Raw genomic sequence first — 55,620 nt, 5'->3', positions numbered from 1 at the left:
TGTCGGCGGGGGTGGATACTGCCACTGTTAGGAAGTTAGCACCTTCTAGGTAGGAGGAGGCTAATCCGTGGGTATACCAAGAGGTGACGAAGGTGGTGCCGGTCAGCCAACCGCCTAGTGCTAGGAAGGCGCAGGGGAACAACAGTATCCCTGACCAACCTACGAATACGAAGCGATCGCGCTTGAGCCAGTCGTCTAGAACGTCAAACCACCCTCTACTGGGCGCACGTCCAACTGCGATGGTCATCGGACTAAAATCCTCTTTTTTTACTAAAATTGCAACGTTTCTAAGGCAATACGGAGAGCCAATGTAACCGGCTGCCGTGAGGAATTAACGTTTTTTTTGACAATCTCAATAGCTTAAAAGCGACTGAGATTCTGAGAATTTGCTGACCTGTGGAATCAGCATTTCTCTTTCTTTATGCCATTACACGTACCATCGGCTAGTAATCTAGCTTGTGGTAACTTAATGATTCTTAACTTATCACACTACTCAGGGTTTTTGCCTGACACACAGAAGCAAATCAGGCATGAAACACGAACCTTATAAATAATATGAATATCAGAAATTTTACAATTTGACACAACTTTTCTCAGAAATGTAAGAAAATTTAGTCTAGATGGACGTAGGTAGGTAACTCATTCCCAAGAGGTCAAAAAGAGGTAGGGGGAAGGGAAGAAAGAATTTTTATCCGCCAGTGAGTAAAGAAATCATATAATGTCCCCCTCACAAATAAATTATATGGGTGGCAGGAGGCAGGAGCGCAGCTGAGTTTTTGTCAACAATGTTTGGTAAAATAATCAAGCAGCAGACCCTCTAAAGTGTTCTTTAGTTGAATGACTAGCCTTCAATTTAGTCAAGTTCTGTGTAGTAGCATTCAGTGTGCGAGTATTTCACAGCGAGTATCTCACAGGCAATTGTAGTTCAATGACGACATCAACAACGATTAACAAAGGCGATCGCCTCCTGCATCAAAATGTTCTCGGTTCTCGTCGGTTCAGTAACTACTGGTGGGCAACTATTGTTACCTTGGGAGCAAGCGGCTTTTTACTGGCTGGGATATCCAGCTACTTAAAAGTTAATTTACTCATAGTTTCCGATCCAACTCAACTAGTATTTGTCCCCCAAGGATTGGTGATGGGGTTATATGGTGCTGCTGGCTTGCTATTAGCCACATACCTATGGCTAGTGATTTTATTGGATGTGGGTGGCGGCTACAACGAATTTAATCAGGAAACTGGCACAATCAAAATCTTCCGTTGGGGTTTTCCTGGCAAAAACCGCCGAATTGAGATTGATAGCCGCATAGAAGATGTGCAATCTGTGCGAATAGCTGTCAAAGAAGGTCTTAATCCCCTTCGCGCCCTTTATCTACGCATTAAGGGGCGGCGAGATATTCCCTTAACACGGGTTGGACAACCCTTATCTTTAACAGAGTTAGAAACAGAAGGTGCGAAGTTAGCCCGCTTTTTGGGAGTATCGTTAGAAGGGCTTTAAGTCGATTGGGCATAGGGCATAGAGCATGGGCACAGGAGGCAGAGGTGCAGAGGGGAAAGACTTACTGTAACTTTTCCCCATTCCCCATTCCCCATTCCCCATTCCCCATTCCCCATTCCCCATTCCCTCTTGAAACGATAAGATACTCTGGTTAAATCAGTAACTGGCAATGCGGTTAAAAATTTCACAATTTTTGCTTTCTTTTGTGCTTATCAGTGCTGTGATGCTTGGAGGATGTTCAACACAGCAGGTAGCTTCTAATACCTCTTCTCCAACCTCGACAGCTACCTCGACTACCCAGACGACTACTGAAGCAACATCTGTATCTCAAACTAGTAGTGAGAATATTCCTGGAACCACTGGTTTACCACGTCTTGAAGGCAAGGCTACTGTGGTAATAACGGTTAAAGGTTCGCCCATTACTATCGAAGTAGACGGCACTGATGCCCCCATTACAGCTGGTAACTTCGTAGATTTAGTTCAAAAGGGTGTTTACGATGGTTTAGCTTTCCATCGAGTTGTACGCGAACCCCAACCGTTTGTAGTTCAAGGGGGCGATCCCCAAAGCAAAGACCCGAAAGTTCCAGCAGATCAGCTGGGAACCGGTAGCTATATTGACCCAAAAACGGGAAATGCTCGCTATATACCTTTAGAAGTTAAACCGAAAGGTTCGGATACTCCGCTTTACAACAAACCATTTGATGCTACTGCTCAACCCGTCGTATTGCCCCATAAACAGGGTGCAGTAGCAATGGCGCGATCGCAAGCACCAGATTCGGCTTCTGCTCAGTTTTACTTTGCTTTGGCGGATCTAGCTTTTTTAGATGGTAACTACGCCGTGTTTGGCAATGTCACTCAAGGCTTGGATGTAGTGAACAAAATTCAGCAAGGCGATCGCATTGACTCTGCTAAAGTCACTCAAGGGGCTGAAAATCTGAAAACAGCAGGGCAGTAGGAAGAGAGCAGGGGGAGCAGGGGAGGCAGAGGAAGCAGGGGGAGAATAACTCCTAACTTTTAACTCCTAACTCCTAAATTTAGTGAAAGTTCTTGTCACTGGTATTGGCCTAGTTTCCGCCTTGGGTGGAAGTTTAGACGATAGTTGGAAAAATCTGATAGCAGGTAAATCTGGAATTAGCTTACATCAGCCATTTTCAGAAATAAAACCACTTCCTCTAGGTTTGATTGCTCAACAACCATCTGAGTTGGCAATGTTAACTCAAATGGTTGTTACTTCTGCTTTGCGAGATGCTGGCTTAGTTCTACCTTTAACTGATTGTGCTGTCGTCATTGGATCGAGTCGCTCTTATCAAGCATCTTGGGAGATGTTGGCGCGGCAAATGTATAAAGATGCGGAAAATTTGCCCGTTTCTGATTTTGGAAATTGGTTAGAGATATTACCTCATATCAATGCGATCGCAGCTGCAAGACAAATCGGTGCAACAGGTATGGTTTTGGCACCGATGGCAGCTTGTGCAACTGGAATTTGGTCTATCGCCCAAGCAGCCTTACTTATACAAACTGGGCAATGCCAACAGGCGATCGCAGGCGCAGTGGAAGCACCAATTACACCCCTAACTTTAGCTGGGTTTCAGCAGATGGGTGCTTTGGCGAAAACTGGGGCTTATCCCTTTGATTTGCAGCGAGAAGGGTTAGTTTTGGGCGAAGGCGCAGCTGTGTTTGTTTTAGAATCCGCAGAGTTGGCAAAACAGCGACAAGCAAAAGTGTATGGTGAAATTCTCGGTTTCGGCTTAACTAACGACGCATATCATAGTAATTCACCGGAACCTGAAGGGAAAAGTGCGATCGCAGCTATCAAACAATGTCTAGAACGCAGTTGTCTATCACCAAGCGATATTGATTACATTCACGCTCATGGTACAGCAACCCAGCTAAATGACCAGATGGAGAGTATGGTAATCCAGCGTTTGTTTCCCCAAGGCGTGGCAGTTAGTTCGACCAAAGGAAGCACAGGTCATACATTAGGAGCATCAGGAGCATTAGGCGTAGCTTTTTCTCTCATGGCATTAAAGCATCAAATATTACCGCCTTGTGTAGGCTTGCAGCAGCCAGAGTTTGATTTAGAAATCGTTACAGCAGCACGTCTAAGTAGAATTAGGCAGGTTTTATGTTTGAGTTTTGGCTTTGGTGGACAGAATGTCGCGATCGCGTTAGCTAAGTCCCCATAGTACTTTGTACCTACAGCACAATATAAAATATAAAACTGTAACAAAAACTACAAAATTCCTATTTTTCTCAAAAAAAGGATAAGCTAGTTACAGAATGATATCCGGTTCGTAAAGATACCGTGATTAGGAGAAAATTTTATGATTTCAAAATCACTACTACCGCTAGAACCTGCTTCTCCAGCGCATATATGCCCATTTGACCAAGCCTGTAGCTACTTAGAAGCGGCAGCTAAAGAACTAAATTTAAATCAGGGTTTGCTGGAAATCCTCAGCCATCCGCGTAAGGTTGTCACAGTTTCCATTCCCGTGAAACTAGATGACGGGGAAATACAGGTTCTTGCTGGACACCGGGTACAGCACTGCGATGTCTTAGGTCCCTACAAGGGCGGAATTCGTTATCATCCGGCAGTGACATTGCGCGAAGTATCGGCTTTGGCAATGCTGATGACCTGGAAATGTGCATTGTTAGGTATTCCTTATGGTGGTGGTAAGGGTGGCATTGCCATAGATCCAAAACGTTACAGTGTTGGCGAATTAGAGCGAATTAGCCGCCGTTATATCAGTGAGTTAATTAAAGATATTGGGCCTTCCGTAGATATTCCTGCGCCAGACATGGGCACTTCTGCTCGTGAAATGGCTTGGATGATGGATACTTACTCTGTGAATGTCGGTAATGCTGTACCAGGCGTTGTGACTGGTAAACCGCTTTCCATTGGTGGTTCTCTAGGGCGAGAAATGGCAACTGGACGTGGCACAATGATTATTGTGCGTGAGGCGCTAGCAGATCAAGGTAAATCCTTAGTAGGAGTGCGAGTAGCTATTCAAGGTTTTGGTAATGTCGGTGGTGCCGCAGCTGAATTACTCCATCAAGCAGGCGCGAAAATTATCGCTGTTTCAACAGGTGCTGGAGGAATATTTTCCGAAGCTGGTCTTGATATTCCCGCGTTGAAAATCTACGCTGCTGAAAATCGCAAGAGTATTGTAGGTTTCCCCCAATCTGTACCAATTAGCAATGCAGATTTATTGACTTTACCCTGCGATGTCTTAATACCAGCAGCTTTAGAAAACCAGATCACTGAAGAAAATGTGAATCAGGTGCAAGCGCAAATTGTCGCAGAAGCAGCTAACGGGCCGGTTACTCTTGAGGCTAACTTGGCCTTAGAAGCGCGGGGTGTAACAGTACTACCAGATATATTGGCGAATGCTGGTGGTGTGGTAGTCAGTTATTTGGAATGGGTGCAGGGTCTTTCTTACGTATTTTGGGATGAGGAGCGAGTTAACCGCGAAATGGAGCATTTGATGGTGCAAGCCTATCGCAAGGTGATTCAGCAATCTAATAAGCGGCAAATTTCTTTAAGATTAGCAGCTTACACTTTAGGGGTGGGTAGAGTTGCCCAGGCGCTGACTGATAGAGGTCTTTATCCTTAACATTTAGGAAGATACAAAGTTTTAAATTGAATAGACCAGATGTGTAGGGGTGCAAGATTATATTGTGCCCCTACAATTACATGGCGATCGCTGCAATATAACTTTAATTCAAGATATATTGTTAGGAGCGTACAGCTAGCTTTACGCTCCTAACAATATATCTGTTATTATTTACGACTCACCAGAAGGGGAAGCAGCGTGAATTAAATCTGGCTTCTTCTCAGCAGGAGGAAGTTCAATAGCTTGAGTCGATGTGGGACGTTGATGGCGATGGCTAGTTTGTATCTGCACAGGTTTACCCATCTCAATTGACTGATAAAGTGCTTGAATGATCGAAACATCAATCAGCCCTTCCGTCCCAGATGGTTCCGGGTCTTTATCTTGCAGAATACAATCAGAGAAGTAGGTAAATTCAGCTGCTAGTTGGTCATGATCCTCAAAGGTACGCTCTTGAGTTTCACCATTAATTGTCAAATAATGCTTGATTTCCCCCTGCCAAGGATAGGCAGGTTCTACTCGTAAATCTCCTTTAGTACCTACAACCTGATAGGTTGAAACATTTGCCCCTCCAAAACTACAGGTAAATGTTGCCAATCGCTCGTTAGGAAAACGCAAAGTGACACTAGTCATTTCTTCCACTTCGCTGAAACGTTGTTCTCCCTTATTGGCAGCTACAGCAAATACTTCAATTGGTTCATCTTGAAATAGATAACGTACAGCATTAATGCAGTAAATGCCTATATCATAAAGCGTGCCACCACCAGTTACATCTCGTAAACGAATATTGCCTTCTTCTACTTGTTGACTAAAAACCGAGTTGAAAATACGTGGTTCACCAATTTGCTTCGAGCGGATAATTTCGACTGCTTGTAAATTGGCTTCTTCTAAATGTAAGCGATAGGCAATCATCAGCTTGACATTATTATCATTGGCAGCTTTAATCATTGCCTCACACTCTTCTTCTGTCACTGCCATTGGCTTTTCACACAACACATGAATTGCCTGATTAGCAGCCCGCACAGTGTAGTCACAATGCAAGTGATTGGGCAACGCAATATAAACTGCATCAATCTCGCCGCTTGCCAAACAGTCCTCATACTCCTCATAGGAGTAAGTATGCTCTATTCCATACTTTTTGCTCAGTTCTTCGCTTTTAATGGGGTCATCTGAAACCAGTGCCACTAATTCTGATTTTTTGGCGTGGACAAAGGAAGGTAAGGCGGCTTCTTGAGCAAACCAACCTAAACCAACAACCGCGTAACGAATTTTGCGCTTACTATTTGTAGCAGTCATTTTTCTCCTATCTGAATAAAGGAATATTTTGTTTAATGCACCAATTACCTTTGAATTAGGGCTAATTGTTTATACAAAGACTGAGAAAAAAATACGTTCCTACATTGCTAATGCAGCTTCTACATTTGACACCAACTTATCTTTAGTTTCCTGAAACTCTTGACCCAATTCAGTTAACTCCTTATCACTCATACATTCGCGCACAGCATTAAAAATTTCGCTTTCTTCTTCTTCTACATGATGCTCAAATGTCTCCTTCAATTCGAGCATTTTTTCTTTAAACTCAGGATCGCTAGGTTTAAGTGCCTTAATCTCTTCTAAAATCACTGAAACTTCTTCGTGTTCTTCTTCAGCTTCTTCAACATATTGTTCAGTTTCTTCGTATTCTCGCAAAGCTGGGTAGAAAACTAATTCTTCAGTTCTTGCATGTAAGATGACCGCTACATAGATTTGATTGAATTGCTCAACTAATTTTGCACCCTTAGATTTCTCTGCTTCTGCAAAAAGCTTCTCCACTTGACGATGCTCTGCTTCAATTAATGCCAAAATGTCTGTTGCTTTATCTTTATTAGCTTTAGTTCTAGCCATTTTATTTCTCCTTGTTAATTAGAGATTTATAGGGCTGAAAATTTGGAGGTTAATGAATGAGAACTCGTATATTCTCAATGAATTGCTAAATTAAAACCTCATTCTTTCAGTAAGCTTTAGTTTAGACTTAAGGAATATTTCCGCTATTGCAACCTAACTGAAATTCATAACCTCAGCATGATGGATACTGAGTATGTAGCGTTAGCAGCCCAAGAATACGGCTCAATCATCAACCATACGACCTGTGAACGCCCAAAGAGTGGCTATGGCAGTAAGATGGACTGCGGTGGGCTATGCCTACGCCTCTGAAATTCCATCAGATGGTGCATGGGAAATGTCAGCTTTGCCTGATGGACAAGTACAAGTCATACTGAGTTGGCGTTTACCCTCAGTCGATCTGGCTAAATTAAAAAAATAGTAGGAGTTGGGCTAGTCTATGGTAAAACCAATAATCCAATCAGCAACTCAAACCTTATACGACGAAGATTATTACCTCTGGCTGAGGACAACTATAAACCAACTTCGCGCTGGACAGTTTTCTGCTGTTGATTTAGATAATTTGTTAGAAGAATTAGAAACTATGAGTAGAAGGGAGAAGCGAGCAATTGAAAGTTTATTAATTAAGCTTCTTCAACATCTACTAAAACTCAAGTGTTGGAATGAAGAGCGAGAACGTAATCTAGGAAATTGGAAAGGGGAAATCAGGACTTTTCGTAGAGACATTAAAAAAGCTCTAAAAGATAGTCCTAGCTTAAAACCTTACATCTTAGAAATATTTGATGAATGTTATCAAGACGCAAGAACAGAAGCAAGCGATCGCTCTCAACTCCCACTTGACATATTCTCCTCTATGCCCATTGGCTCTTTAGAACAAATCTTAGATGAAAACTGGTTTCCCGAATATAACCACAATCATCACGGTAAACCCGATTAAAATGAATACGCAACTTGGGTTTCCATAGGAGTATGCAGCCGTGCAGCCGGACTTAATAGGCTTGGAAATTAGTAAGGGGGAACTAAGACGTTTGACTGGATTCGATCCAGAAGACGTTTTTAGACCTTCTGTTCTGCGAGATGGCAAAAAGCGATTAGGGTTTTTTATCAATGAAATGCTGGTGACGCTGGCGCTAACGCCCATAATTGTGGGCTTTGTTTATGCGTTTATTATTCTGCCAACTATTGGTTCTTCTATTCGACTAGGAATTCTTTTACTAATTTTAGTGCCAATGCCGATATTAGTGGGGCGATGGCTATGGCGACAATTAACCTGTCCTGAAGGACTGACAATACTTTTAGACGAAGTTGATAAATATCATGACCTGGTTGCTGCCATCGATATTAATGACCAATTGGCAGCATCAGGAAACGTAGAAAGCAGTATCCATGACCGAGATAAAGTCACCGCCGCCCTGCAACTAATTAGAGAAGATTTAGTTCGCGCTCTGAAAACGGAACGAATTTTGCGAGATAATAAAAAATTGCTTGCTAATAACCAAGAGTTATTTGTGAATAATTTAGCCAGTCTGCAAGCTTTACAAGTTAGTAGTCAAGCAGGCGAATATGCTCAACTACTCAATCAATCATTGCAAATTGCGATCGATGTGCAAGCAGAAATCAGAAAATTGCACAAAGGCTAAGTGGATGTTTGTCAACCTTGGGCGACTAAAAGTCGCGGCTACACAGACAAAACCTGCCTCCGCAGGTTATAAAACCATTGATTTTGCATTAGTCCACGGAGGTGGACTTTGCTTGTGTAGTAGCGACTTCTAGTCGCCCAATACTTTCCCACAAAACAATCGCCCCGTTGACCTAAATGAGCAACAAACCAAAAATAATTGTCCTGGATGATGACCCTACAGGTTCTCAAACAGTCCACAGCTGCTTGCTGCTAATGCACTGGGATGTGGACACTTTACGCAGTGGGTTACAGGACGCTTCGCCGATTTTTTTTGTCCTGACTAACACTAGATCGCTAACGCCAGAGTCAGCTACATCTGTCACTAAAGAAGTTTGCCAAAATCTGAAAATCGCTTTGAATGCTGAAGGAATTGACGATTTTTTGATTGTCAGCCGTTCTGATTCTACTTTGCGGGGGCATTATCCCATCGAAACTGATGCGATCGCACAAGAACTCGGCCCTTTTGATGCTCATTTTCTTGTCCCAGCATTTTTTGAGGGTGGACGCATCACCCGCGACAGCGTGCATTACTTGATGATTGCTGGTGTCCCCACCCCAGTCCATGAAACCGAATTTGCCCGTGATTCAGTCTTCAGCTACCATCACAGTTACCTGCCCAAGTATGTTGAAGAAAAGACTCAAGGACGAATTAGTGCTGAAGCTGTAGAAAGGTTTCTCTTAGCTGATATTCGCGCTGGTAGTTTAGAACGCTTGTTACAACTGAGTGGTAATCAGTGCGCTGTTGTCGATGGTGAAACTCAAGATGATCTCAACCGCTTTGCAGTAGATATATTAGCAGCAGCAAGTCAAGGGAAACGTTTTCTGTTTCGTAGTGGCGCAAGTATTTTAACGGCTTTAGCCGCTTTACCACCCCAACCCATTGCTGCCGAAAACATGGCGCAATACGTGCGCCAAGGCAAACCAGGTGCGGTAATTGTTGGTTCCCATGTGAAAAAGACTACCCAGCAGTTAGAGGCGCTATTGCAAGTAGAAGGAACCGTGGGAATTGAAGTAAATGTCGCACGATTACTTGATGATACAAATCAATCTGCGGTTCTGCTAACTGAAATCAAAGAAAGTACACAGGCGGCACATGAAGCAGGTAAAACACCAGTAGTTTATACTAGCCGTCAGGAACTGAGTTTTAAAGATGTCAACACCCGATTGGAGTTTGGGGCAAAAGTTTCAAGTTTATTGATGGATATTGTGCGGGGTTTACCATCCGATATAGGATTCTTAATCAGCAAGGGTGGCATTACCTCAAACGATGTCTTGAGTACTGGGCTAACCTTAACTTCAGCCCGCTTGCTCGGTCAAATTTTAGCTGGTTGTTCAATGGTGTTAACCCCATCCGATCATCCCCAGTTTCCTGATTTGCCTGTGGTGCTGTTTCCAGGTAACGTTGGTGATGCTGATGCCTTGGGGACAATTTATCAGAGGTTGACTAAACAATCTTGAGTGTTGAGTGAAGATGATGATAATTCCGAACTACTCCCTTTCTGCTAGAAGATAATTTTTTACGTAGATGCGGCTAAGGAAGTACCCACAGGGTATGGCAATGAACGCAAAGTGAAGATACAAGTAATCTTATGGCGGAAAGGGAGTAATCTATGCTCCGCACTTTCTGGTCTGATCATGTTGTTAGATTTTCCAACTGATCTAATATTGGTAATGATTCGGAGTGTCCCTTGTCTTTTGGCTAGTACTGCATGACTTCTGATTCTGCAATTCCCAATCTCAAGTCAAATTCTGCACTTCCTAATGCAGAATCAAACTCTATCCTTTCGGAGGTAGAGGTAAATCCTACTATTTCTGATGTAGAGTCAGATCCTATCCCCCCTGATGCGGAGTTAAGATCCGTCCTCCTTTATTTAAAATCAAATACTGTCGTTGGGGATGTAGAGTCTAATCCTGCTAACCCAGACTTAGAGTCTAATCCTGCTAACTCAGATTTAGAGCCAAATCCTGCTAACTCAGATGTAGAGTCTAAGACTGATGTCGCATCAGATTTTATCTTGACTGATTCAAATCCCAATGAGTCAGCAATATCTGGGTATCGCGTAAATGATAATACTCAAGTCCAGTTAAGAAGTAAGGAGGGACGACTGTTATTAATTTTGCCCCCAGAATCTCAAGTATCTGCCTCAGAACTCAGTTGGTCTGATATTTGGCAACAAATCAGGCAACGTTTGAATGCAGGCGATCGCTTCCGGATAGCTAATACACCTGTACATCTCATGGCACAAGACCGCTTAGTAGATGCCAGGCAACTTCAAGAACTCGCCGAGGCTTTAAGTGAAGTCCAACTGCGGCTAATATCTGTCTCAACGAGTCGCCGACAAACTGCGATCGCAGCCGTAACATCTGGGTATTCTGTAGAACAATTGCAGCCTGTAACTTCCCTGAATACAGGGTCAGAAGCTACAGCTACACCCCAGGCAGATGCCCTTTATTTAGAAACAACAGTCCGCTCTGGAGTAGAAATTCGTCATCCTGGTACAGTAATTATCTTGGGAGATGTAAACCCAGGTGGTATTGTAATTGCAGATGGAGATATTATCATCTGGGGTCGTCTACGTGGAATTGCTCATGCTGGGGCCGGAGGCAATCGTGAGTGTCTGATAATGGCTTTGCAAATGGAACCTACCCAATTGCGGATCGCAGATGCTGTCGCTAGGGCACCAGAAAAATTACCGACGCAATTTTCTCCAGAAGTGGCACATATTATGCCCCAAGGGATTCGCATCGCTAGGGCTAGTGATTTTTCTAGAAACCAATTTACTAAAAGCAATCAGTAGCCCTGAATATTTACTTAAAAGATGAAGAATATGAAGGATGAAATATAGCGGTTTTCATGTAGATGGAATACACTACTCTAATGCCTTTCCCCTAGCAAAGTGTATTTAACACGACTGAGCAAAGACGCGGAGTGGCTTGTCATAAGACATCGCAATAAAAAAATATTCATCCTCGCCCTAATCAGGGAGACCAGATATTTCTTCATACTTGATACGATACTTCATACTTTATACTGCAATTTACGGTTTTATATTTCCTGAACCCTCATTGACCGCATTTCTATCATGACTCGCATTATAGTGATTACCTCCGGTAAAGGAGGAGTGGGTAAAACCACAGTTTCAGCAAATCTGGGCATGGCTTTAGCCAAAATGGGTCGTCAAGTTGCCTTGGTTGATGCGGATTTTGGTCTGAGAAATTTGGATTTGCTGCTAGGGCTGGAGAACCGCATCGTCTATACTGCGGTGGAAGTCTTGGCCAGAGAGTGTCGCTTAGAACAAGCCTTGGTGAAAGATAAACGCCAACCCAATCTTGTACTCCTACCGGCAGCCCAAAATCGCTCCAAAGATGCAGTCACACCGGAACAGATGAAGTTACTGGTCAATGCCCTAGCGCAAAAATATCAGTACGTGATCATTGATAGCCCCGCCGGTATTGAAAATGGGTTTAAAAATGCGATCGGCCCGGCCAAAGAAGCGCTAGTTGTCAGCACGCCAGAAATTTCCTCAGTTCGTGATGCCGACCGGGTAGTGGGGTTACTTGAAGCACAAGGTATCAAGCGTGTTCATTTAATAATTAACCGCATCAGACCCGCAATGGTGCAGGCAAATGATATGATGTCAGTGCAAGATGTTCAGGAACTTCTCGCCATTCCCCTGATCGGGGTAATCCCTGACGACGAGCGTGTTATTGTATCTACCAATCGCGGCGAACCCTTAGTGTTAGCGGAAAATCCCTCTTTAGCCGCCACAGCCTTTGAGAACATTGCTCGTAGATTAGAAGGAGAAAGTGTCGAATTTCTGGAGATCGACTCATCCCAAGACAGCATCTTCGCCCGTCTACGAAGGTTGTTGTGGACAAAGATTGTTTAACTTACTTTTCTAGTCTCCGCGCCAGACCTATTCGTAATGATTGAACTTCTAGAAAAACTTTTTTCTCGCGGCCCTGATAGCAGTCGAACTCAAGTTAAACGTCGCCTGCAATTGGTGATTGCTCACGATCGCGCTGATTTAGATCCTCAAACGTTGGAAAAAATGCGGAAAGAAATCCTAGATGTAGTCTGTCGCTATGTCGAAATTGAGACAGAGGGCTTGGAGTTCTCCTTAGAAAGCAACCAACGAACAACAGCTTTAATTGCTAATTTGCCCATCCGCCGGGTAAAAGGGGCCATACCTGAATGGGAAAGGGGTGATAAATAAGTTTTAATAGTTTTAGTCTTAAATATTTTTATTGCAATAGTAATGAGTTGTCCCAAGTTTTAGATTAAATAAACTTCTATATTGACATATTTGGGTGGGTGTCAATATAGGAGTTCAATACTTCTCGCTTTGTGCATTTTTAATTCGGAATCGGATTTTGGGTAAAGGTTTTTTCTTTCCCCTTCCCTTTTCCTCTTAACCGAGAAGTATTGTATTAGGAGTTTTGAGTATAGAAAGTACCCAATAAAAATCTCCCGTTGTCCATCGGTGACGATAACGGGAGTAGATAAATTATTCTATAAACTATCGGTAAGCCACTTGTGGCCCTGCCCAAATCTCTGTAACCTTTTTACCAAAAGTAATCGGCTGATCTTCATCTGTTGTGGGTACAGTCTTGCCATCATTAGCAACTTGCATTAGTGGCCAGTTTTCATCACCCAATTCACCTGCACGGAATAGTACATGATCCGGTTGCTTTTTACTCCAACCTAACAAGACAGCAATTTTCTCATGCTCATCTTGCTCATTAGCAGGAGCAACTATATTAGCGTGATTTTTTTGCCGATCCCAAATCACTGCACTATCAGTAGAATCGCCTGTGTTAAATATCCCTTCAAATTTGCGTGCTAAAAAGCGATCGCCTTTTTCCGACCAGCTAACCGGAACTAATACCCCAATTTGACCGTTCGGATTAGCCTCTTCTGACGAAGAACCCTTTAGAGCTTTTACTTTTAATAAAGGATCGCTAACTGGAGTAGTTGAAGCCATTACCCACAATTTCTTCGTGTGCATATCTTGGACAAACAGAACGCTAGTAACACGGCTGTTGTACATTTCGGGTTTTACTTCTAGTTGCACACGGCTATAAACAGCATATTTACCATCTGGAGAAACCACGGGTACGCTACGGTAGTGACGAACTCCAGAACCACCGTTGGAACCAATTGCTTCTTGAGTCGCCGTAATCCATTTCCAAGGAATAGGATGAGGACTACCTATGGGATCTATTTGTTCAGCTTGGGACTCATCACGTGGTTCAGAAACGGGTATTTCTGTTGTTGTGGTTGGTTGTGACTCTCTAAGAATTGGTGCTATTTGAGTTGCTGTCAATGATTTAGTAAAAGACTTTTCTCTAGAGAGAGATTTTTCTTGTCCTTTCAAAGACTTGATATTAGCAGCTTTGAGTTTTTGTACTAGATTAAGCTGACTAACAGGAACATCTGTTAATGGTGCAAGTTCAACTGCTGCCAAAGTATCAGGAACAGTTAAATCGTTGTTTAACCCATAACTATCTGCTTGAGCAAAAGACTCAATTTTATCTGATGGTAATACTTGCGGTTCCTGGACAGCAGGACTTTGTGTGGGTACAGAGTCAAATTTTTCTGTTAAAGAATCGATTTGATCTGTTTTCGATATTTCAGCTATCTCAGGTTCCCCAACTACAGCTATTTCCTTTGATACAGAGTCAGAATCTCCAGTCTTCGAAGTTAGTTTAGCTACTTCGGATTTTACAGGGAACGAGTGAGCCGATGCCCCTAGCAAGGGTGCGATCAGTATCACAACGACAACGTAATTGAGAAATGGTTGCGCGCGGAACCATCCTGACAGCAAAAGGGGTTTAAGCATTTGTAGACTCTCTAGAGGGGCGGTTGCTATGTGAGAAGCAATACCTATGCAGCAATGGGGCAGGCAGTAATTATATGTATAACAAGAAACTAAAAACTTTGACGAGATATTTCCTTCAAAGTTGGCTGAGTTTTACAAAAATTAAGTATCATTGTCTACACCTTTTCTTACTAAGGTACTGAATGTTTTTTTGCAAAAGTATGCGAGTATAGTAAATACGCTGAGAACTCAGTAATTACTACACGATATATAATTCTGCTGTTGATCTACCCGACAATACCAAAAACAGATATTAGTCAAGGGGTATTGAAGTTATAGTTGAGGCGATAACGCTGACAACAAAAAATGAGATAACTTAAGCTATTGGGTATCGTACTAGTTGTAACTAGTACACAATCAACAATTCAGGTTACACACTAAATATAACAGCGCAAACCCTCATAATGGTAAACGTGAGGTGTTACGTGAAAAGCTGGGAAAGCAGACGCATAATAAATCATACTCAGAAAATACTGCTGTCAGCAACCCAAATTTATAAATTGCAATCTCAACTACAAAATAGCTAGAAGACACAATAGTTTTTTTACAAACCCAACTGTATTTAATGCAAATTTGGGGTAAACGTCCGGGAACACAACAAAACTAACTTGGTAGATGCTCTAGCGGCTCGTGACGAGACACCACTAAACGATGAGGGTTTCCTAAAGGCAATGCAGCTTATACTAGCTGTTACACTTGTCAAGTTAACTATGTAAGTTAATAAAACAGCCTTTTGGTTTCACTCGATACGAAAATATTGTACCACCAAACAGCCGATATTATTTACCATTAACTAATGACTTACGATTAACAAATAATTATTAATGAAAATTGTATTTTTTGGTACACCACAGTTTGCTGTACCCACGTTGGAAAAGTTATTGAATCATTCAAAATTTGATGTGTTGGCAGTTGTCACTCAACCAGATAAACGCCGTGAACGGGGAAATAAACTTACTCCTTCACCTGTAAAGGCGATCGCCACTGCCCACAACTTACCAGTATGGCAACCAGAAAAAGTAAAAAAAGATACTAATTCTTTGACCAAGCTCAAAGAATTAGACGCAGATGTGTTTGTTGTTGTCGCTTATGGACAGATTTTATCGTCAAAAATCTTAAAAATGCCAAAGTTAGGCTGTATTAATGTGCATGGCTCGATTTTACCTAAATATCGGGGTGCAGCGCCGATTCAGTGGTGTTTGTATAATGGTGAGAAGGAAACGGGGATCACAACCATGTTAATGGATGTGGGGATGGATACCGGGCCAATGCTAGAAATAGCCACTACACCCATTGGATTACTGGATAATACTCAAGATTTAGCCGAAAGACTAGCTGCGATCGGTGGGGATTTGTTAGTGGAAACTCTGTTGAAGTTGGAACGCCAGGAAATTCAACCAATACCCCAAGATAATTTGTCAGCTACTTATGCACCTCTGATTCAAAAAGAAGATTATGGTTTGGATTGGTCAAAAAGCGCGATCCAATTACACAATCAAATTAGAGGCTTTTATCCCAACTGCACGGCTACTTTTCGTAACAACTTGTTGAAAATCACCGCTTCGGCTCCCCTTGGTTCTGTAGGCTATCGCATCCCACCAGAATTACAAGAATTAATTCATAAATTGCCTGATTTGTCAAATGTATCAGACAAACCGGGAGCTGTGGTGAACATTACCAAAGGCATTGGAGCGATCGTCCAAACTGGGGAAGGTTTATTGCTGTTGCGAGAGGTTCAGCTAGCTGGGAAACGTCCCCAGTCGGGATGGGATTTTGTTAATGGTACCCGCTTAACTGTGGGAGAAGTTTTTGGTGCGGGTCGTTGAGGGACAATAACTTTTAACTCCTGTACAGACGCGATTAATCGTGTCTCTCTAGCTCTTAACTTCTAACTTTTCATAAAAGCGGCAAGATTCGCAAGGGCCATCTGGGTTGACTGCACAGCGAATTAGTTCTGAATGAGCATTGTAGGAGCAGGTGGCATCGCCAACTACCCAACGTCCACCTACCAAACTTTTTTCAGATGGTCGTTTAGCCGACTGCACGTAAATAGCAATATTATGTAAACGGTAGCGCCCAGCTTTGAGTTGGTATTTATGGCGGCGTTCTAAAACCGCATAAGTTTTACCTTCAAAATCGAGATAATTTCCGGGTTGGGGTGTCCAATCAAGTTGCACTTTACCGAGTGACTCACGCGGATGCGTCAGAATCACCTCGGTTTGTAAAGAGTCTGGCTCCATAAGCTTATGTGATTTGATTTACATTAGAAGAATGGTATAGCATAGCTTTCTTTAGCTTACCGAATTTACGATTACAATTAATGATTACCTTTTCGTGCCCCTACGGATTAAGGCAACCAAAAGTCAGGTAGGATAGATTTGCCCAAGTCACGTAGAGTTTGGTTGAGCGATCGCGCCACTTGGATATGCGCTTCATCCTCTTCTACAGCTAAAATCTCGGCTGGCTGACCTTCTCCTAAATAAGACACGACCAAATTCGCCGCCTCCAAACCAGTAACATAAGCCTTTTCTTGTGACCAGGAACCATGACGGTTCACAATCCAATCCCCACTCATAAACACATTCTCAAAACTTGTCTTCGCGGGCAACATATAACGATAGCTACCAGGTGCAAAGTGAGTCACCGCCTGAGATAGCCGAATTACACTACTATCAACGATCTTTGCTTCCCGAAAGGCAGGTACACAAGTTGCTAAATAACCCTGAACTATTGCTAAAATCTCCTCATCACTCAAACTGAGGAACTGATTCGCATGATAAAAATCAGCTTCAATCACCGTTCCTGGCTCATCTCGATATTCATCATGTAAGGCATTCAAATCAAAAAACGTCCAACCTGTACTTGCGTCGAATCCGAAACAAGCATTAGAAGGACGGGGAATATCAATTTTGCGGTCAAACCATAGCCGCGTTGCTAAAACATCAATCCCTCCTAAATTGCTCAAATTACGGAATTCTTCATGACTTTGTAAACTAGGGCTAGTTGAGACAATTTTCTTCATTCCCGTAATCCCAACTGCAAAAATTACGGCATCTGCTTCAATTACTTCATCACCGCAAACCACACCTTTCGCCCGATGATTACTATCAACAATTAAGTCTGTAACTCGGCGCTTGGGTAGCACTCGCGCACCAGCTTTTTCAATCTGTTCTACCCAAGGACGAAATATCTTTTCTCCAACAGTTCCCCGACACCAAACTACATCAAAATCGGGTTGATGAGCCAGAATAAAAAAGTAAAGCATTCCTAAAGTTGCTGCGGCCGAACATTGTTCACCAGGGGCAAACAAGCCGACTAATAACATTGGTTCAAAAGCCTCGCGGTAAAGTCGTGCAGAAACATTAAAGTTTTTGAACAATTCCCTAGCAGTTACAAAGTCATAGCGCCGCCACGCATCATCAGAATTGTCAAAATCAACAACAGCATACAGTAAAGGCAGGGCGCTCAGACGGTCAATTAGTGGCAATCGTTTAAACTGAGTATATAGAAAAGTTCCTAGTGGGGATGGGAGTCGCGGTAAGTCCTGAAAAATCGGTGATTCAACTTCCAAGCCTGCTGGTGAATATTGCGAAGAACGAGTCCAAGTAGTAAAAGGATTAATTTCTAATTGGTTAATTAAGGAAAAAATATTTTTGTAAGGATACCAAAAACCATGAATGCCAGCTTCAACAGATTTTCCGGTGGCTGTTTGCCAACCTGCCACCAATCCACCTGGATAGGGGCCTGCTTCTAGAAGGGTCACATCATAGCCCTGTTTTGCCAAATGGTAGGTTGCTCCTAAACCAGCCCAACCACCACCTACAACTACCACCCGTTTTTTTTGTGATCCTTCTACCATCCCAGCCTCCGATTGTTGCTGTCCATCAACTAATGTATACGAACTTGTGTTCTGATCGGATGACAGGTTGTTACTATAGGGGTTTTCTTTGGGATGCCGTTCAGTAAAAATGCCTTGCGGTTAATGCTGAGTTAAGAGTATAACAGAAAACAGACTTGACTATTCATGAGGAATAATCCTAATGACTCAATTAGCAAATACAAAATTCAGTTTAAATGACTTTGAATTACGAGATGGTATTTATTTTCCTAGTGACTATGAACAATTGAATAATACTCAACATAAAAAAACATGGGACGCAATTGGTAAAACATATTATGGTTCCCAAAAAATTGAAAAACTTGCAGATACCTCTCCCATCAAACAAGATTACACTTTACTAACTGGAACACCTGGAGGTACTTGGAATAAATTTCCATTGAATAAAAGTGTTGGCTCTATTCTAGAGATTGGCTCTGGTTATGGCCGCGCACCTTTACATCTCTCGAAAGCGAAAAATCTAAAATGCGAAAAATATTATGGTATTGATATTTCTGAACCTTTATTGCGGCGGTTAATCAAAGTTAAACAAGAATATAATTTTTTCCCAGAAGCTGAATTTAACTTGATTTGTACTTCTGCTGAAATATTGCCTTTAGAAGATAATTCTATAGATTTGGTAATTTCTAACTGCGTTTTTATGCATATCCCAGATGCACAATTAAGAAGCTTGTTAGCTGATATATCTCGTGTACTAAAACCTGGCGGGATTTTTGTTTTTAATCATTCTTTTCACAATAAGTCTTGTCCTTCTCATATTATTCACAATTTCATCAGAAGGCTAAACCCATTTGTGAGAAATCCCGTTTATCTCAAGCAATATTCTGGTGCTGAAATAAATGAAATGTTAATGACTGCTGGCATACAAACTAAGTGCCCAGAATACATTGTTGAACCAACGGCAGAATATGCAATTTTGCCGGAAACTATTAAGGGAATTCCAGTACCTTTTGCTAATGCTATTAACAGAAGTCTTAAACCATCAGATGCTTTAAAAGAAACTTTGGCTTATGGTTTTAGTGCTTACAGTACGAAACTGGACTAATTCAGAAACTCTTCTATTGGGTGAAAGTTTGTAGTCATTAGCCCTAATGGAATCTTATCTGATTTGTGAAAATTAGCGATCGCTAATATCCCCGACTTATTACCAGAAGTTGGGGATCTGACTTTTCACACCATCTAGAAAGCCTCTCTCCAAACCTCTCTTCTTGTAGTGGAGAAGCTTTGAATTTTCTCCTTTCCCTACGAGGGAAGGGCGCTAGGGGGTTAGATTTGGCGTACATGACGTGAAAAGTCAGATTCACTTAAGCAATAAAGTCTAAAGCGGTAGATACGTTTGTAGTATCTTGCACAACAGCAATTAAATCGCCATTTCTGTAGATGAGGGTATCTAAAGCTGCCGCACCGCTGAAATTGGTTATTGTAAGACCGTAGCTATTGATACTACTACCAATCCTAATCTTGTCACCTTCCGATCGCTGGAAGTCTGTGATTAAGGCATATCCACTGCCTAAATAATCAATGTTGGTGCTAAAAGATCCATTAAAACCAAGGCTGAATGTATCCGCCCCAGTACCGCCAGTATACCTGTCGATTTCGCCGCTACTACCGCCATAGCCACTGAAGAAATCATTGCCTGCACCACCAATGAGTGTGTCATTGCCAACTCCACCGTAGAGCAGATCGTTACCATCTTCACCACTCAAGTAGTCATTACCTCCGGGAGTACCGCTACCATTAGTGATTTCGTCACCAAAGAGGACATCACCACCTATCCCACCATAAAGTGAGTCATTACCAGTTCCACCGATCAGGTTATCAATGCCATCACCACCGTAAATATAATCATTCCCACCTTTACCTTGAAGGTAATCGTTTCCTCCCAAACCACTCAGGAAATTTGAGTATTCATTTCCTGTAATCTCATTGTTGAGGTTGTTGCCAATGCCATAGTAAGCAGTATTTGCATACAACAATGTTAAATTCTCCAGGTTTGCCCCTAGAGTGTAGCTAGAATAGGATAGAACGGTATCAGTTCCCTCGTTAGTATATTCAGTAATAGTGTCAGCCGTATCACCTGTTTGTGCAGAAATCAGGTAAGTATCATTGCCTGTTCCGCCAAGTAAAATATCTGTGCCTGCTCCACCCCATATAAAGTCATCGCCTGCTTCACCAAAAATAACATCATTGCCATCGTCTCCGTAGAGAGTATCTTTGCCTCCGCGACCCAGGATAGTGTCCTTACCATTGCCGCCGGAAACCAAATCATTTCCCTCTCCAGCATCGATGATGTCGTCTCCGCCTTTGCCATTAATATTATCGTTGCCTGCATAACCAAAAATGGAGATGTCAGCGGATTCAGTACCGTTTAAATTGTCATTACCAGAAGTGCCGTAGATAGCAGCCATAAATAATCTCTTTTGCTATTTTTCTTAGGACTTACGCAAATGTCATATCTTTTTCGTAGAGGTTTTTCAGGGCGGAGTCTCTGCCTTTGCTATCCCATAACAGAAAATACATCTGCCAGTTGCGTGAGTCTTAACATATTCTTTCTCCAATATGAGTATTCTGTTTTTCAGATTTTCTTCATTGTTCGTAATCTAATTGATCAAGCTTTACCAACTTTTAGAGGTTAAAGTTGGTAAATTAGGGATTAATTGAGCTAACTCTTCCCCACGCAACTATGCCATTGGATTTATCGCCCCTTTGGATATCACTCAAAACTTCATTACTTGCCACATTTATCACTTTTTTCTTGGGTATTGCTGCTGCCTACTGGATGCTGGGATATCGTGGCAAAGGTAAATCATTGATTGAGGGTATCTTTATTGCGCCACTGATTTTACCGCCCACAGTTGTAGGCTTCTTGTTGCTGCTATTTTTTGGCAAAAATGGCCCTGTAGGGAAACTTATGGAGTCTTTTGACTTCACCATTGTCTTTACTTGGTATGGTGCTGCGATCGCAGCCACAGTAGTTTCTTTCCCTTTAATGTATAAAACTGCACTGGGAGCCTTTGAACAAATAGATGGCAACTTACTACGAGTAGCTAGAACCCTTGGTGCAACCGAAGCTACAATCTTTTGGCGCATCAGTTTACCTCTAGCACTACCTGGCATTGTCGCTGCCACAATGCTCGCTTTTGCGCGTGCTTTGGGAGAATTCGGCGCAACATTGATGCTAGCTGGTAATATTCCTGGACAAACGCAGACAATCCCAATGGCGATTTATTTTGCTGTGGAAGCGGGAGCAATGAATGAGGCGTGGTTTTGGGCGATCGCAATTATGGTGATTTCTCTATCTGGAATAATTGCAGTCAACTTCTGGCAAGAATTGAGGGAAAAGGGGAGAGGAGAGGGGAGTGGGGAGCAGGGAGCAGGGGAAGCAGGGGGAGAAAATCTTTATACGTTGGACTCTAGCTTTGAATCTGCTAGATTGTTTGTCAATTTTGAAAAAATACTTCCTAGCTTTGATTTAAAAGTTGCTTTTACTTCTGATGAGCAACCCTTGGGATTGTTAGGAAGCTCTGGGGCCGGTAAGAGCATGATTTTGCGCTGCCTTGCGGGGATAGAAACGCCCTCTAGTGGACGCATAGTTTTAAATGACAGAGTACTGTTTGACTCCGAACAAGGAATTAATTTACCCAGCCGCGATCGCCGCATCGGTTTTTTGGTGCAGAATTACGCTCTTTTTCCGCACTTGAGTGTGGCGCAAAATATTGCTTTCGGCTTGCCCAAAAAACTATCGGCTGGAAGTATTAGAGTACAGGTAGAAGAACAATTATTAGCGATGCAGTTGCAGGGATTAGGCGATCGCTATCCGCACCAACTTTCTGGAGGTCAACAACAACGGGTAGCCTTAGCAAGAGCATTGGCAAGTCAACCGGAAGCATTGCTTTTAGATGAGCCGTTCTCGGCACTTGACACCCATTTGCGTAGTCAATTAGAGCAGCAAATGACTGAAACTCTAGCTGACTACCAAGGTGTGACTCTATTTGTCACCCATAATATGGAAGAAGCTTATAGAATTTGTCCGAATCTATTGGTATTGGAACATGGTAGAGCCGTTCATCATGGCAGCAAATACGATATTTTCCAGCATCCTGCTACCGTTAGTGTCGCTCAACTTACCGGATGTAAAAACTTCTCCCGTGCTGTTCTCCAGTCATCACAAAAGGTGGAAGCGATTGATTGGGGTTGTACTCTTCAAGTCATTGAACCAGTCACGAGCGAATTATCCCACGTTGGCATTCGTGCCCATCAGTTCATTTTTACCAACGACTCATCACAGGAAAATACCTTTCCCTGCTGGATAGTACGAACAAGTGAAACGCCCCACCGAATGACATTATTTCTCAAACTACATTCTGCTGGTAAGAATTCTCAAGATTACCATCTGCAAGCTGAAGTCTTCAAAGAAAAATGGGCGACTATGAAAGATCAACCTTTTCCTTGGTATGTGCGTTTAGACCCTCTGCGCTTGATTTTGATGGAATAACCGCAGAAATATATGGGACATGGGAAATTTTCAAAATCATCTTACTTCAAGCGCCCAGACCCCAAAGAGTCTGAGCGCTTGAATATTAGGTTGCAGAGAAACTTCTGCTAGTTAGGGGAATTAGGCAGTCATCATTTGCATACTTCTGCAAGACTCTGCACATTTGCGGCAAGCAGCAGCACATTCCATCATTTTCATGTCATCGCTCATCATCTCACACGCCATTGCAGTGCGATCGCACATTTCCGCGCAGAGCATACAAGTGCGTTCCATGAACTCAGAACCACTCATCATCATATTCATGCACATCATGCACATTTCAGAGCAATCGCGCATCATGCTCATCATGCTCATCATGCCCTTGTCCATCTGCATACCACCTTTGGCCATGCAGTAAGTCATGGTTTCCATGCACATTTTATGACAGTCCATACAAACTTCCATACAAGCTTGCATTTCGGCAGTCATGGTTTCAGTCATCATCATCATCATAGGAAATACCTCTTGATTTTTTGATGCATAAAGAGTTGTCCTTGTAAGGACTACTCACAACATTAATCCTATCCTTTGAAAGAGTCAATGGGAGTTTTTTGTCCAGAATTTATAAGCCTACTATCCCGATATAATTACCGGAAATTTGGGCAAATCCTACAGAAGTTTGGTGCTGTTTTTTTGGTTATTCTTACACATTAAGGCTTAGAAACTCTCGTTGTGGAGTGGGGTTTTATGGAGCAAGTCAACTTTTCTATCCGCAAGCAAAAGTTAGAGCTATAATCTACATTAAAACTAATGTCATGTTTTCTTGATAAATGCTTTTTTGGAAATATTTATTAAATTATATTAAGTCAGTATTTATTAACTCTAATGAATATTTTTTATATTCTCATCGACTTCATTTCAATAACAAAATCTTAGTATTAAGTAAGCTGGTCTAATAAAAGCAAAATGTGTGAAGAAAGGTAAAGAAAGCTAAAACTCTTTTTTCCTTGCCCCTGTTTTATCCCACTGATAATTTTTACGCCAAGCTACTTATCCTTTGCGCTGTTGCTCTAACCATTGTAAAATCCGATTCCATGCCCACCAAGGATCGGAGTCTTGTACTTGACGCTGGCACTCTTTGCTACTCAAATAGCCAACATGACCACCGTACTGAGTTAGTAATAAATCTATTGCGGAATTGCGATCGCAAGCTGCTTGTAATTCCGGTATGATGGCTGGGTCAAAAAGTGGGTCATCAGCAGCATATAAAATCAAAGTCGGTTTTGAGATTTGCGGCAATATTTGTAAAGCACTACTAGCTTGGTAATATGCTTCTACAGAAGAAAAACCTAATCGGTTAATTACCAGTTCGTTATCAAAACCCCAAATACTATTCGCCCGTTCAATCGCTTCTGGGTCAATGCTTCCAGGATGGGCATCATGAATTCGCCATGCTAGTTTTTTTAAATTCTGGGCAATCCCCGCTTCCAAATATCTGCCAAAGGGTTTTGTAACTAGATAAGATAGCGATCGCTCCGAATCCAAACTCGGACAAATCACCATACCACCGCCAATATCGCTGTCTTCTAGTCCTAAATCTTCATATTCCCTAATCACCTCACCAGCCACCTTCACTGCCCATAGTGCCAATTGCCCTCCCAAAGAAAACCCTGTAAACCAAAATTTCCCAGGACATCCCATTGCCTTAGCTGCGGCGGCGATGCGAACAAAATCTTCCCCCTCATACAAACCATCAGAAGTCAGAGTTGGCGACAATTCGGCAGTTTTCCCGTGGGCCCGCCAATCAAACAACACTACAGCGTATCCTTGAGCGTAGGCTTTACGCCCTAGTACCCTCAAAAACCATTCTGTTTTTAACTCTCCAGTAATGCCATAAGTGCCAATAATCGTGCTATGGGCATTTTCTGGGATGGCAACCAAGCCAAAAATTGGCACACCTTGGCCACCAACAAAAATTTTCTCGTGATAAGACGGTTCTGGGTCTTTAGTAGTACTTTGCCAGTGACGTTTTCCCCACAAAGCGCTGTATACAGTCATCATCACACCGTTTTGTAAAAACCAAGACGGATTGTAGGGGGGAGCATAACACATCATAGACTATAAGATTTCGTGTAATTGAGTCTTGATTTCACAGTCATTTAATCTTAATATTTATGTAAGATTTAAAAACTTTTTTAGAATCGTTTCAAAAATCTTTGTATCTATCAAAGGTTGTTAATTATCCTTAATAAGTAGTAATAATTTTTAAGAATGCCGAGGATTCTTGTCATAGACGATGACCCAGCGATTTCAGAACTAGTTGCCGTCAACTTGGAAATGGCTGGCTACGATGTTAGTCAAGCTGAAGACGGCATCAAAGGTCAAGCGCTGGCTCTCCAGCTTCAACCAGACTTGATCATGCTCGATTTAATGTTGCCCAGAGTAGATGGGTTTACAGTTTGTCAACGCCTGCGCCGCGACGATCGCACCTCTGAGATTCCCGTGTTAATGTTGACGGCTTTGAGCCAAACTCAGGACAAGGTGGAAGGCTTTAATGCTGGCGCAGATGACTACCTCACTAAGCCTTTTGAAGTTGAAGAACTGCTGGCACGGGTGCGGGCACTTTTGCGACGTACTGACCGCATTCCCCAAGCCGCAAAGCATAGTGAGATTCTGAACTATGGATCATTGACCCTCGTTCCCGAAAGATTTGAGGCAATATGGTTCAATGACACGGTGAAATTGACTCACTTGGAATTTGAGTTACTTCACTGCTTGCTGCAACGCCACGGTCAAACCGTTTCTCCCAGTGAAATCCTCAGAGAAGTTTGGGGCTACGATCCCGATGACGACATAGAAACGATTCGAGTCCATATTCGCCACTTGCGAACCAAACTTGAACCAGATCCCCGCCACCCCCGCTATATAAAGACAGTATATGGTGCTGGATACTGTCTTGAATTACCCGGCGTACCTCCATCAAATGAAGGGGCTTCAGTAACAGTCGTTGAATGAAATCGCTAAATTGCCTTAACTAAGCCATCACTTAGGCAATAACTCTCAGAAACTCTTATTCCTTACCGTTTAGTTAAGGTTAGTGGAATTTTCTGCTGTGTAAAGACGTTGCATTGCAACGTCTTTACAAGCATTATTGACTCGGACATGATATGAAACGGAGTATTGCTGTAAGATACTGAACAACAGTGCTGACACTGTTTATACTACTAGTTTAAGTGCAGAACATGGACTCTAGGGTACTGACTAATTTCAGTTGGTGAATGTTTAATTTTTCCCTCGCAGTAACCCAGTTCGTACATACTAGCAGCTTGAGAATCTTGTTCTGGTGGCACTTTGGCTTTTCCAGCCCAGGCATCAGATTTTCCTAAGTTAAACCAATCTTCATTAATCATCCCTGAATCAAATATGTTCTCCGTTGTATTTGTCATTTTAAGTACCTCTACTGTACTGTTAAGTGACTGGTTCTGATATACCTTTACGATACCTATAATTGGGCGTGCCAATCTTGAGCTTGTTGACGGATAGACTGTAATTCTTCAGCAGACATTTTATCCAAATTATTTAAAATAAAACTCATCCTTCCTTGAGATTGTAGTCGTTGACGGTGTCGGTCAAGAAAATCCCAATAGAAGAAGTTGAACGGACAAGCCTTTTCGCCTACACGTTCCTTATGGTTATAAACACAACTTTTGCAATAGTCACTCATCTTATTTATATAGTTAGCAGAAGCAGCATAGGGTTTAGATGCCAACACACCTCCATCAGCAAATAAACCCATACCAATAACATTTGTCTGCATTACCCAGTCATAAGCATCAATAAACACTGCATGAAACCAGTTTTCTACAGATTGTGGTGAAAGTCCGGCAATCAAAGCAAAATTACTCAACACCATTAGCCGTTGAATATGATGAGCATAGCCAGTGCGTTCCACTTGTGTGAGAATCTGGTGTAGACAATTCATTTCGGTTCTACTTGTCCAGAAAAATTCCGGTAGCGGTTGTGTGTGGCTAAACCAATTTTTATCTGAGTAATCAGCATCTACATAGTGATAGATGCCGTGCATATATTCTCGCCAACCCAACACCTGACGAATGAAACCTTCTACACTATTTAAAGGTAATTGGTGTTGGAAGTATGCTTGTTGTACGGCTTGAATTACCTCCATTGGTTGGAGTAAACCGATATTCAAATAAGGGGAGAGTAGAGCGTGCCACATTGTTTCTTCTCCCGTTACCATTGCATCTTGGTAAGGACCAAAATGTGGTAGACGATTTTGAATAAACCAGTCTAATACTTGAAGTGCCTGTTGGCGATTTATCCCCCAGCGAAAAGGTTTTATTTCCCCATAAGTTGGGCAAGTAAGAGAATTAACCTTGGCAATGACATCAAGGGTAATTTCGTCTGCTTCAAACCATTGTGCAGGTGGTGTATTTAATTTACCTTTGGGCGGTTGACGGTTTTCTTTATCTAAATTCCACTGTCCGCCGACTGGTTTATCTTTCTCCATTAAAATTTGGAAACGCCGCCTTCCTTCCCGATAAAAATCTTCCATTAAGAGACGCTTACGGCCTGATGCCCAATTATTGAATTCTTCTGTACTCCACAAAAAATGATTGTTAGGAATCAAAGTAATTGGGCAAAACAGTTCTAAATTTTGAATCATCTGGGTGAATGGTAAATCATTCGGTGTCATCACCCGTAACTGAGTAATTTCATTTTCCCTAATCCATTCTTGGAGTGGTGTGTTAAAATCTTCAGCTATTTTGTATGTTACTGAATATTTTAGTTGTCGCAACTCTTGGGCAAAATGCCTCATTGCCGACCAAAGTAAGACTAACTTTTGCTGATGGTAAGGTCTTACTTGAACATGACGCAGTGACTCAATCAAAATTACAGGCACATTCTCCTGATGAAAACAACTTTGTAAAGCTGCTTGTTTTACCCAAAGTTGGTCGCCTAATATCCAAACCCCAATCGTCATTGTTACTACCACTAATACCCATACCTACAGATAAACATAGATAGTGCTTATCTGTAGGGTGTGGAGCAGTGAATTTGATTTAGGCAATTTGAGTTACTTGCTGATTCACACGGGGACGGCCAAAGCGCTCCCAAGCACTCCCTCCCCGCAGAAACAATTCTAAAAAGCGCAATGGTTCTCCTGAATCGCCTCTTGACCAACCGGAACTACCAGGAGCAAAGGCTAAAGTTCCTTCAGATACCTTGAAGCTACCATCAGAATACACTGCATCACTGACTACATCTCCAATTCGGATCACAATCTTGGTTTGAGGCTCCAAGTTAAGTGTATGGGCCCCAATAGTTGTTTTGATATTGCCGTAGCCATCAATCCAGGCAATTCGATCTGGTGGAACATCTGGGATTTGCTCACTCTTAAGGCTATCTCCCAGAAGGCTAAAATCTTCATTCATAATAGCAGCCGCAGCTGGAGGAAATACATCCCGTGAGCGAAACTGCGATCCACCACGAGAAACGTTGACCACTCGCAACTCCTTTGTATAGCCTTTGAGAAAGGAAAGGGTGTAGCCTGCATTCACACCCACTACTTTTACATCATTGGATAAAAGGGCATAAGTTAGTCCTTCACCTTCATTATCTCGACGGGCTTCGGGATCATCTTGACGAGGCGCACAGTTGTGATAAATTAAGCGATCGCTAGGGCCTGAGTTAAGTCCTAGTTGGGCAATCCAGAATCCCGTTGCCAAGGTACTGAATGCTGGAACCGAAAGTAAATGAATTTGGGCATGAGGAAAAGCCATCAGCAGACGTTGTGTGACTTCTATAAATGCCGGATCTCCTGTACCGTAGTCTGCAATGACGCAGATAAACATTCTGCTCCTCCTTCTGATGGGTAGTAATTTGCAATCAACGTAATTCATAATTATGAATTATGAATTATTCCGTCATTATGTGATTACAGAGTGAAATAAACACTTGTTTGTTAATTTCACTCCTAATTAATAACGTTAAAGTATTAGTTAACGCAATGAAAACAATCAGTTCACTTTTTAACGAAGAACGCAACCAGCTTCAGACAGATATTGATAATACAACCAGTATTGAACAGATAGTTAAACTGGTACAAAACCGACTTGATAATCTTGAAAGAATTTACATTGAAAAGCTTAACTTAGCTCAAGTTCGTCTAGCTTCATTTTTCCTAGATACCCTGCGGCAGTCCATTGCCACTCTCGCTGCGGCTAACTATTCTCAAGTTGCTCCAACAGAACAAAAGCAATTTACTAACCCAAGTACAAACCTTTTTTCCAGTAGATTAATCCTGAAACTGCTAAAGGGACTAATTTATATAGGCATCTTAGGTTCGTTATTCTCTTTAACTAAAACTACCCCTGGTGCATGGATGGCTATCTTACTAACCTCTCTACTTCTAGGGGTAGAAGTTGTGCTTCAACTCGACTTAAAGAATGAGCAAAATTCTATATCTTCAGAACTATTGGAATTACCTAAACCTCTGCTCCGGGTTGATAGCAAAGTATTTTTAGATCATCTTGGTGATGCTCTCAACACTATCGACCTAGCAGTAGCTAGAGTAGAAGAATGGAATAAACATGAAGGCGACTTAGCAATAGAAGAACTGCCAGAGTTATTAAATTTTCTGCAAAGGCTAATGGGCGCATCAAAACTTGATAAACCCCAAATGGCTTATGAACTTGCAAAACTTCTGCCACAGATTTTAATGTCTCAGGGAATTAACGCTCAAGTTTACCGATCAAATAGCGATCGCAATTATTTTGACTTTGAGCCAAGTATCGACCCCGATACCAAAGAACACGTGACTCTAACTCCGGCTTTATTAAAAGGCGATCGCTTAATTCGGCGCGGTCGAGTAATTGAACCAGCGTATTCCTCTGCTAGAGAATAATAGAAAATAAGGGTATGGAAATTTTAGAAACAATCGGTTTTGATTTGGGACACGGTGAAACGGCTGTAGCTAAAGCGATCGTGGAAAGCATCGATCCCCCCCAGATGCTGGAGATTAATAACAAGAAGAACCAAATTACAGCCCTGGGTTGGCATCCTAAACTCGGTTATCTTGTTGGCGAACAAGCATTAATTCAAGCTGGCGTTACCCAACTGACGATTTCTTTTAAGCAAAAACCCAACAACGATCCCAAATATCGGGAAACAATTAGCACTTTTGTGGCAACATACTACCGCCTTTTGAAAGAAAGCAAACAACTTGAAGGTGGGGAAGGTAGTTATTTTTACATAGGTTGCCCTTCAGGATGGTCAGTTAGCGATCGCACCGAATACCAAAAGCTACTTCAAGAAGCTGGTATTCCCCAACTAAATGTTGTACCCGAATCGCGGGCTGCTTTCATGCAAGCCAAGGAAGCCGGAAAACTGGAGTATGACAAACTTGTTGCATCGGTGCTAATTGTCGATATTGGTTCTTCAACCACAGATTTTACTCTGGTTAAGAGCTTAGAAGAGATCCCGATAGATTTCGGGAGTAATACTTTAGGTGCATCTCTAATTGACAAAGCTATTTTTGCCCGGACTCTCGCCAATCACGAACAAAAAGCATTACTCGAAAAAGTATTTAAGGAATATCCGCATCACCAAGCTCGTTGTGAACTTGCTTGTCGCAAAGCTAAAGAAGATTACTTTTCTAATGAGCAGCTATACAGCGATCCTGAATCCTTTGCGCGTGGCTTTGAGTCGATTAATGAACAGATTTATTTTATTCCCCAAGTCAATAAATTGATGATGGAGGAAATTTTAAACCAGCCCTTACCGGAACTGGGGCATCATAGTTGGGTGCGATCGTTTAGCGACTCTTTAACTGAGGCGAAAGAAAAGCTAGAAAAACTTGGAATCGTGCCAAAACTTTTGCTGATGACTGGCGGTGCATCTCGCATGAAGTTTACGCACTCGCTGTGTCAGGAAATGTTTCCCGAACCAGAAACACTGCTTCGCCCCGATCCAGAACCGGAACGGTGTATTGCACTGGGATTAGCACGAGTAGGACGATGGGATCTGCGTGCTGCTGCTTTTAAGGAAGAAGTCAACAAACTATTTACCTCGAATACGCTTAAAGGTTTGATTGAAAGGCATATCCCAGAATTAATCGAATCACTAACTAAGCCTTTGACAGACGGCTTGCTTGTCAACGCAGTTAAACCAGCTTTAAAAGATTGGCAAAAAAACAAAATACGAACTTTAGCCGATTTGGAAACATCTTTAATCAGTCGTGCAGAACAGTGGCTCAAAAGCGAACGCGCTGTGCAGATAATTAATCATCAATGCGCTTCTTGGTTTAACAATAAAATCCAACCCGATTTAGCCGCACAAACCGATCCAATCTGTCGAAAGTTTCAGATACCTAGAAGCAGTTTGAGGTTCCAGGATAGCATTGACCCAAATTTTGTTAACCCAGAGTTACGGATTGGAGATGCTATTTTGGCTGAGACAGTGGGCTTCATTGTCAATGTAGTAATTGGTGGAGGCACTGTAGCTAGCATCATCACTCTCATACTAACTGGACATTTAACCTGGCCTATTGCACTAGTATATGGGGCTTCGGTGATGGCGGCAGGAATGGAGCTAAATCGCAAGAGTGTTCAAGAAGTAATCAAGACAAATGTGGATGTACCTAGTTGGGTTCGTTCTAGTTTTTTGAGTGATAAAAAAATCGAGGATATGTGTGAGCAAATAAAGCCTGAGTTAGAGAAAGTTCTTCAAGAACAATTGACAGCAGATCAAGAGGCTTTTGATAAACTGATTAGCAAAGTTGAGCAAGGGCTACAAAAAACCCTATCTACCAAAGTCCAATCTTGCATAATTCTGATCCAATAGTGGTGATATATAGCAGTAAATATAGTTTTTATAATCTCAGCGCTCTCTGTGCCTCTGCGGTTTAGAATTTATTTAACCGCAGAGGCGCAGAGAACACAGAGAGAAGAGGTTAAAGAATAATTTATATAAAATTTTTACCCACCTTGAAAGGGCTAGCTTTATAACAGTAAAAAAAGAGGTGAGCTTAGAGACAAAAGTCAGTTAATTAAATATATAAATTACTCAAAATTCAATGATTCAAACAATAGTTGTTTTTATCATCATTGGACTAATTATAGCTGGGATTGTAGCCAATCCCATCCTAGTCAAAAGGCGAAGAGACCGTCTTAAACACCGTCCTTTCCCCCCACTATGGAATTCAATTATTGAAAATAATCTTCCTATTTATCTGTGTCTCTCTCCCGATGAAATCAGACGACTTCAGGGACATATTCAAGTATTTTTAGCAGAAAAGCAATTTATTGGCTGTAGAGGATTACAGGTGACGGAAGAAATGAAACTGACTCTTGCGGCTGTTGCCTGTTTACTTTTATTAAATGAACGTGGGCAATACTTCCCTAGACTTCGTTCAATTCTGATTTATCCCAATGCTTATTTTGTTAAAGAAACGACTTCCATCGGAAAATATGTTGTTGAAGAAAGGCGTGTGGCAAGACTGGGTGAATCGTGGACAAATGACCAAGTAGTACTATCTTGGGAACAGGTGAAACAAGACATTGATAACTGGAGGGATGGACGTAACGTTGTGCTTCATGAATTTGCCCATCAGTTAGATCAAGAAGATGGTAAAGCTGAAGGAGTTCCCATACTGCAAAGCAACTCAGACTATGTTATTTGGGCGAAGGTGATGACAGAAGCATATCAGCAACTTTGTAATGATGTTCTACAAGGTGCAAAGACGGTAATGGATAGCTATGGCGCAACAAATCCAGCAGAATTTTTTGCCGTAGCGACTGAGACATTTTTTGAGAAACCGCGCCAATTGCTGTCTAAGCATCCGGCACTTTATGAGCAATTGCAACGTTACTATCAATTAGATCCTCAGCAATGGGCGTAAAGTAAGTAGGTAAGAAGAAATCGCATTATCTTCAGTTAATCAACCTTCCTTCAAAAATGTTCGTAGTTAGGACTTTAGTCCTGATTCTGTTCGTGTAGAGAGGACTAAAGTCCTCACTACAAACCTTGAATTTTACAGTGAATTGTAAGTTAGTAATTTTCAACTATGAGCTTTTCATCGCTAGAATCTTCAAAGCCACTGCTTCAGGGACGGGCATAACTGATAATCGATTTCCTTGTCTCACCAACATTAAGTCTTCGGCGCTAAACTTTTCTTTGAGTATTGATAGCAAGATAGGGTTAGAAAAAGTCTCAACGAATTCCACTACAACTGTTTGCCACCGAGGTGATTCGGAAGTTGATTTCGGGTCGTAGTATTTACTTTCTGGTTCAAACTGACTTGGGTCAGCAATATCTTTTTTCACTACACGCATTAACCCAGCAATATTAGGAGGATTAGCATTGGAATGATAAAAAAAAGCTAAGTCTCCTTCATCCATAAGGCGCAAAAAATTACGAGCTTGATAGTTGCGAACACCGTCCCAGATAGTCTCTTTTTGCTGTTGAAGGTCAGCAATACTATAGGCTTCTGGTTCTGATTTCATTAGCCAATAATTCATCTACAAAAATTATCTATGTATAAAAGCATTTTAATTTTGAGCAGGTAACTAAGTTCGTAGTAAGGACTTTAGTCCTTATTTTTTAAGCACTAAAGTGCTTACTACAAGCCTTCTTGCACTAGTGAATATTTGGCTTAACTACGATAAGCTATAACGGCATAAAACGGATCTCCTCCAAAAGTGCTTACTACAAGCCTTCTTGCACTAGTGAATATTTGGCTTAACTACGATAAGCTATAACGGCATAAAACGGATCTCCTCCAGCTGCACCCAACCACTGAAATAAATTCGGTAATGTTGACTTATGAACTATAACTTCTGCGGTTGTAAATCCTGGAACTGAGGCGAAGTAAGCTTTGACTGATTCTACTCGTTGTGATTCTGAAGCTTCCCGCCAAGCTTGAATCGCCTTTTCAAAAAACATCCGGTTAGAAAAGCTGATAATTGCAACACCACCGGGTTTCAAGATGCGGTAAATTTCAGAAAATACTGCTTCTGGATATTGTACATACTGCACAGATACGCAATTGAGAACAGCATCAAAATCTCCATCTGGTAAAGGTAGCTGCGGATTCTCGTTAAGATTTTGTACAAAGTAATGATTTAAGCGGGGATTTCGTGCTAATTCCTCAGCGTTGAGTCCGTGTCCTTCTACATGGGCAAACTGCATCTCTTCTGGTAGATGAGACACCCAACTGCTCATCATATCAAGAATGCGGGTGTCGGGTTTGAGGCGATCGCGATATAAATCCGTTAGCTGTTGAATAAATCCTTCATCGACATGGGTAACAAAGCGGGGATAGGCATAGAACAGCTTATCGTCTTTGTCGTCTAATTTCTGGCGTTGATTCGGTCTTAATTGCATAAATCTCTGTTTTGGAGTACTTTTTTCAAAAAATGCGGCAATTTCAGGTATTGTTCAAAAACCACTATGTAACATATTTTAATAACAGCAAGGCACGTAAACGAGTCTAAATAGCAGCATTCAATTTTATCAATTCAATGTTTTATAAATTACATATCTTGCGGCATATTTGGCGACAAACGCGCCTAGTGGGATTATTACCATATTTGAGCTTGTTACTTTGGATACTTCCCTTATTATTATTTACTTCTGGGCACAATAGCCTGATGGCACATGATGAGGCGCTTTACGCTTCGCGTGCGCGTCTGATGTTTGATTCTGGTAATTGGATAACTCCTTGGACAACGGCACACCATAAAACCCCTGGACCTTATTGGTTAATTGCCAGTTTCTACAAGCTGTTTGGTATGAGTGATACTAGTGCGCGTCTTCCTAGTATGATTGCTAGTATTTTTAGCTTATGGCTTGTGTATGAAATTGGCAAAATTATGCTAGGCAAAAAATTAGGTTGGCTAGCTGCTGCTATTTTAAGTGTGGAATTTCTCTGGCTGCAATACTCTCGCTTAAGTACACCTGATATACCGATGGTTCTATTGGTACTTTTAGCTATTTTGTCTTTAATAAAAACAGAATCATATCCTAAATATCGTTATTTTTGGAGTTTTATAGCTGGTTTAAGTTTAGGTTTAGGCTTCTTAGTCAGAAGCTTTATGATTTTTTTGCCAATTATCGCTTTATTCCCTTATTTAATTTGGGAACATCGCCGTCATCATCATCTTACTAACCCATTTTTGTATTTAGGCTTTTTTGTCGGTTTAATCCCTACCTGTGTTTGGCTATATTTAAGCTGGCTGCACTACGGAAATCAGAGTTTTGAAGAGTTACTCAAGTTTGTTATGCAGCTAGGTTCTGAAAATAATTATAGAAATGATCGACTGTTTTATTTTTGGAATATTCTTTTAAAAGCATTTCCTTGGGCTTTTTTCGGAGTTTTAGGTTTATTTTTGACTATACGTCGTCCAATTACTCGTTATCAGTTAATATTAGTTGGCTTTCCACTTATCCTATTTTGTGAGCTTAGTCTTTTTAGCACTCGTCTCCCTCATTATAGTCTTTGCCTTTATCCGTTTATAGCTTTGTTTGCATCTGTGGGTTTAAACTGGTTAGGTAGTATTTACCAGGCAGGAATTACCCCCGCATTACCTATTGAAAAAGATAAAATAAATATATTCAGCCTTTTTAGCAAAAACAATCTTCCTCGGAATCTCAGTTATGCCTTTGGTGGGTTAGGTTTTTTACTTATAATAGTGAGTATTGGTGTTCTTAGTTGGGGTGGTTCTGACATCCGCAAGTATGCAACCATTGCCTTGGCTATGGGCTTGGGTTGGTTAATTTTACCTGTGGTGTGGATTAGTCGTTACCACTTTGGCAAGAAGTTTCTCACAGCGCGTTATTGGATTGCAGGTTGGTTGATTCCTTGTTGGTTAGCTTTGGCGATGATTGGTAGCATCGGTCTGTTAAGTGACTATAACTCTGTTTTGAAAACTTTTTTACAACAAAGTGCGATCGCCTCAACTCTCCAATCTCATCCTACCTACTATGTGGAAATAGACCAGAAAACCGAAGTATTATTTGAGTTCTATCTTCCTATTCATGCCCAGCAAGTAGCCTCTATTTCGCAAATACCAGCTTTGAGCTATGCTTGGATCTATACTGACCAATCCCCTAAATTATCTAGACCTCACCGTATTCTCGGCACTGTCAAAGAGTACCAGTTGATCCAATTTCTTCCCTAAGATAGATGCAAAGCACCTGTTGCTAAAAAATGTTAATTTATATATAATAGTACGTACACTAAGTATTTTGCTAAATGGTTTCTACATCTAATCATTCCCCAGCTTTAGAGTCGTGGCAGCAAAATCTGGCACCATACAATTTGGGCTACAGAATCAAATTAGTCTCACAATTGCTCAGTCGCAAGTTTACAGATAAGCTAGAACCCTTTGGACTTACACCATTTCACTGGTTGGTGTTGTGCTGTTTGTGGCAAGAAGATGGTTTACCTACTTCTAGTATTGGAGATAAACTCAAACAAGTAGGAGGAACTTTAACAGGCGTACTAGATCGGATGGAAGAACGCGGTTTGGTGCGTCGAGAACGCGACACTCACGATCGCCGCATCTGGCGGATCTGGCTAACGGATGCAGGTAAAGAATTAGAAACTATCTTACCCCCAATCGCCGCCGCAGTAAGGGATGAAGCAATGGACGGTATTTCTTTTGCTGACCGAGAACTGTTTTCCCAAATCTTAAATCGGGCGATCGCTAACCTCTCCTAAAGATAACCTCACAATCACCCGACCGGGGGAGGTGCTGTAAAGATTTGTTTTGAGATAATATTACGCATACTAAGGAAATAAGTTTTTTTTCAGTAAATACTACGCATTCTAAATAAACGACTATCAATCAAATTATCGAACAAGAGAGTTAAGAATCATGAAAACCAATACATTTAACGGACGCAACCAAAACAAAACCATAGTTATAGAAAAAGAATTGATTCCTAATTCCGAGACTTTAGAAGCTGTAACCGCCGAAGCACCTGTTGTAACTCCTGAGATCGAGAAAGAAGTTCCACCGAAGCGGAAAAAACCGACTGGTTTGATTTTGGCAGGATTAGGTGTGGGTGCGATCGTCGCAGGTACTTTTGGTTATAACTATTGGCAATACGCCTCCACCCACCAGGAAACAGACAACGCCACCGTTGCGGGAAACATTCACCAAGTTAGTAGCCGAATTCCCGGAACTGTAAGTCAGGTGCTTGTGAATGACAACCAACTGGTGCAACCGGGACAATTGTTAGTGAAGTTAGATCCACGAGACTATGAAAGTAAGGTACAGCAAGCACAAGCAGCCTTAGAAAATGCACGTGGACAAGCCCAAGCTGCCCAAGCAAATATTGCTTTAAGTTCACAAACCACCACTGGTAAGACAACTCAAGCGCAGGGAGATGTTAGCGGTGCGGTAGCAGCAATTTCCACAGCCCAAGCAGCAGTACAAGAAGCCCAAGCTGGGATACCAGCGGCACAAGCTGAGGTCAGATTAGCCGAAGCAGGGATTCCCGCCGCCCAAGCGCAGGTAGCGCAAGCAAATGCGAATTTGGAAAATGCCCAAGCAGATTACAATCGCTACAACGAATTGTATAAAAACGGTGCGATCGCTCGTCAGCAGCTAGATGCAGCCAAGGCCGCTTTTAATGTGGCTACCGCACAAAGAAACGCTGCTGTTCAGGGAGTAGAACAAGCTCAAGCCAAATTAGCCTCTGCGAGAGTTGGTGTTGCCAAAGCCCAGTCTCAACTAGCACAGGCGCAAGAAAATGTCACCAACGCCCAAGCGAAATTGGCAGCATCCAAGGGCGGATTGCAACAAGCTACCGCAGGCGGACAAGATACGACAGTCAAACGTAGCCAATACGAAGCGGCAAAAGCTGCGATCGCGCAATCAGAAGCATCGCTCAAAGACGCACAATTGCAGCTATCTTACGCCAATGTTACCGCCCCCAGTGCCGGACGAGTCGGTAGAAAAAACGTCGAAGTTGGCAACCGAGTTGCAGTAGGAACACCATTAATGGCGATCGTGGATAACGAGTATTGGGTAATTGCGAACTTCAAAGAAACCCAATTAGAAAAGATGCGCCCAGGAGAGACGGCAGAAATCAAGCTCGATGCTTTCCCTCATCATACCTTTGTTGGTCGTGTTGAAAGTCTTTCGCCAGCTTCCGGCGCTCAGTTTGCCTTATTGCCACCGGATAACGCTACAGGTAACTTTACCAAAGTTGTCCAACGCATCCCAGTCAAAGTAGTTTTTGACCAAAAGAGCATTCAAGGATACGAATCGCGGATTACTCCGGGGATGTCTGCGGAAGTAGCTGTGGAAGTCAAGTAATACCAAGTTGTCTGCAAACCTCTTTCTTGTTATGACATTCTCATACATCTATAGAGAGGCGTACAAAGATGAGGTGAAATGATATTTGTGAGAGCAGATTGGTATAAAACAAACCTGACATGAAAAAACCATTACTACCTGCTTTAAGGTCAAAAAACTACCAGTTGTTTTTTGCCGGACAAGGTATTTCCCTAATTGGGACATGGATGACGCAACTTGCGACGATTTGGCTAGTTTATAACTTGACAAACTCCGCATTAATGCTAGGAGTTGTGGGATTTTCGAGTCAAATTCCGAGCTTTTTTCTAGCTCCCTTTGGTGGAGTATTTGTAGATCGATTTTCTCGATATCGTACCTTAATTGGTACACAAGTCTTGGCGATGATTCAATCATTAACATTAGCAGTACTGGCACTGACTGGTGTGATTGAGGTATGGCACATCATCGCCTTGAGCTTATGTCAAGGATTTATTAACGCCTTAGATGCGCCAGCCCGCCAAGCATTTGTCCCAGAACTGGTTGAACGCAGAGAAGATTTAGCCAATGCGATCGCCATCAACTCTACCATGATCAACGGTGCTAGATTGATTGGCCCTGCGATCGGAGGTTTACTAATTGCTAGAGTTGGAACTGGCTATTGTTTTTTAATAGACGGTTTAAGTTACATTGCTGTACTCGCCGCTTTATTGGCAATGAAAGTTAAGCCTTGGAAAAATGTGGTGACAGACGGTAATCCCTTACAAAAAGTCAAAGAGGGATTTGTATATGCCTTTAGCTTTCCGCCCATTCGTTCGATTTTATTGCTATCAACTTTAGTCAGTCTCATGGGACTGCAAAACACAATTCTCGTACCAGTTATTGCAGAACAAGTACTTAAAGGTGGTGCAGAGAGTTTGGGGTTTTTGATGGCGGCATCTGGAGTTGGAGCTTTAACTGGTGGAATTTATCTAGCTACGCGCCAAACAATCTTAGGAATTGGTAAATTGATTGCTTTAGCTCCAGCAATTTTAGGAGTTGGTCTAATTGCCTTTTCTTTATCTCGATATTTACCACTTTCTTTATTTACAATGTTATTTGTTGGCTTAGGTACAATTCTCCAGATTGCTGCTAGCAACACATTTTTACAAACAATTGTTGAAGATGACAAACGTGGGCGATTGATGAGCTTATACACAATGTCATTTTTGGGGATGATTCCCGTGGGTAACTTGTTAGGAGGTGTATTAGCCAGTCGTATTGGCGCACCCAACACTTTAATTATTGATGGTATAGCTTGTATTTTAGGTTCTATAATTTTTAGCAGGCAATTGCCTGCTTTAAGGCAGATAATGCGTCCAATTTATGAGCAGAAGGGCATTGTACTAAGCAATAAATCTTAGGATAAAAACGCAAATAAATGGTATAAGTTTTAATAAAAATTCCGTTGCTTAATTTTGAAACTGGAACAACATTATGGCTAATACAGGTGTAATTCATCAGCAAGCACCACCAGAACGCGTACCGCTAAGAACCTGGATTGGTGTATTAGCCAGTATGCTTGGTGCATTTATGGCGGTATTAGATATTCAAATAACTAATGCTTCACTGCAAGATATTCAAGCAAGTTTAGGAGCAACTTTAGAAGAAGGCTCTTGGATTTCTACAGCTTATTTAGTAGCAGAGATTGTGGTAATTCCTTTAACAGGATGGTTATCGCGGGTGTTTTCTCTGCAACGTTATCTGTTAGTGAATACTGCACTATTTATTTTCTTTTCTATATGCTGCGCTTGGTCATGGAATCTCAATTCTATGATTTTATTCCGCGCCTTGCAAGGTTTTAGTGGAGGAGTTTTAATTCCCACCGCTATGACAGTTGTATTAACGACTTTACCCCAATCTAAGCAATCAGTTGGGCTGGCTGCTTTTGGGTTTAGTGCAGTTTTTGCACCTTCAATTGGCCCAACATTAGGAGGTTGGTTAACAGAAAATTTTGGTTGGGAATACAACTTTTATATAAATATAATTCCAGGCGCATTAATGCTAGCTGGAGTTTGGTACGGAATTAAGGAAGAAAAACCCCAAATTAATTTACTGAAACAAGGTGATTGGTGGGGAATTATTGCAATGGCTATTGGGTTAGGTTCCCTGCAAGTTGTTTTAGAAGAAGGTAGCCGCAAAGATTGGTTTAGTTCAGCGCTGATCGTGCGCTTAAGTGCGATCGCAGTAATTTTTCTGGCGATATTTTTCTTTATAGAATTAACTCGTAAGCAACCATTTATTAATTTACGACTTTTGTTTAGGCGAAACTTTGGTTTAGCCAGTATTGTTAATGTGTCCCTGGGTGTGGGATTGTATGGTTCAATCTATATTTTACCGTTGTATCTTGCCCAAATTCAAAAATACAATGCGCTACAAATTGGTGAAGTCTTAATTTGGGCTGGTATTCCTCAACTTTTTATTATTCCGCTTATCCCCAAATTGATGCAACGCATTGATGTACGGTTAATGGTAGCTGTTGGCGTAACATTGTTTTCCATCAGTGCATTTATGAACTCTGGAATGACTAATCAAACTGGATTAGATCAGTTACGCTGGTCGCAATTTGTGCGTGCAATGGGACAACCCCTAATTATGGTACCGCTAACTTCTATCGCTACTGCTGGATTGAGTCCAAAAGAAGCAGGTTCAGCAAGTGGTTTATTTAATATGATGCGGAATATGGGCGGTTCTATAGGAATTGCATCTTTAGCAACTTTATTAACTAACAGAGAGCAATTTCACTCGAATAGATTGGGTGATGGGATATCTTTATATAACCCAGAAACTCAACAGCGAATTGACCAAATGACACAGTATTTTGTCAGTAGAGGAGCAGATTTGAGTACCGCACAAAATCAAGCGATCGCATCCATATCTAATATAGTCCGCCGGGAAGCTTATGTAATGGCTTTTAACGATTGTTTTTACTTTATTGGCATTGCATTATTACTCAGTGGACTTGCCGTTTTATTCTTCAAAAAGGTGAAGCCAAGTGGTAATGCTGTCGCTCATTAAATTTGTTGTATGGGTTAAAATACTTGATAAAACTACTAAGGTACTAAAATGGTCATCAGCCAAAGTGAGTACTATATCTCTCCAGAAGAATATCTAGAAGGCGAGAAAGTAAGTGAAATCAAACACGAGTATATTGATGGACAAGTCTACGCGATGGCAGGAGCAAGTGATGCTCATGTCACAGTGAGCATGAATGTATCTATGCTGTTACGAAACCATCTCCGGGGTAGTGGATGCCGTGTCTATATGTTGGACATGAAAGCACAAATTGATGTGATAAATCGCTATTTCTATCCTGATGTTATGGTGACTTGTGATACACGAGATAGGGAATATGAATATTTTAAGTCTTATCCTTGTTTAATTATCGAAGTGCTTTCTGAGTCAACAGAAGGCTATGACAGAGGCAAGAAATTCGCTAGTTATCGACACTTAGAATCACTACAAGAATATGTGCTAATTTCACCAGACCAAATGAGTGTCGAATGCTTCCGCCGCAATGAACAAGGACAGTGGGTACTTTATCCTTATGAACAAGAAGTGCATTTAGCTAGCGTTGATTTTCGGTGTGCGATCGCCGAAATATATGAAGATGTATTAAGCTGAAAAGCATCTAAGTTGAATAATCAATTAATAGGTATTATCGATTAGATGATATTTTTTCAATTTGCTTAGTAAAGTATGCTTCTTCATGTTTTAGTTGTTGTGCTATTTCCAACCCTTTTTTAAAAGCTGTTAATGCTTGAGGAAAATCTTTCTGTTCTAGATACAATTGCCCAATTTGGTCATAAGCTTGCATTATCCCGTAAAAATTGGCAGATTGCGTCTGTATCTGTACAAGGATTTGGCTAGCCTGCAAAGCCTCGTCTATTTGTCCTTGAGAACGGTACAGTGCAATTAACTTCTGCAAAGCGTCGCCAGCACGAACATACTCGCGTAATTGCCAAGCAGTGGTATAAGCTTCTTGATAATTTTGAAAAGCTTCTAGCAGTAAGTTAGGATCTTTCTTGGCTAGAGATTCGTAATTTGCAGCGATCGCTAGCTTTAATTCTGGGATTACAGTAAGATTATTTTCGTTAGTGTAAATTTCAACTAGCTTATTAAGTACATTCAATGACTGCTGCGGTTGTTGTGTCTGCTCGTAAATGTAAGCCAGCCGTTGCAGATATGTTATCTCATTTACACGTTCACCTTGAGATGTAGCTAAACTCAATAATTCCTCGTAGACTGGGGCAGCTTTTGTATAATCAAACCAAGTTAAATGTAGTTCCCCAATTGTTTTAAGCATTTCTACTACTGCTGCTGGATCTTTTTGCTGCCGCACCACTAGCAAAACTTGGTCGTAAGCTTCTACAGCTAGTTTAATTGATCGCACATTTTGGTAAGCTTGGGCTAGCGATCGCCATAATTCCAGATCAACTTGAGCAGTTGTTTTCTGAGATTGCGCCTGCTTTTGAATTGCTTGCAATCGCTGCGTAATATATTGTACTTCTTCCCCATCATTTTGCTTCCAAGCGATCGCCCCGACTCGTGATAGTGCTTGCACCTCTGCTAAAAAACCTAAAAAGCGCCGCAACCGAAGTTCCCGGTTCCAAATTTCAAACGCCGCCACCCGATCCCCTGCTTGCAATTTCGCTGCTGCTTCTTGATTTAAGGCATCCAGCGCTAGTTCTAAGTTTTGCTGTTCTTGGAGAGTTAACGGCTGTTTATCCTTGGGTAAACGTGGCAGCAGTGGGTCGGGTGTGGTGATTTCTAGAGGACTAGGAGGAAATTCATCCGGTGGTTTGGGCTTTTTAGTCTGTGCCAGCGTTAAGGAGTTGCTAAAGAGTATAGCGGCAGTAACAATCACAATTAAGCGCCTGAGCATGAGTACTTCACCTTGCCTTGAGTTAGTTACATGAGGTAATTCCCCATGCCCTATTATTTTTACCTTATTTCAGCAATTCCGAGGCGTAATAGTAATTCACGAAAACTCTGATACATACATATAGATTTGTCGTAGGGGTGTGGCAAGCCCCTATTTCCCTACATTGCTTTATGTCTCTATCTAATCTACGTATCTTATAAATCAAGTCAATATCAAGCTAATACAATCAAAGATTTTTAAGTGTAATTACTGGAGTTTTATATCACATTTGCGTGGCTGATGCAAGCGAAAATCTATTGAATCTAGCTGGGTAAATATACTGAATATTTGAACAAAATTTCTTATTTGCCTTCTTATGAGTCAGAAAATATACGCTCACAATAATTCACTAATTATAGATATCCTTTATTAGAGCTAGTTTGCTCTACTCTAAAAGTTAAAAAATTTAGTATCAGTTAGCACGACTATGATGAGTAATACCGTGAAAAACTTTTGGCATTGCTGAATAAGAAGTATGAATCAAAAGGTAGAGACGCGATATATCGCATCTCTATATGGGTTTTGATATTAAACAAAATCATTTTCATACTTCTTATTCAGCAAGCCAATTTTTTCATGGATATTGTTTGCTGGAACGAAGATATAGCCGCTTGAACTGGGGCACGAAGGGTGATGCTCTAATGCCAATATATAGTGACTATTAACCATCTAAAGAGCTGACTCACCGTTTTTACTACTTTAGTCAACAGCTGCTTTTTCAATTAGGAAGGTAAAAAATGAAATGGGCTATTTACAAAAAGAATACGGGCAGTTTTGTAATAGCAGTAGCAATTATGACTGGTATCGGCGTAGTTTCGTATCTGAGTTTGCTTCAGTATAGAGAAAACGCTCAATGGGTAACACATACACGCGAGGTACTTGAAAAGACAAAAGAAATAATGTCGCAGATCAAGGATGCAGAAACTGGACAACGGGGTTATCTTCTCACGGGCAAAAAGCGGTATCTCGAACCCTATCGCACAGCAACTGGCGAGATTGTTCAAAAACTTAAGGCTCTGCGCCAATTGACTGTGGATAACCCCAATCAACAACGGCGGCTCGATCGCCTTGAACCATTGATTACCAAAAAACTGGTTTTGATTGAACAGGCGATTAATGCAAGGAGCAAAGATTTAGAGTCCGCACTGCAAATAGTTCAGACAGATCGGGGTCAGCAGATTATGGAGGACATCCGAATGCTCACTACAGCTATGGAGAATGAAGAGAATGAGTTGTTGAAACAGCGCTCAATGGAGGCGAACGCCAGCGCTCATCAAACAACTGTGCTGACTATTTTTGGCAGCATTATCGCTTCTGTTATTGTCGGTTTAGCGGCGATGATTACCAATCAGGAACTCGTCAAACGCAGGCGGATGGAAAATTCTCTGCAAAAAGCTCGCGATGAATTAGAAATTGAGGTTAACAAACGGACTGCCGAACTGAGAAACACTAACGAGGAATTGCAAACTGAAATTAATGAGCGCAAAAAGGCGGAGTCAGAAATTCTGCGCCTGAATGTCCAGCTTGAGCAGCGAGTTGCAGAACGCACAGCACAACTCGAAGCGACTAACAAAGAGATGGAAGCATTTAGTTATTCAGTGTCTCACGACCTGCGGGCCCCCTTGCGGAGTATCGATGGTTTTAGCCAAGCACTACTAGAAGATTATGCTGACAAGCTAGACACACTAGGCCAAAACTACCTCCAGCGAGTGCGTGCAGCCACCCAGCGAATGGCACAACTGATCGACGATTTACTGAATCTATCACGATTGACACGCAGTGAGATGCGTTCCGAAAAGGTTGATCTAAGCGCACTGGTGGAGGCGATCGCTACAGAGTTGCACAAAACCCAACCAGAACGCCAAGTAGAGTTTGCGATCGCGCCGGGATTGGTTACTAATGGTGATGCTCATCTGTTACGGATAGTTCTAGAAAACCTACTGGGTAATGCGTGGAAGTTTACAGGAAAACATCAAAAAGCCCGAATAGAATTTGGGCTTTTGCAGCAAGATGACACTCATGTGTATTTTGTCCGTGATGATGGCACAGGCTTTGATATGGCCTATGTTGAGAAACTCTTCGGTGCTTTTCAGCGACTGCACGCCATGACTGAGTTTGAAGGCACTGGTATCGGATTAGCTACTGTGCAAAGGATTGTTCACCGTCACGGTGGTCGTGTCTGGGCAGAAAGCGCAGTGGAGCAAGGCGCAACATTTTACTTCACCCTTTAAGTATAAGGAAAATATACAACATGATTCTATTAGTAGAAGACAATCCTGATGATGAAGCGTTAACCTTACGGGCACTGAAGAAAAACAACATTATGAACGAGGTGGTAGTGGCACGCGATGGGGTACAAGCCCTAGATTATCTCTTTGGTAAAGGTGTTTACACTGACCGCGATATGAGCGTTATGCCGAATCTCATCCTGTTGGATTTGAAGTTGCCTAAAATGGATGGTCTGGAAGTTTTGCGACACCTGCGGGCCGACGAAAGGACAAAAATCCTTCCCGTCGTGATTCTCACTTCGTCCAAGGAGGAGCAAGACTTAATCAATGGTTACAGCTTGGGTGCCAACAGCTATGTTCGGAAACCAGTAGACTTTTCCCAATTCAGTGAAGCAGTGCGACAACTAGGGTTGTACTGGTTTGTCTTAAACGAATCACCGCCAAGAGTATAGTTTAGATGGGTATGGGTACACCTCTGCGCGTATTACTTGTTGAGGATTCAGAAGATGACGCTTTGTTGCTGCTACGTGAACTGCAACGTGGTGGCTATGAAGTAACCTTTGAAAGGGTTGATACACCCACAGCCATGAAAGCTGCGATCGCCGAAGGCGGGGCTTCGCCCATCGCAGAGCAAACATGGGATATTGTCATCTGTGATTATTCCATGCCCACCTTTAGCGCCCCTGCTGCATTAAAGCAGGTTAAGGAAAGTGGACTTGACCTGCCATTCATTATCGTCTCAGGCACGATTGGTGAAGATACCGCAGTAGCTGCCATGAAAGCTGGTGCCCATGACTACATTATCAAAGGCAATTTAGCGCGACTTATCCCTGCTGTTGCCCGCGAGTTGCGTGAGGCACAGGTGAGACGAGAGCGTAAACAAGCAGAGGAGCAGATTAAAGCATCGCTTCAAGAAAAAGAGGTGCTATTGAAAGAAATTCATCACCGGGTAAAAAATAATTTGCAGATTATTTCTAGTCTGCTCAACCTGCAAGCAGAATATCTCAAGGACAATCAAGCTCTTGAGGTATTCAAAGATAGCCAGAATCGGATTGAATCAATGGCTTTGATCCACGAGAAACTATATCAATCTCAAGACTTGGCAAAGATTAATTTTGCTGACTATATCCAAGATTTAGTAACTAATTTATTTTATTCATACAACGTTAATTCCAGCGCTATTAACTTGAAAATGAACGTTGAGGAGGTTTTTCTCGCCATTGATGCAGCTATTCCTTGCGGGTTGATTATCAATGAACTTATTTCAAATTCCTTAAAATATGCTTTTCCCCAAAGAGAAACGGGAGAAATTTGTATTGCCTTTTGCTCCATAGAAGCAAATTTATTTACACTTACTATCAGTGATAATGGTGTTGGTTTTGCCCAAGATTTTGACTTTCAAGCTACAGAATCGTTAGGACTGCGATTAGTAAAAGGTCTAACACATCAGCTACAAGGCAATATTGATTTTATCAGTTATAACGGAGTGAAGTATAAAATTATATTTCCGGCTAAAAATATCTAATTTCATAAGATAAATAAAATCATGAACCCAGTAAATATATTAGTTGTTGAAGATGAAATCATCGTGGCAATGGATATACAAAGTCGGCTAAGAAAATTTGGATACACTGTTTTGGGGCTTGCCGATTCTGGAGAAGAAGCAATTAAGAAAGCAGCAGATGATTCTCTAGATTTAGTTTTAATGGATATTCATCTCAAAGGAAAGATGGACGGTGTGGAGGCGGCTCAGATAATTCATAATATTTTTAATATTCCAATCATATATCTTACTGCTAATGCAGATGAATCAACATTGGATCGGGCAAAGATAACAGAGCCGTTTGGCTACATTCTTAAGCCTTTTAAAGAAAAAGAATTAAAGTTCACTATTGAAATTACCCTTTCCAAACATCGGACGGAAAAAAAATTAAAACAGAATGAACAATGGCTGACTACTGTACTGAAAAGTATTGGAGATGCTGTGATTACTAGCGACGCATCTGGAACTGTGACTTTTATGAATCCTATTGCGGAGGAACTGACGGGCTGGAATTATTCAGATGCGTTTGGTAAAGAAGCAACAGAAGTATTCAATATTGCTCATGAAGAAACTCGGATAATAATTGAAAGTCCGATAACGCAAGTCCTTCAGTCGGGGATTACTGCCGGTCTACCAGAACAGACTATACTTATTACTAGAAATGGTGCAGAAATCCCTATTGATGATAGTATTGCAGCGATTAAAGATGACAACGGTAACATCACGGGTGCAGTTCTTGTCTTTCAGGATATCACCGAGCGCAAGCAGATATTGGAGGCACTAGCGCGTCGCCAGCAAGAATTCAAAGCACTAGTTGAAAATGCACCTGATATTATTTCCAGATTTAACACTCAATTGCGCTACATTTACGTTAATCCAGCTATTGAAAAGGTTACAGGGATATCAGCCGAAACATTTATTGGCAAAACAAACGCAGAGTTAAATCTACCGGAAGAATTTTGCCGGATGTGCGATCGCAAGCTTGGGCAAGTTTTCCAAACTAAGCAAGAAACAGAGTTTGAATGCACTTTAGCGATCGCTGCCCAAACAAGACATTACCATACCCGTCTTGTGCCTGAATTGGCTAGCGACGGCTCAGTATACTTTGTCTTGAGTATTTCTCGCAATATTACTGCTCTAAAACTTGCGGAGGCACAATTAATTCATGATGCTTTTCACGATATACTAACCAGTCTGCCAAACCGCGCCTTGTTTATGGAACGGCTAGAACGGGCGCTGATGTTGACAAAACGACGTGCGGACTATACATTCGCTGTTCTCTTTCTAGATTTAGATCGCTTCAAAGTTGTCAACGACAGTCTCGGTCACATGATTGGCGACCAACTACTAACTGCCCTTGCTCGCAGACTGGAAAACTGTGTGCGTGCTGGAGACACAGTTGCCCGTCTAGGGGGAGATGAGTTTACAATTTTGCTTGATGATATCAACAGCATCAATGACGCAATAGGCGTAGTGGAGCGGATACATGAAGCTCTGACATCTGCGTTCACACTCAGAGGATATGAGGTTTTTACCACCGTCAGCATTGGCATCGTCGTGAGCAAGGGTAGTTACAACCTACCAGAGCAACTCCTGCGCGACGCTGACATTGCAATGTATCGCGCTAAAGCATTGGGTAAAGCACGCCATGAGATATTTGACTCAACCATGTACACCCAAATAACGAAGCTATTAGAGTTAGAGATGGATCTACGACGGGCAGTTGAACGCCAGGAGTTTCAGGTTTACTACCAGCCAATTGTTTTGTTAGAAACTTACAAAATTGTTGGCTTCGAGGCTCTCGTTCGCTGGCAACACCCGCAACACGGATTAGTTCCTCCAGACAGCTTTATTCCACTAGCAGAAGAAACTGGGTTGATTATCCCTATTGGTTACTGGGTATTGGGCGAGGCTTGTCGGCAGATGCGTGCTTGGCAAATCCAATTTCCAACCGATCCACCCTTGACAATCAGTGTAAATCTTTCCACTAAACAGTTTTTACAACCCGATCTGATTGAGCAAATTAACCAAATTATGCAAGAGACTGCCCTGGAAGCCAGTAATTTAAAGTTGGAGATTACTGAAAGCGTACTGATGGAAAATATTCAGTCAGCAACTTTTATGCTCTTGCAACTACAACAGATGAATATCCAATTACACTTAGATGATTTTGGCATAGGCTATTCATCGTTGAGTTACCTGCACCGCTTTCCAAGTAATGCTTTGAAGATTGATCGTTCTTTTATTACTAAGATTGGTGCTAATGGAGAAAACTTAGAGATTGTTCAGGCGATCATCACCTTAGCCGAGAGTCTAAATATAGATGTAATAGCAGAGGGCATAGAAACGGTAGAGCAACTGTCACAACTTAGAGCCATGAAATGTAAATACGCACAGGGATATTTTTTCTCCCAACCCCTGGATAGCAAGTCGATAGAAACATTAATTGTTTCTGGCATTCAGCCGAGACAATGATAGCGTTATCTACACCACTCTCAATACGGTTCAGTTAAGGTTTATTTTATGAAAATCACAAAGACGCGATAAATCACCATCTCTACAAAGGACTGATTATTGTAAAGACGGCGATTTATCGCGTCTCTTCCCTTTCCCCGTCTCAGTTGTGGTCTAAATACCTGAAAACTGCTGTAAAAATTCAAAATCACCGAAGTTCACGCTGGTCATTGACTCTCTTTTTCTCCTCTGGCTCGTTCCTGTGTCAAGCTATCAATAGCATCACCCAAAGCAGTAGTAAGGCTATTGCGGCTTTGGGCGTGATTATCCTGCTCAGTCTTTAAAGCTTGCAAGAGGCGATCGCGTTCTTTGATTAGGGCGATGAGTTTAGTTTGTAACTCCTCCACAGATTTTAATTGTTCTATCTCTTGTTGAATCGCTGTTAGTGATGTCCCAGCAGCCAGTGTCTCGACCTCAAGACCCCGGAGTTTATGCAAGTCTGCCTTGAGTGATGCGATCGCCTGTTGGGACAGTTGGGCATCTGTGCGGCGTTGTTCTGCTTCTGTGTTGTAAAGCTGTCGCCATTTTTGGGCACTTTCCCAAGCCGTATCGCGATCGCTCTGAAGTACCGCCATCTGCTCTCTGAGTTCCTGGATTTCTGTCAACCACTGTTGTGTAAAATCTTGATTCATAAATTAAATAGTCATTTGTCATTTGTCATTTGTCATTTGTCATTTGTTATTCTGCCCCTGCCTCCCTGCCCCTCACTCGGTATTATTGCGGTAAAAAGATAAATGCGATCGCTACGCAAAATTTGGCACAGTAGTTAAGAAACCTAACCAGTTTTAACTCTAAATTATGCCAAAACCTCGTTTTTTTCGTTTCTTTTACTACCTCAATTGGCGCACGCTCAAAAAAACTTTTGCTAGGACAATGGAAAGACGACTTTTGGGACTAGCTTCAGAAATCGCTTTCAATGCCATGTTATCGCTGTTTCCAGCAATTCTTGCTGTCCTCACAGCCATTGGTTTATTGGCAGAATCTTTACAAGCTACCTTTAAACAACTAGCGGCCCAACTTAGTCAAATCCTACCCGAACAAGCCCTGATTCTAATTCGTGATTTTGCTACCACAGAAATTACCAATTCTAGAAACAGTGGCTTATTTTCTCTGAGCTTTGTATTAGCAATTTGGACTGCTTCTGGGGCGGTGAGTACCGCTATGACAGCCCTCGACCAAATTCATCAAATTCCTTCAGAAAATATGCGCCCCTTTTGGAAAGCCAAGCTCGTCTCTCTGGGATTAACAGTTGGTACTATGTTGCTTTTAGTGCTAGCTTCTTTCTTAGTGTTTACCAGTGATTGGCTTTTGGGAATGGTAGTACGCGAAAATCGTTCCTTGATCGTCTTATTACATCTTTGGCAGCTGTTACGCTGGCCTTTAGCTTTAAGTATTGTTGCTGTTGCTTTTGGCTTTGTCTATCGCTATGGGCCAAGTGTATGGAACTCAGGCACGCCAATGATGCCTGGAGCAATTTTGGCAGCTGTTTTCTGGGCAATATTATCTGCCCTATTTCGGCTTTATGTGGCGAATTTTGGCAATTATAATAAAGTATATGGTGCTGTAGGGGCTGTGATAGTTTTAATGCTCTGGCTGTCGATGAGCGCTGCTGTACTGTTAATCGGCGATCAGTTGAACGTGACAGTCGGTGAAGATATGCGTCTAAAAGCACAGTCACAATCTAATGAAAAATATTAATTTTTAAGGAGGCAGAAGGCAGGAGGCAGGAGGCAGAAAGCAGAAGAAATCCCCATAAATAAATATTAGGGGATTTAATAAGGACGCTGTATTTCTTGCACTGCACGTCTTGAAATACATATTTTTTCTTTTTTTCATAAATAAATTTAGGGACTTTAAACCCTTTTAGCAGAGGGTAAAAATTATATTTTCTTCCTCCTGCCTCCTGCCTCCTGCCCCCTGCCTTTCTTCTGTAAATCCTTGAGAAAACTTTTGGAGAAAACTTTTGCAAAAGCTCAGTAGGGGAGTAGAATATCTAACGATTCAATGCAAAATTAGCGATCGCTTTCATGCCAGATTCTCCTCCTCGGTTTTCTATGATTGAACCTGATGCTAAAGCACCCACCTTGAAGCGCCTGCGTCAGTTAAGTCGGCTGCTGGATAATGTTATTACTATTCCTGGTACACAGATTGGTTTCGGTCTAGATCCAATTTTAGGACTTATACCTATTGGTGGTGATTTTTTGGGAGTCATGTTTTCTAGCTACATCATCCTAGAAGCAGCGCGGCTGGGTGTCTCTAGAGCCACTTTAGGTAAAATGGTTGTCAATGTGATCCTTGATGGCTTGGTAGGCGCTGTCCCCGTTTTGGGAGACTTTTTTGATTTTGCCTGGAGAGCTAACACTAATAATATCAAGCTATTGGAAGAATACTTAAAGTTTCCTAGCGAGCAAAAGAGTGCAGACAGGTTATTTATCATTGCTCTTTTGGTTGGATTGTTGCTGATATCCATTGTTTTAGTAGCATTACCCGTGATACTAATTAGAATATTCTGGAACGCTTTAACTGGTGGTTAAATTATTGATAGATAATGGAATGAAAGATTGGTGGCAAGCGACTTTTCCCAAAGGACGACAAACTTTAATTATTACTGATGCTAAAGGCTATCCTGTACAAATTTCTTATGGCGAAAAAGGTAGAGGGAAACCGCTAATTTTATTACATGGCATGGGTAGTTGGAGCTATAATTGGCGACACAGTGTAACAGAATTATCTAAATATTTTCGGGTAATTTGTTTTGATGCCAAAGGTTTTGGATTTTCTGAAAAACCATTGTCTCGTCGAGAACACAACGGTCATCAAGTTATTGAGTTTCAAAGAATTATTCAGGCATTATGTGATGAACCAGCAGTGATTGTAGCGGAATCTCTGGGGGGATTAGTTGCCCTTGCTCTTGCTCAAGAAAATCCGCAGTTAATCGGGCAGCTTGTAGTAGTAAATGTACCTGTTTTTGCCCAACGTCTGCCCCATTGGGCTATGGGGTTACTTGCCCAAACTCCTCTAGAAATCATCCAAACAATTGACTCCTTACGTCTGGCATATTTGTTTGCACCTCTATTAAGAGAAATTATGGCAATAGAAAGACGTGGGGTATTATTTGATCCGTCAATTTTGACAAAAGAAGATGTCTATTGGATAACTTACCCCTTTATTCAATTTCCTGGTACGATTGTCAAAGTTGCCGAAGAGTTACAAATAGCAGCGCGAGAAATTGAGAATTGGCAAGCAAGCAAGCCAAATATGCTTACCAAAATTCAAAATAAACTAAGTGCAATTAAGTGTCCTACACTAGTTTTGTGGGGCGATCAAGATAGTTGGTTTCCTGCTACTCATGGTGAAAAATTACATCAGCATATCCCAAATTCCAAATTAAAAATTTTGTCTAACTGCTATCATGACGCTTCAAGTGGTTCTTCTAAGGAGTTGAATGCAGCGATTCTGGAATTTTTACGGGATGGTGACACTATATTAAGACCGCTTGATGGCTAAGGTAAGTCCATCGGCAATGGGGACAAGGGAGAGTGTTACCCGTTCATCATGATGTAACTTCTCATTGAGTGCGCGAATCGATTGGGTGCTTTCATCTTGATTTTCCGGGTCAGCAACTTGTCCTGACCATAAAACATTATCAATCGCAATTAAGCCACCTGGACGCAATAATTGCAGCGATCGCTCATAATATCCATCATAATTTTCTTTATCAGCATCAATAAAAGCAAAATCAAATGTCTCAGCTTGTCCAGTTGCCAACAGATGATCTAAAGTTTCTAGACCTGGAGCCAATCGTAGATCGATTTTATGGGCAACTCCGGCTTCTTGCCAATATCGGCGGGCGATCGCAGTAAATTCTTCACTTACATCAGCAGCGATAATTTTACCATCATCAGGAAGTGCTAAAGCCACTGAGAGCGAGCTATAACCTGTAAATACACCAACTTCTAGGGTTTTCTTGGCTCCAATTAGCTGTACTAGCAGTCTCATAAACTGCCCTTGTTCTGGTGAAATCTGCATTGTGCTTCTGGGATGACTGGCAGTTTCTTGGCGCAACTTCAAAAGAATCTCTGGTTCCCGCAGTGAAACGGATAAAAGGTAATTATAGAGTTGATCGTCAAGACCTATAGACTGTTTTGGCATGGTAGATGAGAGAATTGCAATAATCTACAGTTATACTATCGCCTAAAAGTGGTTTATCAAACATCAGACAAGGGGACTTTTAAAATATCCTCTAAATTCTCACTTCGGAGTCTTCCTTCAAGATATACCAAATACCATTATTATCTTGACGTAAAATCTGATATTTTTGCTCAATAAATTCTAGGAGATTTGGAAATTTTTCTTTGATTATAGCCTGCGGTTCGTAATCAATAAAAATATAAGGAGGCTTTGATAAATCCAACTGCTTTATAAGTGCTGACCATTGCTCAGATAAAAAATATTCAAGAGCCCAACCACGTAGTATTGTAGCTTGATTCCGACCAGAAAAATAGTAAATAGATGGATCGCCAGCTACATAAATATCACCAACAAGATTTCCTGGTAGAGATATAAAATTAGCTTCTGAACGAAGAGATAGATATTTTGGTCTAAAGACAGCCTGATATTGCAATCGCGTATCTTCAGTTAAAGCAAAATTATTATTAACCAGAGTAATACTCTTTTTTACGAGAGTGAAAGAGAAAGGTAAGAACAATAAAAATACCAGTAAAATAGTTGGGATTCGAGACTTTAATCCTTTTAAGGAATCCCACAATATATCTAATCCCTTAGTTGCTAAAATACCTATAGGTACAAACAATAGTAAATAATGGTATTCCCACAATGCTGTTCCCTGTAGAAGAATAACAGACAAAGCAAAAATACACCAAATAACAAGTAACAAAGTCAATATATTCTTAGATTTATACAATGATACATAGACTGCAACAGCAGTCATTAAAATTAAAGAATAAAAATTCTGTAATAACCATTTTATTCCCAAAACAAAATTAGTTTTATTAAATGCAGCATTAGCAACAATCATCGGTGGATATATAAAAAATGTCTTAAACACTATCGCAAAACTATTAACCGAGATAAAGTAGCTGGCAACAACCAAAAGAGGAAATGTAACTCCTATAAAAATTGGGATAAAAATCTCAATGAAGTTTTTTTGAATACTGTGGCGTTTTATTAGTATAGAATACATCAATATACTTAGCCAAAATGAAACCAAGATCAGCAGAAATAAGAATTTAAATAAAAGAACAATTCCGCCTAAAAAGCCTGACAGTAAAAGCAGATAAAATCTTTGTTTTCCTTCTTTTGTAAAAGATTTAAAAGTAACCCAAAGACAAAGGAATAAAGGAAACCCGACCAGTGCTTCTACTTGAGTCAGATGCCAAGCACCGGAAACAATATAGTAAACGCCAACTGTTAACAAAGGTACTAGACTTGCAATTATCTGATGTCGAAAATAGCTTTTTAGGGTCAGTAGCAATATTATCGAAAAAAATACCATGTAAATAAGTTCAAATACATGGATGCCAATCTCATTAAAACCAAATAAAGTTCCTGCTAAAAAATAAAATGAGAAAATTCCCGGTTGTTTAATATCCCAAAAATCTCGATAAAGCACCTTTCCTTGTTGCATTTCCAAAGCACCTAGCCTAAAAAATGCTTGATCTCCGTCAAATGGAAAAGGTAAATGTATCAGACCGATAATGACAATAGTAATCAAAACTATAAAGTCAATTTTATTTAATTTAGCAATACTAATCATGGAAATTTAAATTTATAATTAAGTGATTATTTCGCAGTAGTTAATATCCTAATAAGATAACAGAAACTCTGTCATTTTTTAATTAAAAATAATTTCTAAAAGCTGTAATCAAGAAAGATTATGAGTCTATTAGTACTTAAATTTATGCTTAACTTTGCTATGTTTTGCCACACCTTTTAGAGTTTGCAAATGTTTGCAGTGCAAGCAAAACTCTATTTTCATATATGATTGCAATAAGTAGGTGGGTATGAAACAATTGAACTATGTAAAGATACAGTATTTTGCAAATAATTTAGGTACAAATGCAGAACTCACGCATCAGATAAAGTTTCTATCTCTTGCCTTCTC

Annotated in this window: 48 protein-coding genes and 1 pseudogene; 31 read left to right on the top strand and 18 right to left on the bottom strand. The window is 41.3% G+C overall.

The window, feature by feature from the left end:
- Nucleotides 1–247, bottom strand: a pseudogene (locus IQ274_RS15400) (photosystem II D2 protein (photosystem q(a) protein)); the annotation flags it as partial.
- 681 nt (nucleotides 248–928) lie between these two features.
- Between IQ274_RS15400 and IQ274_RS15395 the strand changes: the two are divergent.
- From IQ274_RS15395 to IQ274_RS15380, 4 genes are all read left to right on the top strand, one after another.
- Nucleotides 929–1,498 carry a photosystem I assembly protein Ycf4 gene (locus IQ274_RS15395; protein WP_114081711.1) on the top strand — a complete coding sequence of 190 codons (570 nt, stop codon included), beginning with the start codon at nucleotides 929–931 and terminating at the stop codon, nucleotides 1,496–1,498.
- Between the two features lie 169 nt (nucleotides 1,499–1,667).
- On the top strand, nucleotides 1,668–2,453 hold the full coding sequence (locus IQ274_RS15390; RefSeq protein ID WP_194142774.1) for a peptidylprolyl isomerase: 786 nt from the start codon (nucleotides 1,668–1,670) through the stop codon (nucleotides 2,451–2,453).
- 82 nt (nucleotides 2,454–2,535) lie between these two features.
- Nucleotides 2,536–3,684, top strand: coding sequence for a beta-ketoacyl-ACP synthase (locus IQ274_RS15385; RefSeq protein WP_194142773.1), 1,149 nt, complete (start codon nucleotides 2,536–2,538; stop codon nucleotides 3,682–3,684).
- A gap of 138 nt (nucleotides 3,685–3,822) precedes the next feature.
- Nucleotides 3,823–5,112, top strand: coding sequence for a Glu/Leu/Phe/Val family dehydrogenase (locus tag IQ274_RS15380; protein WP_163934781.1), 1,290 nt, complete (start codon nucleotides 3,823–3,825; stop codon nucleotides 5,110–5,112).
- 171 nt (nucleotides 5,113–5,283) lie between these two features.
- Here the strand turns inward: IQ274_RS15380 and IQ274_RS15375 are convergent, their stop codons facing one another.
- Both IQ274_RS15375 and IQ274_RS15370 read right to left on the bottom strand, forming a co-directional pair.
- Nucleotides 5,284–6,405: a Gfo/Idh/MocA family protein gene (locus IQ274_RS15375; RefSeq protein ID WP_163934783.1), complete on the bottom strand. Its 1,122-nt coding sequence runs from the start codon at nucleotides 6,403–6,405 to the stop codon at nucleotides 5,284–5,286.
- A 99-nt stretch (nucleotides 6,406–6,504) separates the two neighbouring features.
- The gene (locus IQ274_RS15370; RefSeq protein ID WP_163934786.1) at nucleotides 6,505–6,993 is read right to left on the bottom strand and encodes a hemerythrin domain-containing protein; all 489 of its coding nucleotides are present in this window, start codon (nucleotides 6,991–6,993) and stop codon (nucleotides 6,505–6,507) included.
- Nucleotides 6,994–7,258: 265 nt separating this feature from the next.
- Here IQ274_RS15370 and IQ274_RS15365 point away from each other — a divergent pair, with 265 nt between their 5' ends.
- The 7 genes from IQ274_RS15365 to minE all read left to right on the top strand — a co-directional run bounded on the left by IQ274_RS15365 (nucleotide 7,259) and on the right by minE (nucleotide 12,888).
- Nucleotides 7,259–7,411 carry a hypothetical protein gene (locus tag IQ274_RS15365; protein ID WP_228058203.1) on the top strand — a complete coding sequence of 51 codons (153 nt, stop codon included), beginning with the start codon at nucleotides 7,259–7,261 and terminating at the stop codon, nucleotides 7,409–7,411.
- 18 nt (nucleotides 7,412–7,429) lie between these two features.
- Nucleotides 7,430–7,927, top strand: coding sequence for a DUF29 domain-containing protein (locus IQ274_RS15360; RefSeq protein ID WP_163934792.1), 498 nt, complete (start codon nucleotides 7,430–7,432; stop codon nucleotides 7,925–7,927).
- 40 nt (nucleotides 7,928–7,967) lie between these two features.
- The gene (locus IQ274_RS15355) at nucleotides 7,968–8,630 is read left to right on the top strand and encodes a hypothetical protein (RefSeq protein ID WP_012410006.1); all 663 of its coding nucleotides are present in this window, start codon (nucleotides 7,968–7,970) and stop codon (nucleotides 8,628–8,630) included.
- Between the two features lie 176 nt (nucleotides 8,631–8,806).
- Nucleotides 8,807–10,129: a four-carbon acid sugar kinase family protein gene (locus IQ274_RS15350; RefSeq protein ID WP_194142771.1), complete on the top strand. Its 1,323-nt coding sequence runs from the start codon at nucleotides 8,807–8,809 to the stop codon at nucleotides 10,127–10,129.
- Nucleotides 10,130–10,380: 251 nt separating this feature from the next.
- A complete protein-coding gene (gene minC, locus IQ274_RS15345; RefSeq protein WP_194142770.1) occupies nucleotides 10,381–11,469 on the top strand; it encodes a septum site-determining protein MinC in 1,089 nt (362 codons plus the stop codon).
- Nucleotides 11,470–11,754: 285 nt separating this feature from the next.
- Entirely contained in the window at nucleotides 11,755–12,561 is an 807-nt protein-coding gene (gene minD, locus IQ274_RS15340; RefSeq protein WP_012410009.1) for a septum site-determining protein MinD, read from the top strand.
- 36 nt (nucleotides 12,562–12,597) lie between these two features.
- Complete coding sequence (gene minE, locus IQ274_RS15335; RefSeq protein WP_012410010.1) at nucleotides 12,598–12,888, top strand: cell division topological specificity factor MinE; 291 nt, start codon at nucleotides 12,598–12,600, stop codon at nucleotides 12,886–12,888.
- Between the two features lie 303 nt (nucleotides 12,889–13,191).
- On the opposite strand, the gene IQ274_RS15330 is transcribed toward minE, so the two are convergent.
- Entirely contained in the window at nucleotides 13,192–14,514 is a 1,323-nt protein-coding gene (locus IQ274_RS15330; RefSeq protein ID WP_194142769.1) for a hypothetical protein, read from the bottom strand.
- A gap of 863 nt (nucleotides 14,515–15,377) precedes the next feature.
- Here IQ274_RS15330 and fmt point away from each other — a divergent pair.
- Entirely contained in the window at nucleotides 15,378–16,379 is a 1,002-nt protein-coding gene (fmt, locus tag IQ274_RS15325) for a methionyl-tRNA formyltransferase (RefSeq protein ID WP_194142768.1), read from the top strand.
- Nucleotides 16,380–16,427: 48 nt separating this feature from the next.
- Here the strand turns inward: fmt and IQ274_RS15320 are convergent, their stop codons facing one another.
- A complete protein-coding gene (locus IQ274_RS15320; RefSeq protein ID WP_114081723.1) occupies nucleotides 16,428–16,793 on the bottom strand; it encodes a DUF6464 family protein in 366 nt (121 codons plus the stop codon).
- 107 nt (nucleotides 16,794–16,900) lie between these two features.
- Nucleotides 16,901–18,412 (bottom strand): hydroxysqualene dehydroxylase, encoded by a 1,512-nt coding sequence (locus tag IQ274_RS15315; RefSeq protein WP_194142767.1) that lies wholly within the window; start codon nucleotides 18,410–18,412, stop codon nucleotides 16,901–16,903.
- Between the two features lie 181 nt (nucleotides 18,413–18,593).
- Between IQ274_RS15315 and IQ274_RS15310 the strand changes: the two genes are divergently transcribed.
- A complete protein-coding gene (locus IQ274_RS15310) occupies nucleotides 18,594–19,496 on the top strand; it encodes a class I SAM-dependent methyltransferase (RefSeq protein WP_163934810.1) in 903 nt (300 codons plus the stop codon).
- 259 nt (nucleotides 19,497–19,755) lie between these two features.
- Here the strand turns inward: IQ274_RS15310 and IQ274_RS15305 are convergent, their stop codons facing one another.
- Nucleotides 19,756–20,859, bottom strand: coding sequence for a calcium-binding protein (locus IQ274_RS15305; protein WP_194142766.1), 1,104 nt, complete (start codon nucleotides 20,857–20,859; stop codon nucleotides 19,756–19,758).
- A gap of 275 nt (nucleotides 20,860–21,134) precedes the next feature.
- On the opposite strand from IQ274_RS15305, the gene modB reads away from it, so the two are divergent.
- Entirely contained in the window at nucleotides 21,135–22,946 is a 1,812-nt protein-coding gene (gene modB / locus IQ274_RS15300; protein WP_194142765.1) for a molybdate ABC transporter permease subunit, read from the top strand.
- Nucleotides 22,947–23,066: 120 nt separating this feature from the next.
- Here modB and IQ274_RS15295 read toward each other — a convergent pair whose 3' ends face one another.
- Both IQ274_RS15295 and IQ274_RS15290 read right to left on the bottom strand, forming a co-directional pair.
- Nucleotides 23,067–23,438 carry a four-helix bundle copper-binding protein gene (locus tag IQ274_RS15295; RefSeq protein WP_163928093.1) on the bottom strand — a complete coding sequence of 124 codons (372 nt, stop codon included), beginning with the start codon at nucleotides 23,436–23,438 and terminating at the stop codon, nucleotides 23,067–23,069.
- Nucleotides 23,439–23,975: 537 nt separating this feature from the next.
- Entirely contained in the window at nucleotides 23,976–25,040 is a 1,065-nt protein-coding gene (locus IQ274_RS15290) for a YheT family hydrolase (RefSeq protein WP_194142764.1), read from the bottom strand.
- Between the two features lie 156 nt (nucleotides 25,041–25,196).
- Between IQ274_RS15290 and IQ274_RS15285 the strand changes: the two genes are divergently transcribed.
- The gene (locus IQ274_RS15285; protein ID WP_163928006.1) at nucleotides 25,197–25,940 is read left to right on the top strand and encodes a response regulator transcription factor; all 744 of its coding nucleotides are present in this window, start codon (nucleotides 25,197–25,199) and stop codon (nucleotides 25,938–25,940) included.
- 209 nt (nucleotides 25,941–26,149) lie between these two features.
- Here the strand turns inward: IQ274_RS15285 and IQ274_RS15280 are convergent, their stop codons facing one another.
- The 3 genes from IQ274_RS15280 to IQ274_RS15270 form a co-directional block, all read right to left on the bottom strand.
- Nucleotides 26,150–26,371, bottom strand: a complete 222-nt coding sequence (locus IQ274_RS15280) for a hypothetical protein (RefSeq protein ID WP_163928008.1) — start codon at nucleotides 26,369–26,371, stop codon at nucleotides 26,150–26,152.
- 56 nt (nucleotides 26,372–26,427) lie between these two features.
- Entirely contained in the window at nucleotides 26,428–27,927 is a 1,500-nt protein-coding gene (locus tag IQ274_RS15275) for a cryptochrome/photolyase family protein (RefSeq protein WP_163928010.1), read from the bottom strand.
- Between the two features lie 79 nt (nucleotides 27,928–28,006).
- The gene (locus IQ274_RS15270) at nucleotides 28,007–28,798 is read right to left on the bottom strand and encodes an SAM hydrolase/SAM-dependent halogenase family protein (protein ID WP_194142763.1); all 792 of its coding nucleotides are present in this window, start codon (nucleotides 28,796–28,798) and stop codon (nucleotides 28,007–28,009) included.
- Between the two features lie 155 nt (nucleotides 28,799–28,953).
- Here IQ274_RS15270 and IQ274_RS15265 point away from each other — a divergent pair, with 155 nt between their 5' ends.
- The 3 genes from IQ274_RS15265 to IQ274_RS15255 all read left to right on the top strand — a co-directional run bounded on the left by IQ274_RS15265 (nucleotide 28,954) and on the right by IQ274_RS15255 (nucleotide 32,844).
- Nucleotides 28,954–29,850 (top strand): hypothetical protein, encoded by an 897-nt coding sequence (locus IQ274_RS15265; protein ID WP_194142762.1) that lies wholly within the window; start codon nucleotides 28,954–28,956, stop codon nucleotides 29,848–29,850.
- A 14-nt stretch (nucleotides 29,851–29,864) separates the two neighbouring features.
- Nucleotides 29,865–31,787: an Hsp70 family protein gene (locus tag IQ274_RS15260; RefSeq protein ID WP_194142761.1), complete on the top strand. Its 1,923-nt coding sequence runs from the start codon at nucleotides 29,865–29,867 to the stop codon at nucleotides 31,785–31,787.
- A 232-nt stretch (nucleotides 31,788–32,019) separates the two neighbouring features.
- Nucleotides 32,020–32,844 (top strand): zinc-dependent peptidase, encoded by an 825-nt coding sequence (locus IQ274_RS15255; protein WP_194142760.1) that lies wholly within the window; start codon nucleotides 32,020–32,022, stop codon nucleotides 32,842–32,844.
- Nucleotides 32,845–33,007: 163 nt separating this feature from the next.
- Here the strand turns inward: IQ274_RS15255 and IQ274_RS15250 are convergent, their stop codons facing one another.
- Together IQ274_RS15250 and IQ274_RS15245 are read right to left on the bottom strand one after the other, a co-directional pair.
- The gene (locus tag IQ274_RS15250) at nucleotides 33,008–33,463 is read right to left on the bottom strand and encodes an EVE domain-containing protein (protein WP_194142759.1); all 456 of its coding nucleotides are present in this window, start codon (nucleotides 33,461–33,463) and stop codon (nucleotides 33,008–33,010) included.
- A 220-nt stretch (nucleotides 33,464–33,683) separates the two neighbouring features.
- Nucleotides 33,684–34,328 (bottom strand): class I SAM-dependent methyltransferase, encoded by a 645-nt coding sequence (locus IQ274_RS15245; RefSeq protein ID WP_194142758.1) that lies wholly within the window; start codon nucleotides 34,326–34,328, stop codon nucleotides 33,684–33,686.
- A gap of 137 nt (nucleotides 34,329–34,465) precedes the next feature.
- Between IQ274_RS15245 and IQ274_RS15240 the strand changes: the two genes are divergently transcribed.
- The 6 genes from IQ274_RS15240 (at nucleotide 34,466) to IQ274_RS15215 (ending at nucleotide 41,911) form a co-directional block, all read left to right on the top strand.
- Nucleotides 34,466–36,124, top strand: coding sequence for an ArnT family glycosyltransferase (locus tag IQ274_RS15240; RefSeq protein ID WP_194142757.1), 1,659 nt, complete (start codon nucleotides 34,466–34,468; stop codon nucleotides 36,122–36,124).
- Nucleotides 36,125–36,198: 74 nt separating this feature from the next.
- Complete coding sequence (locus tag IQ274_RS15235) at nucleotides 36,199–36,666, top strand: MarR family winged helix-turn-helix transcriptional regulator (RefSeq protein ID WP_012410030.1); 468 nt, start codon at nucleotides 36,199–36,201, stop codon at nucleotides 36,664–36,666.
- A gap of 157 nt (nucleotides 36,667–36,823) precedes the next feature.
- Nucleotides 36,824–38,272 (top strand): HlyD family secretion protein, encoded by a 1,449-nt coding sequence (locus tag IQ274_RS15230; protein ID WP_163928026.1) that lies wholly within the window; start codon nucleotides 36,824–36,826, stop codon nucleotides 38,270–38,272.
- Nucleotides 38,273–38,391: 119 nt separating this feature from the next.
- Complete coding sequence (locus tag IQ274_RS15225; RefSeq protein WP_194142756.1) at nucleotides 38,392–39,651, top strand: MFS transporter; 1,260 nt, start codon at nucleotides 38,392–38,394, stop codon at nucleotides 39,649–39,651.
- Between the two features lie 73 nt (nucleotides 39,652–39,724).
- Complete coding sequence (locus IQ274_RS15220) at nucleotides 39,725–41,305, top strand: DHA2 family efflux MFS transporter permease subunit (RefSeq protein ID WP_194142755.1); 1,581 nt, start codon at nucleotides 39,725–39,727, stop codon at nucleotides 41,303–41,305.
- Nucleotides 41,306–41,353: 48 nt separating this feature from the next.
- Nucleotides 41,354–41,911, top strand: coding sequence for a Uma2 family endonuclease (locus tag IQ274_RS15215; RefSeq protein WP_163928032.1), 558 nt, complete (start codon nucleotides 41,354–41,356; stop codon nucleotides 41,909–41,911).
- Nucleotides 41,912–41,945: 34 nt separating this feature from the next.
- Here IQ274_RS15215 and IQ274_RS15210 read toward each other — a convergent pair whose 3' ends face one another.
- Nucleotides 41,946–43,172 carry a tetratricopeptide repeat protein gene (locus IQ274_RS15210; RefSeq protein ID WP_163928034.1) on the bottom strand — a complete coding sequence of 409 codons (1,227 nt, stop codon included), beginning with the start codon at nucleotides 43,170–43,172 and terminating at the stop codon, nucleotides 41,946–41,948.
- A 776-nt stretch (nucleotides 43,173–43,948) separates the two neighbouring features.
- Here IQ274_RS15210 and IQ274_RS15205 point away from each other — a divergent pair.
- Genes IQ274_RS15205 through IQ274_RS15190 form a run of 4 tightly spaced genes read left to right on the top strand, consistent with a single transcriptional unit; the run spans nucleotide 43,949 to nucleotide 49,457 of the window.
- Nucleotides 43,949–45,442: a sensor histidine kinase gene (locus IQ274_RS15205; RefSeq protein ID WP_228058202.1), complete on the top strand. Its 1,494-nt coding sequence runs from the start codon at nucleotides 43,949–43,951 to the stop codon at nucleotides 45,440–45,442.
- A 20-nt stretch (nucleotides 45,443–45,462) separates the two neighbouring features.
- On the top strand, nucleotides 45,463–45,891 hold the full coding sequence (locus IQ274_RS15200) for a response regulator (RefSeq protein WP_163928036.1): 429 nt from the start codon (nucleotides 45,463–45,465) through the stop codon (nucleotides 45,889–45,891).
- 5 nt (nucleotides 45,892–45,896) lie between these two features.
- Nucleotides 45,897–46,964, top strand: a complete 1,068-nt coding sequence (locus IQ274_RS15195) for a histidine kinase dimerization/phosphoacceptor domain -containing protein (protein ID WP_175586573.1) — start codon at nucleotides 45,897–45,899, stop codon at nucleotides 46,962–46,964.
- Between the two features lie 21 nt (nucleotides 46,965–46,985).
- Entirely contained in the window at nucleotides 46,986–49,457 is a 2,472-nt protein-coding gene (locus IQ274_RS15190) for an EAL domain-containing protein (RefSeq protein WP_194142754.1), read from the top strand.
- A 206-nt stretch (nucleotides 49,458–49,663) separates the two neighbouring features.
- Here IQ274_RS15190 and IQ274_RS15185 read toward each other — a convergent pair whose 3' ends face one another.
- Nucleotides 49,664–50,128, bottom strand: coding sequence for a hypothetical protein (locus tag IQ274_RS15185; RefSeq protein WP_163928040.1), 465 nt, complete (start codon nucleotides 50,126–50,128; stop codon nucleotides 49,664–49,666).
- Between the two features lie 166 nt (nucleotides 50,129–50,294).
- On the opposite strand from IQ274_RS15185, the gene IQ274_RS15180 reads away from it, so the two are divergent.
- From IQ274_RS15180 to IQ274_RS15170, 3 genes are all read left to right on the top strand, one after another.
- Nucleotides 50,295–51,194 (top strand): YihY/virulence factor BrkB family protein, encoded by a 900-nt coding sequence (locus IQ274_RS15180; protein ID WP_194142753.1) that lies wholly within the window; start codon nucleotides 50,295–50,297, stop codon nucleotides 51,192–51,194.
- A gap of 329 nt (nucleotides 51,195–51,523) precedes the next feature.
- Nucleotides 51,524–52,030: a DUF4112 domain-containing protein gene (locus IQ274_RS15175; RefSeq protein ID WP_163928044.1), complete on the top strand. Its 507-nt coding sequence runs from the start codon at nucleotides 51,524–51,526 to the stop codon at nucleotides 52,028–52,030.
- Between the two features lie 19 nt (nucleotides 52,031–52,049).
- Complete coding sequence (locus tag IQ274_RS15170) at nucleotides 52,050–53,003, top strand: alpha/beta fold hydrolase (RefSeq protein WP_163928099.1); 954 nt, start codon at nucleotides 52,050–52,052, stop codon at nucleotides 53,001–53,003.
- On the opposite strand, the gene IQ274_RS15165 is transcribed toward IQ274_RS15170, so the two are convergent.
- On the bottom strand, nucleotides 52,983–53,648 hold the full coding sequence (locus IQ274_RS15165; RefSeq protein ID WP_163928046.1) for a class I SAM-dependent methyltransferase: 666 nt from the start codon (nucleotides 53,646–53,648) through the stop codon (nucleotides 52,983–52,985). The genes IQ274_RS15170 and IQ274_RS15165 overlap by 21 nt on opposite strands.
- Nucleotides 53,649–53,739: 91 nt before the next feature.
- Nucleotides 53,740–55,272 carry a hypothetical protein gene (locus tag IQ274_RS15160; protein WP_163928048.1) on the bottom strand — a complete coding sequence of 511 codons (1,533 nt, stop codon included), beginning with the start codon at nucleotides 55,270–55,272 and terminating at the stop codon, nucleotides 53,740–53,742.
- Between the last annotated feature and the right edge of the window lie 348 nt (nucleotides 55,273–55,620).

Source organism: Nostoc sp. LEGE 12447 (genome assembly GCF_015206985.1).
GTDB lineage: Bacteria > Cyanobacteriota > Cyanobacteriia > Cyanobacteriales > Nostocaceae > Nostoc.
This window is presented reverse-complemented; position numbering and strand designations above follow the sequence as displayed.

Coding starts and splice junctions, on each gene's coding strand:
- IQ274_RS15395 (WP_114081711.1), top strand. CDS start 929: ATGACGACATCAACAACGATTAACAAAGGCGATCGCCTCCTGCATCAA.
- IQ274_RS15390 (WP_194142774.1), top strand. CDS start 1,668: ATGCGGTTAAAAATTTCACAATTTTTGCTTTCTTTTGTGCTTATCAGT.
- IQ274_RS15380 (WP_163934781.1), top strand. CDS start 3,823: ATGATTTCAAAATCACTACTACCGCTAGAACCTGCTTCTCCAGCGCAT.
- IQ274_RS15375 (WP_163934783.1), bottom strand. CDS start 6,405: ATGACTGCTACAAATAGTAAGCGCAAAATTCGTTACGCGGTTGTTGGT.
- IQ274_RS15370 (WP_163934786.1), bottom strand. CDS start 6,993: ATGGCTAGAACTAAAGCTAATAAAGATAAAGCAACAGACATTTTGGCA.
- IQ274_RS15365 (WP_228058203.1), top strand. CDS start 7,259: ATGGCAGTAAGATGGACTGCGGTGGGCTATGCCTACGCCTCTGAAATT.
- IQ274_RS15360 (WP_163934792.1), top strand. CDS start 7,430: ATGGTAAAACCAATAATCCAATCAGCAACTCAAACCTTATACGACGAA.
- IQ274_RS15350 (WP_194142771.1), top strand. CDS start 8,807: ATGAGCAACAAACCAAAAATAATTGTCCTGGATGATGACCCTACAGGT.
- minC (WP_194142770.1), top strand. CDS start 10,381: ATGACTTCTGATTCTGCAATTCCCAATCTCAAGTCAAATTCTGCACTT.
- minD (WP_012410009.1), top strand. CDS start 11,755: ATGACTCGCATTATAGTGATTACCTCCGGTAAAGGAGGAGTGGGTAAA.
- minE (WP_012410010.1), top strand. CDS start 12,598: ATGATTGAACTTCTAGAAAAACTTTTTTCTCGCGGCCCTGATAGCAGT.
- IQ274_RS15330 (WP_194142769.1), bottom strand. CDS start 14,514: ATGCTTAAACCCCTTTTGCTGTCAGGATGGTTCCGCGCGCAACCATTT.
- fmt (WP_194142768.1), top strand. CDS start 15,378: ATGAAAATTGTATTTTTTGGTACACCACAGTTTGCTGTACCCACGTTG.
- IQ274_RS15320 (WP_114081723.1), bottom strand. CDS start 16,793: ATGGAGCCAGACTCTTTACAAACCGAGGTGATTCTGACGCATCCGCGT.
- IQ274_RS15315 (WP_194142767.1), bottom strand. CDS start 18,412: ATGGTAGAAGGATCACAAAAAAAACGGGTGGTAGTTGTAGGTGGTGGT.
- IQ274_RS15310 (WP_163934810.1), top strand. CDS start 18,594: ATGACTCAATTAGCAAATACAAAATTCAGTTTAAATGACTTTGAATTA.
- IQ274_RS15305 (WP_194142766.1), bottom strand. CDS start 20,859: ATGGCTGCTATCTACGGCACTTCTGGTAATGACAATTTAAACGGTACT.
- modB (WP_194142765.1), top strand. CDS start 21,135: ATGCCATTGGATTTATCGCCCCTTTGGATATCACTCAAAACTTCATTA.
- IQ274_RS15295 (WP_163928093.1), bottom strand. CDS start 23,438: ATGATGATGATGATGACTGAAACCATGACTGCCGAAATGCAAGCTTGT.
- IQ274_RS15290 (WP_194142764.1), bottom strand. CDS start 25,040: ATGATGTGTTATGCTCCCCCCTACAATCCGTCTTGGTTTTTACAAAAC.
- IQ274_RS15285 (WP_163928006.1), top strand. CDS start 25,197: ATGCCGAGGATTCTTGTCATAGACGATGACCCAGCGATTTCAGAACTA.
- IQ274_RS15280 (WP_163928008.1), bottom strand. CDS start 26,371: ATGACAAATACAACGGAGAACATATTTGATTCAGGGATGATTAATGAA.
- IQ274_RS15275 (WP_163928010.1), bottom strand. CDS start 27,927: ATGACGATTGGGGTTTGGATATTAGGCGACCAACTTTGGGTAAAACAA.
- IQ274_RS15270 (WP_194142763.1), bottom strand. CDS start 28,798: ATGTTTATCTGCGTCATTGCAGACTACGGTACAGGAGATCCGGCATTT.
- IQ274_RS15265 (WP_194142762.1), top strand. CDS start 28,954: ATGAAAACAATCAGTTCACTTTTTAACGAAGAACGCAACCAGCTTCAG.
- IQ274_RS15260 (WP_194142761.1), top strand. CDS start 29,865: ATGGAAATTTTAGAAACAATCGGTTTTGATTTGGGACACGGTGAAACG.
- IQ274_RS15255 (WP_194142760.1), top strand. CDS start 32,020: ATGATTCAAACAATAGTTGTTTTTATCATCATTGGACTAATTATAGCT.
- IQ274_RS15250 (WP_194142759.1), bottom strand. CDS start 33,463: ATGAATTATTGGCTAATGAAATCAGAACCAGAAGCCTATAGTATTGCT.
- IQ274_RS15245 (WP_194142758.1), bottom strand. CDS start 34,328: ATGCAATTAAGACCGAATCAACGCCAGAAATTAGACGACAAAGACGAT.
- IQ274_RS15240 (WP_194142757.1), top strand. CDS start 34,466: ATGTTTTATAAATTACATATCTTGCGGCATATTTGGCGACAAACGCGC.
- IQ274_RS15235 (WP_012410030.1), top strand. CDS start 36,199: ATGGTTTCTACATCTAATCATTCCCCAGCTTTAGAGTCGTGGCAGCAA.
- IQ274_RS15230 (WP_163928026.1), top strand. CDS start 36,824: ATGAAAACCAATACATTTAACGGACGCAACCAAAACAAAACCATAGTT.
- IQ274_RS15225 (WP_194142756.1), top strand. CDS start 38,392: ATGAAAAAACCATTACTACCTGCTTTAAGGTCAAAAAACTACCAGTTG.
- IQ274_RS15220 (WP_194142755.1), top strand. CDS start 39,725: ATGGCTAATACAGGTGTAATTCATCAGCAAGCACCACCAGAACGCGTA.
- IQ274_RS15215 (WP_163928032.1), top strand. CDS start 41,354: ATGGTCATCAGCCAAAGTGAGTACTATATCTCTCCAGAAGAATATCTA.
- IQ274_RS15210 (WP_163928034.1), bottom strand. CDS start 43,172: ATGCTCAGGCGCTTAATTGTGATTGTTACTGCCGCTATACTCTTTAGC.
- IQ274_RS15205 (WP_228058202.1), top strand. CDS start 43,949: ATGAAATGGGCTATTTACAAAAAGAATACGGGCAGTTTTGTAATAGCA.
- IQ274_RS15200 (WP_163928036.1), top strand. CDS start 45,463: ATGATTCTATTAGTAGAAGACAATCCTGATGATGAAGCGTTAACCTTA.
- IQ274_RS15195 (WP_175586573.1), top strand. CDS start 45,897: ATGGGTATGGGTACACCTCTGCGCGTATTACTTGTTGAGGATTCAGAA.
- IQ274_RS15190 (WP_194142754.1), top strand. CDS start 46,986: ATGAACCCAGTAAATATATTAGTTGTTGAAGATGAAATCATCGTGGCA.
- IQ274_RS15185 (WP_163928040.1), bottom strand. CDS start 50,128: ATGAATCAAGATTTTACACAACAGTGGTTGACAGAAATCCAGGAACTC.
- IQ274_RS15180 (WP_194142753.1), top strand. CDS start 50,295: ATGCCAAAACCTCGTTTTTTTCGTTTCTTTTACTACCTCAATTGGCGC.
- IQ274_RS15175 (WP_163928044.1), top strand. CDS start 51,524: ATGCCAGATTCTCCTCCTCGGTTTTCTATGATTGAACCTGATGCTAAA.
- IQ274_RS15170 (WP_163928099.1), top strand. CDS start 52,050: ATGAAAGATTGGTGGCAAGCGACTTTTCCCAAAGGACGACAAACTTTA.
- IQ274_RS15165 (WP_163928046.1), bottom strand. CDS start 53,648: ATGCCAAAACAGTCTATAGGTCTTGACGATCAACTCTATAATTACCTT.
- IQ274_RS15160 (WP_163928048.1), bottom strand. CDS start 55,272: ATGATTAGTATTGCTAAATTAAATAAAATTGACTTTATAGTTTTGATT.